This is a genomic window from Psychrobacter sp. ASPA161_6 (genome assembly GCF_051970285.1).
Taxonomy (GTDB): Bacteria; Pseudomonadota; Gammaproteobacteria; order Pseudomonadales; family Moraxellaceae; genus Psychrobacter; species Psychrobacter glaciei.
Map to the genome: position 1 here is coordinate 230,687 of NZ_JBEFNJ010000001.1, position 57,671 is coordinate 288,357.

General features: G+C 43.9%; 55 protein-coding genes and 1 tRNA gene (2 of these 56 running past the window's edge). 33 read left to right on the top strand and 23 right to left on the bottom strand.

Features of this window, described 5'->3' with window-relative positions:
* From ACTQ9T_RS00935 to ACTQ9T_RS00950, 4 genes are all read left to right on the top strand, one after another.
* Window positions 1–1,072, top strand: the 3' portion of a protein-coding gene (locus ACTQ9T_RS00935) for an imelysin family protein (protein ID WP_439293008.1). Its footprint begins 77 nt before the window's first position; the window shows 1,072 of its 1,149 coding nt (coding positions 78–1,149); its start codon lies off the left edge, out of view; the stop codon is at window positions 1,070–1,072.
* A 3-nt stretch (window positions 1,073–1,075) separates the two neighbouring features.
* Window positions 1,076–2,689, top strand: coding sequence for a DUF1513 domain-containing protein (locus tag ACTQ9T_RS00940; RefSeq protein ID WP_440463793.1), 1,614 nt, complete (start codon window positions 1,076–1,078; stop codon window positions 2,687–2,689).
* A 22-nt stretch (window positions 2,690–2,711) separates the two neighbouring features.
* Window positions 2,712–3,374 (top strand): M48 family metallopeptidase, encoded by a 663-nt coding sequence (locus ACTQ9T_RS00945; RefSeq protein WP_440463794.1) that lies wholly within the window; start codon window positions 2,712–2,714, stop codon window positions 3,372–3,374.
* A 141-nt stretch (window positions 3,375–3,515) separates the two neighbouring features.
* Window positions 3,516–4,118: a methyltransferase domain-containing protein gene (locus tag ACTQ9T_RS00950; RefSeq protein ID WP_440463795.1), complete on the top strand. Its 603-nt coding sequence runs from the start codon at window positions 3,516–3,518 to the stop codon at window positions 4,116–4,118.
* On the opposite strand, the gene ACTQ9T_RS00955 is transcribed toward ACTQ9T_RS00950, so the two are convergent.
* Window positions 4,099–4,767, bottom strand: coding sequence for an HD domain-containing protein (locus tag ACTQ9T_RS00955; protein ID WP_440463796.1), 669 nt, complete (start codon window positions 4,765–4,767; stop codon window positions 4,099–4,101). The two genes, ACTQ9T_RS00950 and ACTQ9T_RS00955, sit on opposite strands and share 20 nt — an antisense overlap.
* Window positions 4,768–4,811: 44 nt before the next feature.
* Window positions 4,812–5,720, bottom strand: a complete 909-nt coding sequence (locus ACTQ9T_RS00960; RefSeq protein ID WP_210540453.1) for a hydrogen peroxide-inducible genes activator — start codon at window positions 5,718–5,720, stop codon at window positions 4,812–4,814.
* 277 nt (window positions 5,721–5,997) lie between these two features.
* Here ACTQ9T_RS00960 and ahpC point away from each other — a divergent pair, with 277 nt between their 5' ends.
* Window positions 5,998–6,564 (top strand): alkyl hydroperoxide reductase subunit C, encoded by a 567-nt coding sequence (gene ahpC / locus ACTQ9T_RS00965; protein WP_010201562.1) that lies wholly within the window; start codon window positions 5,998–6,000, stop codon window positions 6,562–6,564.
* Window positions 6,565–6,740: 176 nt separating this feature from the next.
* On the opposite strand, the gene ACTQ9T_RS00970 is transcribed toward ahpC, so the two are convergent.
* Window positions 6,741–6,989: a YdcH family protein gene (locus ACTQ9T_RS00970; protein WP_440463797.1), complete on the bottom strand. Its 249-nt coding sequence runs from the start codon at window positions 6,987–6,989 to the stop codon at window positions 6,741–6,743.
* Between the two features lie 214 nt (window positions 6,990–7,203).
* Window positions 7,204–7,452 carry a YdcH family protein gene (locus ACTQ9T_RS00975; RefSeq protein WP_440463798.1) on the bottom strand — a complete coding sequence of 83 codons (249 nt, stop codon included), beginning with the start codon at window positions 7,450–7,452 and terminating at the stop codon, window positions 7,204–7,206.
* 488 nt (window positions 7,453–7,940) lie between these two features.
* Between ACTQ9T_RS00975 and ahpF the strand changes: the two genes are divergently transcribed.
* Window positions 7,941–9,518 (top strand): alkyl hydroperoxide reductase subunit F, encoded by a 1,578-nt coding sequence (ahpF, locus tag ACTQ9T_RS00980; protein ID WP_440463799.1) that lies wholly within the window; start codon window positions 7,941–7,943, stop codon window positions 9,516–9,518.
* 237 nt (window positions 9,519–9,755) lie between these two features.
* Window positions 9,756–11,204: an alanine/glycine:cation symporter family protein gene (locus tag ACTQ9T_RS00985; protein WP_440463800.1), complete on the top strand. Its 1,449-nt coding sequence runs from the start codon at window positions 9,756–9,758 to the stop codon at window positions 11,202–11,204.
* 74 nt (window positions 11,205–11,278) lie between these two features.
* Here the strand turns inward: ACTQ9T_RS00985 and ACTQ9T_RS00990 are convergent, their stop codons facing one another.
* The 5 genes from ACTQ9T_RS00990 to ACTQ9T_RS01010 all read right to left on the bottom strand — a co-directional run bounded on the left by ACTQ9T_RS00990 (window position 11,279) and on the right by ACTQ9T_RS01010 (window position 15,277).
* The gene (locus ACTQ9T_RS00990; RefSeq protein WP_440463801.1) at window positions 11,279–12,022 is read right to left on the bottom strand and encodes a glutathione S-transferase family protein; all 744 of its coding nucleotides are present in this window, start codon (window positions 12,020–12,022) and stop codon (window positions 11,279–11,281) included.
* Window positions 12,023–12,179: 157 nt separating this feature from the next.
* Window positions 12,180–12,512: a TIGR01244 family sulfur transferase gene (locus tag ACTQ9T_RS00995; RefSeq protein WP_010201553.1), complete on the bottom strand. Its 333-nt coding sequence runs from the start codon at window positions 12,510–12,512 to the stop codon at window positions 12,180–12,182.
* Between the two features lie 119 nt (window positions 12,513–12,631).
* The gene (locus ACTQ9T_RS01000; RefSeq protein ID WP_010201552.1) at window positions 12,632–12,958 is read right to left on the bottom strand and encodes a beta-lactamase hydrolase domain-containing protein; all 327 of its coding nucleotides are present in this window, start codon (window positions 12,956–12,958) and stop codon (window positions 12,632–12,634) included.
* Window positions 12,959–13,172: 214 nt separating this feature from the next.
* The gene (locus tag ACTQ9T_RS01005; protein WP_210540446.1) at window positions 13,173–14,882 is read right to left on the bottom strand and encodes a SulP family inorganic anion transporter; all 1,710 of its coding nucleotides are present in this window, start codon (window positions 14,880–14,882) and stop codon (window positions 13,173–13,175) included.
* A gap of 56 nt (window positions 14,883–14,938) precedes the next feature.
* The gene (locus ACTQ9T_RS01010; protein WP_228293161.1) at window positions 14,939–15,277 is read right to left on the bottom strand and encodes an ArsR/SmtB family transcription factor; all 339 of its coding nucleotides are present in this window, start codon (window positions 15,275–15,277) and stop codon (window positions 14,939–14,941) included.
* Window positions 15,278–15,688: 411 nt separating this feature from the next.
* Here ACTQ9T_RS01010 and ACTQ9T_RS01015 point away from each other — a divergent pair, with 411 nt between their 5' ends.
* The 3 genes from ACTQ9T_RS01015 (at window position 15,689) to trxC (ending at window position 18,048) form a co-directional block, all read left to right on the top strand.
* Entirely contained in the window at window positions 15,689–16,561 is an 873-nt protein-coding gene (locus ACTQ9T_RS01015; protein ID WP_010201548.1) for an MBL fold metallo-hydrolase, read from the top strand.
* Between the two features lie 312 nt (window positions 16,562–16,873).
* Window positions 16,874–17,494 carry a class I SAM-dependent methyltransferase gene (locus tag ACTQ9T_RS01020; RefSeq protein ID WP_440463802.1) on the top strand — a complete coding sequence of 207 codons (621 nt, stop codon included), beginning with the start codon at window positions 16,874–16,876 and terminating at the stop codon, window positions 17,492–17,494.
* A gap of 119 nt (window positions 17,495–17,613) precedes the next feature.
* A complete protein-coding gene (gene trxC / locus ACTQ9T_RS01025) occupies window positions 17,614–18,048 on the top strand; it encodes a thioredoxin TrxC (RefSeq protein WP_010201540.1) in 435 nt (144 codons plus the stop codon).
* 137 nt (window positions 18,049–18,185) lie between these two features.
* On the opposite strand, the gene ACTQ9T_RS01030 is transcribed toward trxC, so the two are convergent.
* From ACTQ9T_RS01030 to ACTQ9T_RS01045, 4 genes are all read right to left on the bottom strand, one after another.
* Window positions 18,186–18,587, bottom strand: a complete 402-nt coding sequence (locus ACTQ9T_RS01030; RefSeq protein ID WP_240215218.1) for a hypothetical protein — start codon at window positions 18,585–18,587, stop codon at window positions 18,186–18,188.
* A gap of 241 nt (window positions 18,588–18,828) precedes the next feature.
* The gene (locus tag ACTQ9T_RS01035) at window positions 18,829–19,188 is read right to left on the bottom strand and encodes a SirB2 family protein (protein ID WP_189585536.1); all 360 of its coding nucleotides are present in this window, start codon (window positions 19,186–19,188) and stop codon (window positions 18,829–18,831) included.
* Window positions 19,189–19,328: 140 nt separating this feature from the next.
* Complete coding sequence (locus ACTQ9T_RS01040) at window positions 19,329–19,655, bottom strand: BolA family protein (protein WP_201592111.1); 327 nt, start codon at window positions 19,653–19,655, stop codon at window positions 19,329–19,331.
* Between the two features lie 272 nt (window positions 19,656–19,927).
* Window positions 19,928–20,740 (bottom strand): M48 family metallopeptidase, encoded by an 813-nt coding sequence (locus ACTQ9T_RS01045; RefSeq protein WP_240215221.1) that lies wholly within the window; start codon window positions 20,738–20,740, stop codon window positions 19,928–19,930.
* 596 nt (window positions 20,741–21,336) lie between these two features.
* Here ACTQ9T_RS01045 and ACTQ9T_RS01050 point away from each other — a divergent pair.
* A tRNA-Gly gene (locus ACTQ9T_RS01050) sits at window positions 21,337–21,411 on the top strand.
* A gap of 708 nt (window positions 21,412–22,119) precedes the next feature.
* Window positions 22,120–22,752 (top strand): nitroreductase family protein, encoded by a 633-nt coding sequence (locus tag ACTQ9T_RS01055; protein WP_440463803.1) that lies wholly within the window; start codon window positions 22,120–22,122, stop codon window positions 22,750–22,752.
* A gap of 244 nt (window positions 22,753–22,996) precedes the next feature.
* On the opposite strand, the gene ACTQ9T_RS01060 is transcribed toward ACTQ9T_RS01055, so the two are convergent.
* The 3 genes from ACTQ9T_RS01060 to nadR all read right to left on the bottom strand — a co-directional run bounded on the left by ACTQ9T_RS01060 (window position 22,997) and on the right by nadR (window position 25,526).
* Complete coding sequence (locus ACTQ9T_RS01060) at window positions 22,997–23,413, bottom strand: Mpo1 family 2-hydroxy fatty acid dioxygenase (protein ID WP_440464439.1); 417 nt, start codon at window positions 23,411–23,413, stop codon at window positions 22,997–22,999.
* A gap of 197 nt (window positions 23,414–23,610) precedes the next feature.
* A complete protein-coding gene (pnuC, locus tag ACTQ9T_RS01065) occupies window positions 23,611–24,348 on the bottom strand; it encodes a nicotinamide riboside transporter PnuC (RefSeq protein WP_201592121.1) in 738 nt (245 codons plus the stop codon).
* Window positions 24,349–24,455: 107 nt separating this feature from the next.
* On the bottom strand, window positions 24,456–25,526 hold the full coding sequence (gene nadR, locus ACTQ9T_RS01070) for a multifunctional transcriptional regulator/nicotinamide-nucleotide adenylyltransferase/ribosylnicotinamide kinase NadR (RefSeq protein WP_440463804.1): 1,071 nt from the start codon (window positions 25,524–25,526) through the stop codon (window positions 24,456–24,458).
* Window positions 25,527–26,034: 508 nt separating this feature from the next.
* On the opposite strand from nadR, the gene ACTQ9T_RS01075 reads away from it, so the two are divergent.
* The 4 genes from ACTQ9T_RS01075 (at window position 26,035) to ACTQ9T_RS01090 (ending at window position 30,334) form a co-directional block, all read left to right on the top strand.
* Entirely contained in the window at window positions 26,035–26,247 is a 213-nt protein-coding gene (locus ACTQ9T_RS01075) for a PspC domain-containing protein (protein WP_010201518.1), read from the top strand.
* A 432-nt stretch (window positions 26,248–26,679) separates the two neighbouring features.
* The gene (gene glyQ / locus ACTQ9T_RS01080; protein WP_440464440.1) at window positions 26,680–27,666 is read left to right on the top strand and encodes a glycine--tRNA ligase subunit alpha; all 987 of its coding nucleotides are present in this window, start codon (window positions 26,680–26,682) and stop codon (window positions 27,664–27,666) included.
* A 9-nt stretch (window positions 27,667–27,675) separates the two neighbouring features.
* Window positions 27,676–29,769 (top strand): glycine--tRNA ligase subunit beta, encoded by a 2,094-nt coding sequence (gene glyS / locus ACTQ9T_RS01085; RefSeq protein ID WP_440463805.1) that lies wholly within the window; start codon window positions 27,676–27,678, stop codon window positions 29,767–29,769.
* Between the two features lie 256 nt (window positions 29,770–30,025).
* Window positions 30,026–30,334 (top strand): hypothetical protein, encoded by a 309-nt coding sequence (locus ACTQ9T_RS01090; RefSeq protein ID WP_440463806.1) that lies wholly within the window; start codon window positions 30,026–30,028, stop codon window positions 30,332–30,334.
* Between the two features lie 86 nt (window positions 30,335–30,420).
* On the opposite strand, the gene ACTQ9T_RS01095 is transcribed toward ACTQ9T_RS01090, so the two are convergent.
* Window positions 30,421–30,897, bottom strand: a complete 477-nt coding sequence (locus ACTQ9T_RS01095; RefSeq protein ID WP_440463807.1) for a cell division protein ZapA — start codon at window positions 30,895–30,897, stop codon at window positions 30,421–30,423.
* Between the two features lie 212 nt (window positions 30,898–31,109).
* Entirely contained in the window at window positions 31,110–31,553 is a 444-nt protein-coding gene (locus ACTQ9T_RS01100) for a hypothetical protein (RefSeq protein ID WP_189585515.1), read from the bottom strand.
* A gap of 207 nt (window positions 31,554–31,760) precedes the next feature.
* On the opposite strand from ACTQ9T_RS01100, the gene ACTQ9T_RS01105 reads away from it, so the two are divergent.
* The 5 genes from ACTQ9T_RS01105 (at window position 31,761) to ACTQ9T_RS01125 (ending at window position 36,979) form a co-directional block, all read left to right on the top strand.
* The gene (locus tag ACTQ9T_RS01105) at window positions 31,761–32,414 is read left to right on the top strand and encodes a UPF0149 family protein (RefSeq protein ID WP_189585512.1); all 654 of its coding nucleotides are present in this window, start codon (window positions 31,761–31,763) and stop codon (window positions 32,412–32,414) included.
* Between the two features lie 33 nt (window positions 32,415–32,447).
* On the top strand, window positions 32,448–33,695 hold the full coding sequence (gene argE / locus ACTQ9T_RS01110) for an acetylornithine deacetylase (RefSeq protein ID WP_440463808.1): 1,248 nt from the start codon (window positions 32,448–32,450) through the stop codon (window positions 33,693–33,695).
* Between the two features lie 143 nt (window positions 33,696–33,838).
* Window positions 33,839–34,573: a LysE family translocator gene (locus ACTQ9T_RS01115; RefSeq protein ID WP_010201504.1), complete on the top strand. Its 735-nt coding sequence runs from the start codon at window positions 33,839–33,841 to the stop codon at window positions 34,571–34,573.
* 791 nt (window positions 34,574–35,364) lie between these two features.
* A complete protein-coding gene (locus ACTQ9T_RS01120) occupies window positions 35,365–36,579 on the top strand; it encodes an RtcB family protein (RefSeq protein ID WP_440463809.1) in 1,215 nt (404 codons plus the stop codon).
* Between the two features lie 163 nt (window positions 36,580–36,742).
* Window positions 36,743–36,979: a hypothetical protein gene (locus ACTQ9T_RS01125; RefSeq protein WP_440463810.1), complete on the top strand. Its 237-nt coding sequence runs from the start codon at window positions 36,743–36,745 to the stop codon at window positions 36,977–36,979.
* Window positions 36,980–37,080: 101 nt separating this feature from the next.
* On the opposite strand, the gene miaB is transcribed toward ACTQ9T_RS01125, so the two are convergent.
* Window positions 37,081–38,574: a tRNA (N6-isopentenyl adenosine(37)-C2)-methylthiotransferase MiaB gene (gene miaB, locus ACTQ9T_RS01130; protein ID WP_240215233.1), complete on the bottom strand. Its 1,494-nt coding sequence runs from the start codon at window positions 38,572–38,574 to the stop codon at window positions 37,081–37,083.
* Window positions 38,575–38,921: 347 nt separating this feature from the next.
* On the opposite strand from miaB, the gene ACTQ9T_RS01135 reads away from it, so the two are divergent.
* The 4 genes from ACTQ9T_RS01135 (at window position 38,922) to ACTQ9T_RS01150 (ending at window position 43,976) form a co-directional block, all read left to right on the top strand.
* The gene (locus ACTQ9T_RS01135; protein ID WP_440463811.1) at window positions 38,922–41,042 is read left to right on the top strand and encodes a transglycosylase SLT domain-containing protein; all 2,121 of its coding nucleotides are present in this window, start codon (window positions 38,922–38,924) and stop codon (window positions 41,040–41,042) included.
* A 360-nt stretch (window positions 41,043–41,402) separates the two neighbouring features.
* Window positions 41,403–42,179: a hypothetical protein gene (locus ACTQ9T_RS01140; RefSeq protein ID WP_227679606.1), complete on the top strand. Its 777-nt coding sequence runs from the start codon at window positions 41,403–41,405 to the stop codon at window positions 42,177–42,179.
* 302 nt (window positions 42,180–42,481) lie between these two features.
* Window positions 42,482–43,471, top strand: a complete 990-nt coding sequence (locus ACTQ9T_RS01145) for a malate dehydrogenase (RefSeq protein WP_189585494.1) — start codon at window positions 42,482–42,484, stop codon at window positions 43,469–43,471.
* A 265-nt stretch (window positions 43,472–43,736) separates the two neighbouring features.
* Window positions 43,737–43,976 (top strand): DUF2789 domain-containing protein, encoded by a 240-nt coding sequence (locus tag ACTQ9T_RS01150; protein WP_210540433.1) that lies wholly within the window; start codon window positions 43,737–43,739, stop codon window positions 43,974–43,976.
* Between the two features lie 152 nt (window positions 43,977–44,128).
* Here ACTQ9T_RS01150 and ribF read toward each other — a convergent pair whose 3' ends face one another.
* Window positions 44,129–45,169, bottom strand: coding sequence for a riboflavin biosynthesis protein RibF (ribF, locus tag ACTQ9T_RS01155; RefSeq protein ID WP_440463812.1), 1,041 nt, complete (start codon window positions 45,167–45,169; stop codon window positions 44,129–44,131).
* A 253-nt stretch (window positions 45,170–45,422) separates the two neighbouring features.
* Here ribF and ACTQ9T_RS01160 point away from each other — a divergent pair, with 253 nt between their 5' ends.
* The gene (locus tag ACTQ9T_RS01160; protein ID WP_440463813.1) at window positions 45,423–46,031 is read left to right on the top strand and encodes an N-acetyltransferase family protein; all 609 of its coding nucleotides are present in this window, start codon (window positions 45,423–45,425) and stop codon (window positions 46,029–46,031) included.
* A gap of 11 nt (window positions 46,032–46,042) precedes the next feature.
* Here the strand turns inward: ACTQ9T_RS01160 and ACTQ9T_RS01165 are convergent, their stop codons facing one another.
* The 3 genes from ACTQ9T_RS01165 to ampD all read right to left on the bottom strand — a co-directional run bounded on the left by ACTQ9T_RS01165 (window position 46,043) and on the right by ampD (window position 49,082).
* The gene (locus ACTQ9T_RS01165) at window positions 46,043–46,663 is read right to left on the bottom strand and encodes a hypothetical protein (RefSeq protein ID WP_440463814.1); all 621 of its coding nucleotides are present in this window, start codon (window positions 46,661–46,663) and stop codon (window positions 46,043–46,045) included.
* A gap of 127 nt (window positions 46,664–46,790) precedes the next feature.
* A complete protein-coding gene (gene murJ, locus ACTQ9T_RS01170; protein WP_194619355.1) occupies window positions 46,791–48,341 on the bottom strand; it encodes a murein biosynthesis integral membrane protein MurJ in 1,551 nt (516 codons plus the stop codon).
* A gap of 150 nt (window positions 48,342–48,491) precedes the next feature.
* Entirely contained in the window at window positions 48,492–49,082 is a 591-nt protein-coding gene (ampD, locus tag ACTQ9T_RS01175) for a 1,6-anhydro-N-acetylmuramyl-L-alanine amidase AmpD (protein WP_440463815.1), read from the bottom strand.
* Between the two features lie 176 nt (window positions 49,083–49,258).
* On the opposite strand from ampD, the gene ACTQ9T_RS01180 reads away from it, so the two are divergent.
* The 7 genes from ACTQ9T_RS01180 to murC all read left to right on the top strand — a co-directional run.
* Window positions 49,259–51,451 carry an Lnb N-terminal periplasmic domain-containing protein gene (locus ACTQ9T_RS01180; RefSeq protein WP_440463816.1) on the top strand — a complete coding sequence of 731 codons (2,193 nt, stop codon included), beginning with the start codon at window positions 49,259–49,261 and terminating at the stop codon, window positions 51,449–51,451.
* A 63-nt stretch (window positions 51,452–51,514) separates the two neighbouring features.
* Complete coding sequence (locus ACTQ9T_RS01185; RefSeq protein WP_440463817.1) at window positions 51,515–52,354, top strand: SDR family oxidoreductase; 840 nt, start codon at window positions 51,515–51,517, stop codon at window positions 52,352–52,354.
* 88 nt (window positions 52,355–52,442) lie between these two features.
* Window positions 52,443–53,447: a hypothetical protein gene (locus ACTQ9T_RS01190; RefSeq protein ID WP_440463818.1), complete on the top strand. Its 1,005-nt coding sequence runs from the start codon at window positions 52,443–52,445 to the stop codon at window positions 53,445–53,447.
* Between the two features lie 61 nt (window positions 53,448–53,508).
* On the top strand, window positions 53,509–54,213 hold the full coding sequence (gene pyrE, locus ACTQ9T_RS01195) for an orotate phosphoribosyltransferase (protein ID WP_440463819.1): 705 nt from the start codon (window positions 53,509–53,511) through the stop codon (window positions 54,211–54,213).
* Window positions 54,214–54,270: 57 nt separating this feature from the next.
* Window positions 54,271–55,242 (top strand): glutathione synthase, encoded by a 972-nt coding sequence (gene gshB / locus ACTQ9T_RS01200; protein WP_440463820.1) that lies wholly within the window; start codon window positions 54,271–54,273, stop codon window positions 55,240–55,242.
* A 280-nt stretch (window positions 55,243–55,522) separates the two neighbouring features.
* A complete protein-coding gene (gene murG, locus ACTQ9T_RS01205) occupies window positions 55,523–56,608 on the top strand; it encodes an undecaprenyldiphospho-muramoylpentapeptide beta-N-acetylglucosaminyltransferase (RefSeq protein WP_440463821.1) in 1,086 nt (361 codons plus the stop codon).
* A 67-nt stretch (window positions 56,609–56,675) separates the two neighbouring features.
* On the top strand, window positions 56,676–57,671 hold the 5' portion of the coding sequence (murC, locus tag ACTQ9T_RS01210; protein ID WP_210540425.1) for a UDP-N-acetylmuramate--L-alanine ligase. The gene runs 441 nt beyond the window's last position; only the first 996 of its 1,437 coding nucleotides appear in the window; it begins with the start codon at window positions 56,676–56,678; the stop codon falls past the right edge of the window.

Sequence of the window (57,671 nt, forward strand, 5' to 3'; positions counted from 1 at the left end):
CGATGAGAATAAAACAGCAGAGGTGGATAGCCAAACCGTCGCGCAAGATGGCGCTGCCTCAAACAGTACGGCCGCCGATAGCGCGAATGACGAACAGATAGTCGCCATAGATATCAGTGCGGAGACCGAAAAAACTTATCTGACGCATGTGGCTAAAGACATTGTCATTCCAGCTTATGCGGATGCGGCGAAGCAAAGTGATTTGTTACATGATTTGGCGCAGAAGCATTGTCAGCAAGCGCCTGTCAGCGGTGATGCTTTGCAAGCATTGCGTGCTCAGTGGTTGGTGCTGGCGCAAGCATGGGCGAGTGCTGAGATGATCAACTTCGGTCCTGCGACTGCTAGTATGAGCAACTTGTACATTAACTATTACCCTGACGAGCGCGGTCTGGTGCACAGTGGTGTTGCAGAGCTAATCGCGGCCAATCCAAAACTAACCCCAGAGCAGCTCGCTAACGAGAGCGCTATTGTGCAAGGCGTACCAGGTCTGGAAGAGGCGCTATTTGCCAATGACAGCTTGAATGCTGCTCAATGTGCTTATGTAGTCAGCGCCAGCGCGGCACTAAGCACGCGATTAAAAGACATCGAAAGTAACTGGCAGCAGAACGCTACGACTTTACTGGCGATTGATAAAACGGCTGATAGCGATCAAGGTTTGAACCAGTGGTTTAACGCTTTATTGTCATTGATTGAGACGATGAAGACCAATGCTATTGATGAACCATTAGGTCTCACAGGCAAAGCCAAGGGTCATCTGCCTGCTGCTACTGCTGGACAAAGCCGCGCTATTATCAATGCTAAGTTGGCTACCTTGAATAAAACGCTGACTGACCCGGTATTGACGGCCATTCTTGGTAGCAATGATGAGAATGCTATTGCGGCCAGTCTATCAAGCGAGCTGGCTGATACCACCACGCTATTGGCGCAGATGCCAGAGGATTTAGCGACTGCCGATAAAGCCAAGCAGCAAGAATTGTTTGATCATTTTACGACCATTACCCGCCTGATGAAGCGCCAATTGATTCCGACCCTTGGTATCCGTGTTGGCTTTAACAGCAATGATGGCGATTAAGTCATGCAAACCTCTGAAGCCCATACCGCTGCGATAGCTAAACGTCATAGCGCGTCATCTAAAGCAGCGCCTAAACAGGCAAACAAGCGCTCAAATCATGAGCAGCTGGTGACGTCGGCTTTGACCACGCTCGGTAGCGTATTGGGAACGGCGGCATTGATTGGTATCCATCATCACTATCGCAAGCAGCATCAGCCTGAAGCAAAGTTGCAAGATTATGTGTCGGGTGTGCGTGCTCAGCTGTATACATTGCGAGAATCGCCCAAGCCACAGCTAATCCGCTGTCGCTACGCCTATCAGCAAGCATCTGCTGCGTGGCAACGGGCTTATCATGATGATATCGATGATAGACAGCATGATAGTAAAAATACCGTCACTGACCTGATGGCAATGCATAGCACCGTTATGCTGGCGCGTCCAGTATGCTGGGTCAGTGGCGTGGCATCCATGCCAAAAACCCTCTCATTGATAAATAAAGATAACAGTCATGATGACAATAATGATGAAACTGGCTTTGGGGTAGTCGGTATCGATGCAGACCGACAAATCGTTTGGCAGACGACCATGCCTGAGCGTGTCCACGATATTGTTGTCCAGCCAATCGCTAATATTCAAAATATTCAAAACAGATTAAATGCTCATAACCGTCAACGTGATGTCGTGGTGTTGGGTCGCCGCCCTAGTGAAAGTTTTTGGGTATTAGACACAGCGACAGGACAGGTAAAGTTTGCTATAAAAGCGGCTACTAATCGCCATTTTTATGGGCATGCTTGCTACAGTTTGGATGGCTCAAAGCTATACGTCACTGAGAATGATACGATAAGCTTGGCGGGTAAAATTGGTATCTACGATGCTCATGATAACTATAATAAAATAACCGAATTTGACTCGCACGGTATTGGGCCACATGAGCTGATTATGCATCCAGATGGCGAGACGCTGGTCATCGCTAATGGCGGTATCAAAACCGAACAAGCCTCTCGTGAAGAGCTGAATCTCGATACCATGCGTCCATCGCTGACTTATCTGAGTCGTCATGACGGGACGCTGCTTGAGCAAATTATCCCTGAACACAATCAGATGAGTGTGCGTCATTTGGCCATACATGACGATGGCACGGTGATGATTGGTATTCAATTTCAGGGTGAGAGACATATCAATGTGCCGTTAGTGCTGACCCATCATCGCGGTGATTCTGACTTTAAATCATTGGTTATGCCCAATAATCACTGGCAATGCTTCCATCAATACATTGCCAGTGTGGCGGTTGATAGTGAGCGCAATTTGTTATGTGTGACCACACCAATTGGTGGCTGTGCAGCGATTTATGATTTAAACACACGCATGCTGATTGATGCTGTGCGTTTGCCGGATTGTGCAGGAGCTTCGCTAGTAGCTGGTCAGGCATCTGGTCAAACTAAAAGTAATCATGGAGCGTCAGGCTTTATCGTCAGCGATGGGCACGGGAAACTAACCAGATTACGTGTCAATACTCTATCAGTAGAAACATCGGGTGTAGCAGAATCAAATTCAAAGCATACTGCCGACATTATGGTGCAGGACAGTCAAATACATAATATGTCTTTTGACAATCATTTGCAGGCAGTCTTAGCATAAGCGGTACAGGGGAGACATCACGATGCCGCAACAGAGTACGTCGCTCTTATTAGATATGGCGAGACAACAGCTGGTACAAGCGGGTATTGTGCTGCACGTGACCAAAAAGCGCGTCAAAAATATCAATTTTCGCCTAAAGCCTTATGCGCTCATGGTCTCTGTACCGATGTCTATCAGCCCCAGCCAAATCGCCCAAGCTGTCGACAAGCGCGTATCATGGGCGCTAGACAACCATCCGCAAGTGTTAGCGCGTTATCATCACAAGCAAACCCCGAAACCCAAAGCGTCAACCTCGGATAGCCCCGTGCTCTTATGGGGCATCGAACAATCATTGAGGTTAAATCACGATGAAAAAATCGCTTATTATCGGCAACAACTTACTGAAGTAAATCCAGCACTATTTGCCAAGTGGCAACCGATAGTCGGTGCTACTGCTAATGACGTGAGGTTGAAGAAGATGCATACGCGCTGGGGCAGTTGTAACACGCGTGCGCGTCGAATTTGGTTATCCGTATATCTTCCTGCTTACCCGATTGAATGCACCGAATACGTCATTGTCCATGAGCTGTGTCATTTGCATCATGCCAATCACAGCAAGGCGTTTTGGCAAACGGTAGCGGCAGCGATGCCGGATTATCAGCAGTGGCACGATATGCTAGCAGGCAAGTCTGGTCAGCTGGATTAAACGCCTCACACAAATGATATAAAGGCATTCGTTAACCCTAACATACCTGCTATGATAAGCGCTCACGTCGCAATACATCTATCATTCAAATAATAGAATGATAGATGTATTGTAGATGCATGGTATATACAGGGATGTCATATGGACAACGTCAATCAAGCTGAATTTTGGCAGCAGCGTTATGAGACTGGTAGCATACAGTGGGATATGGGACAGGTGTCACCACCGCTAAAAGCTTACATCGATCAACTGCCTGCGTCTGCTAAAGATCAGGCTATTCTAGTGCCAGGGGCAGGCAATGCCTATGAGGTTGGCTATCTACACGAGCAGGGTTTTACCAATGTCACGTTGGTTGATTTTGCGCCTGCACCGATTGATGCGTTTGCAGAGCGCTATCCTGACTTCCCAGCGGCGCACCTGATTTGTGCAGATTTTTTTAATTTATCACCTGAGCAATATCAATTTGATTGGGTGCTCGAGCAGACGTTTTTTTGTGCGATAAATCCGTCACGTCGTGATGAGTATGTCGAGCAGATGGCCGCCTTATTGAAGCCGCAAGGCAAACTGGTTGGCCTGCTTTTCAATGTGGATTTTGGCCGTGATGAACCGCCTTTTGGTGGCACAAAAGATGAATATCAGCAGCGTTTTGAGCAGTATTTTGATATAGAGATTATGGAAGCCAGCTATAACTCGCATTCTGCACGTCAAGGCAGTGAGTTATTTATCAAGCTACAAGCGAAGTAAGCTCACGCTTGATATTATCTCGCGCTTGCTCTTCTAATCGTTCAAAGTAATAATCGGTCAGATATAGTCTTGGATGCGCCAACAATCCTTTTAACACCGCTGTTCGTCCGATACAGTAATCGGTAGCTGGCACGTGTGCATACTCTTTACGTACCGTAGATGCATACGGTTCATATTCAGACCATGCAGCACCCAAAACGCTCAAATCCATATCTAACAGATAAGCCGCATCGCTGCACTTATCATCGTCTGCTAATGCATCAAGTTGATGAGTAGCTGTCATCATGATAAGTGCATAGATATGTTGGCATTGTTCCGCGCTCAAATATTTCCATAACGCTTCCACCGCATAGTCTGCACTTTTAAGCTCATTATCTGCCCGTGTTGGCTCGTATATCACATCGTGATAATACAGTGCTAAAGCGATGATATGGGGTTCATAAAGGTTGTGCTTAATTTGTTCAAACTGCGCAAACAACTGCTTAATGTGGTGCAGGGTGTGATAAGCGCGATGGGCTTCGTTATAACGGGTAGCGACAGCTTGCCAAAGCATCTCTACCTCTACTCGATCAATATCATTAGCGATGACAGACAAGTGCATGGCGAAATGCTGACCAAGGTCGGACGTTACGTGCGAAACATCGTTCATATCTATTCTACAACGCCTAGTTCATGATTGTTTTAACGGTCAAATCAGTCCTGATGAGCTGCATCTTCAAAGGCTTGTTTAAACACCTTGCCCAATAGATTTACATCGTCGACACGGGCATAATTCAAACGGGTGACAAAGGCGATGTGGCGATGTGGGCCTTTTTCTGCTAATGGCACCGCGACGGCATTTTGGTTTTGCAGATGCAGTTGATCCAGCGCCATCTCAGGTACTAAGGTCGTACCCATATTAGCGAGTGCCATCTGAATAAGCGTGTTTAAGCTAGCGTCAGAAAAGCTCGATTTCATTTGCGCTCGATCAAAATGACAAACCGATAGCGTCTGATCGGTCAGGCAATGTCCTTCACCCAGCAGCATAAGATTGGCAGTAGCGAGATCCTCAGAATCAATGGTGTCAAGCTTGGCATGGACATCGTCTTTTGGGAATACTGCGAAGAAGTCTTCACTCCAAAATTCAAAACTGTGCAAGCCGTCTACGGCATAGGGTAGCGCAATGATTGCTGTGTCAATATGACCGTAACGCACTTGCTCAAGCAAGCGTTCGGTTTGTTGCTCAACGATGGTCATGCGAAATTCTGGATAATTGGCTCGCAGTGCAGGCAGGACTTTTGGCAGCAAATAAGGAGCAATCGTTGGAATGATACCCACGGTCATCGGGTAGGCAAGCGGCGTTTGATGACTGTGCGCACGGGTGGTCAAGTCGCTCACTTCAGAGAATACACGTTGCGCCCGCGTCAGGATATCTTGCCCAATAGGAGTGATAAGCACTTGTTTGTTATTACGCTCAAAAATCTGTGTGTCTAGTTGCTTTTCTAATTCTGCGATACCTAAGCTCAGGGCAGACTGCGAAATATTACAATCTTCTGCTGCCCGTTTGAAATGGCGGTGTTTAGCGACTGCTAAGGCAAATTCAAGTTGACGTAAGGTAATCATAAGACCTCTTTTTTGGTTGTTTTTCACGCAAATGACGATACTTATGCATCTTGGTCATTATCGAGATTTACCGATAGCACACTGATGACATGAAGTAGATAGAATAGTTTAACAAGTTTAATAAAACAAAACATCACATTAAAAACTTTTAACTGGATTAACCATAGAATTCGCGTATAGTTTGTCAGGTAGCCCAGATAGTTCAAGGCTTAACAGAAACAATCAAATAAATAAGCACCATTAAATTAATCACACTTAATCAAAAAAGGAGCCAATCATGGCGTCTATTATCAATCAAGAAATCCCAGAATTTTCAGCAGATGCATATGTAAACGGTGAGTTCAAAACCATCACTTCAGAAGATGTAAAAGGTAACTGGGCGATTTTCCTATTTTACCCAGCTGATTTTACTTTTGTTTGCCCAACTGAGCTTGAAGACATGGCAAACCATTACGAAGAGCTACAAGGTTTGGGCGTAGAAGTATACTCAGTATCGACTGACACTCATTTCACGCATAAAGCATGGCATGATTCTTCAGACGCAATTGGTAAAGTAAATTATCCAATGATCGGCGATCCTACTGGTAAAATCACTCGTGGTTTTAACGTGATGATCGAAGAAGCAGGTCTAGCTGAGCGCGGTACATTCTTAATCGATCCAGACGGTTTGATTCAGGTTGCTGAGATTCATGCTGGCGGTATTGGCCGTAGCGCAAAAGACATGCTGCGTAAAGTAAAAGCGGCACAATATGTCCGTGAAAACGATGGCGAAGTTTGCCCAGCAGCTTGGGAACAAGGCGGCGATACATTGAAGCCAAGTCTTGACCTAGTCGGTAAAATCTAGGTTAGTAAAACATAAGTAGTTATCCAACTATTTAGCAAGACGTAACGCTGTTTTCATTACTTTCTTAATTTGAACCAGCGCTATAAGTAAAGACCCCATCAGCCTACGTTGATGGGGTCTTTTTGTATCTTAAGCTAAAGGTTTATTAGTTTTATTTATCGGTTATAAATGAACGATTACGCTTGAGATTGTACTTTATTCTTATCTATGGTTTTGTAAATCTCATCTTTGAGCTGTAGCTTGCGCCGCTTCATTTGTTCGATTTCTTCATCGCGGCTGGCGTGTTTGACCACGTCATTCTCAAGCTTATTAATTTGCCTGTCCAGTATAGTATGTTCATCGAAGATACTCGCAAAGTGCGCATCTTTTTGCTTGAGCTCATCGATGATGTCGCTGTGATCTTGCCATTTATCAGTCATGGTCATGTTGTCATCCTTGTTATTTAGCGTGTGCTTAGCATAAGCAGTGACGCGTTGTGGTTAAGACAGATTATGATTGTGAGACTTGTTGATTATAAAATTAAGATTTATAAAACTAAATGTAAGAAATTCTTAGCAGTAATTTTGGGGTGTATCCTCGATTTGAACGAAAGTGCTCAGATAGGATAAAAATGAGGACACGCCCCTAATAAATGAAGTATTAAGCGTGAGATTGCGTTTTGTTTTTATCAATTATCTTATAAATTTCATCTTTAAGGTGTAGTTTTCGACGCTTCATCTGTTCTATTTCATCGTCACAGCTGCTATGTTTTATCAAATCCTTTTCGAGATAATTGATCTTCTCATCCAGCTGAGTATGTTCAGCAAAAACACTCGCAAAATGGCTGTCTTTTTGCTTAAGTTCAGCGATAATTTCTTTGTTATCTAGCCTTGTATCAGTCTTTCTCATCTGGTCATCCTTGTTATGAAGCGCAAGCTAACGATCAGCATCAGCGCATTGTCGTTAAGATTTATGATTGTGAGACTTGATTATTACTCAACCAAACCGCTATTACGCTCAATAGTGATAAGGCTTAATACAAGCAGAAATAGCCTTTGATAAGCACGCATAAAAGCCAATCTTCCGCTAGGAAACAGGAATTATTCCTATTGCTCTTATTCGATTGTAGCGAAAAAATCATCTTGATACTATGATAATAATCCTCTTATAAGTTTAAATTTAATTATAAATACCAATTAATGATTGGTTTTATAAAACATAAGGTTTGGGTTTCTCAGCTTGCTCAAATCTATGGAACCTATGATAATAGGGACATCAAAAGGCACAAGCCTTATCCAAATAACACTTTAAACGATATTACTTACTACAGATTTTCCATCTTTAAACGTGCAACCGCTTAGTTGCCGTTACATATTAAATAATAATGAGGAACAAACATGATAGATCAAAGTTTATTAGATGCCATCAAGAGCTATAGTGAAAACATGACCCGTCCAATTACCTTTGTCTTAGGTAATGGTACGCATGAAAAGCGGGCAGAGTTGATTGACTTTTTGACCAAAATCGCTGGTACGACTGACAAAATCAATTTTGATGCAGAAGCGATTGATGAGAGCTTGCCTAGTGCGATTAGTTTTAAAGTCGTCAGTCATGTTGATGGCGATTTGGCTGATACTGGTATCGTCTTTAGCGGTATCCCTGGTGGTCATGAGTTTACCTCGCTTATCTTGGCAATCTTGCAAGCGGGTGGTCATACGCTAAAACTGGACGAAGGTATTCAAAAGTTAGTCAAACGCTTTAATAAGCCATTACAATTCCAGACCTATGTGTCATTGTCTTGCCACAGCTGCCCAGAAGTGGTACAAGCGTTGAACCAATTTGCCTTATTGAATGACGACATCAGCAATGAGATGATTGATGGTGCATTATTCCAAGAGCAAGTAGAAGCGAATAACATCCAAGGAGTTCCAGCGGTATTTTTAAACGGTAAGCCGTTTGCTAATGGACTAATTGATACGGCTAAGTTGATCGGAAAATTGCAAGAGCAGTTCCCTGACTTGTTGTCAGAAGTGGAAGACGACGCTGAGCAATTAGAACAACAGGATGTCACTATCATTGGTGCTGGTCCTGCTGGGGTCGCTGCTGCCATTTATACCGCGCGTAAAGGTCTAAAAGTGACCATGGTCGCTGATCGGATCGGTGGGCAGGTCAAAGATACGCAAGATATCGAAAACTTGATTTCTGTACCATTGACGACAGGTACACATCTATCAGCAGACTTCGTCAAACATTTAGGCGAATACAACATCACGCTAAAAGAGCACGTCAGCGTTAAAGAAATCGGCGAGACGTCGGAAGAAAACTATAGTATTCATCTAAATACGGGTGAGACTTTTGAGACGCGCAGTATTATCTTAGCGACGGGTGCCCAATGGCGCAAGCTTGGTGTACCAGGTGAAGAAGAGAATATTGGTAAAGGCGTGGCTTTCTGTGCCCACTGTGATGGCCCGTTCTTTAAAGGTAAAGAAATCTCTGTCATCGGTGGCGGTAACTCTGGTGTCGAAGCGGCGTTAGACCTTGCCGGTATTGTGAAGCATGTGACCGTGCTTGAGTTCGCTGATGAGCTAAAAGCGGATCAGGTATTGATCAACAAAGCCAAAGAGAGATCAAACATCGAGTTCATCACTGGGGCGGCGACCAAAGAGATTAAGGCCACTGATGGTAAAGTCAGCTCCATCGTCTTTGAAGATCGCAAAACAGGTGAAACCCATGAGCGTGATTTGTCCGGTGTCTTTGTACAGATTGGCTTAGTACCCAATACTAGCTTTGTCAAAGGCTTCGTGGATTTAAACCGCTTTGGTGAAATTGAGATTGATGAGCGCTGCCGTACGGATCGCAAAGGTATCTTTGCTTGTGGTGACGTCACGACTGTGCCATTTAAGCAGATTAACATCGCGATGGGTGAGGGTAGTAAAGCAGCATTGTCAGCGTTTGAATACTTGGTTATGCAGTAAGTTTGACATTAGTTTGAATTTGAAAAGCCACCTCTTTTGAGGTGGTTTTTTTGTGCTATCGTATAGATACGTCTATATAGAACAAATCCTAATATTTAGAAAATGGTAATTTAAGTAAACCAATAACGCGATTTTTCTCAGAAAATATCAGTATTTACGTTACAAACTCGTGTTGTTGATGCAATAATGAGCTCAATAAAACCTATCATATGATCATGAACTATAAGGAAAATAGGCATGGAATATATTGAAGCTTTTTTTGCTCTAGTCGGGGATCTAACGTGGGGCTGGGCACTTATCCCTATGTTAGTTATTTTTGGTTTATTATTTACCATCGTGGGTAGATTTGCCCAGTTTAGATATTTTAAACGTATGTTCCGTGTATTTAAAACGGATGAGGTAGGAGACGACGGAATTTCTGCCCGTCAGGCGTTGCTCGTTTCTATTGGTGGACGTGTTGGCGGCGGTAACATTGCTGGCGTTGCGGTTGCAATCTCTTTAGGGGGTCCGGGAGCGGTATTCTGGATGTGGGTTGTGGCCTTAATTGGAATGATGACTAGCATTGTTGAGTGTAGCTTAGCCCAGCTTTACAAGCGTAGAGATACTGATGGTAACTTTCGCGGTGGCCCTGCGACCTATATTTTACATGGCTTAGGTAAAGACTATCGCTGGCTCGCCATCATCTATGCGATCTCGCTACTACTGTCTTTTTCTATCGGGTTTGTGGCGTTTCAAGGCAATACGGTGGCAGGATCTGCTCTTGAAAGTTTTGGGATTGACCGCTGGATAACAGGTGTAGTACTGGTGATTGCAGGTGGATTCATTGTCTTTGGCGGTATTCAGCGCATTGCTAAAGTGGCCGACGTTGTCATTCCTGTTATGGCATTAATTTATATCAGTATGGCACTTATTATTATTGCATTTAATTTTACAGAATTGCCTGCATTGATAGTAATGATTGTCAAAAATGCTTTTGGCATTGAATCTGTCGTGGGCGGTGGTATTGGTGTGGCGATTGAGCAAGGCATGAAGCGTGGTTTATTCTCTAATGAAGCAGGTCTGGGTTCTGCACCTAATATCGCTGCCACCGCTTACGCTACTCATCCTGTGAGTCAAGGTATCTCGCAGTCATTATCTGTGTTCATTGATACGTTAGTCGTATGTAGTGCCACAGCATTTATGATTTTACTGAGCGGTGTCTATCAGCCAGGTGCTGAAGTTGATGGTATTGTACTGGCACAGCAAGCGCTAACGACCCAGCTCGGAGATTGGGCGCAGTATATCCTGACCATATCGATATTGTTATTTGCCTTAAGCTCTATCATGTATAACTATTATATGGGTGAAAATGCCATTAACTTTTTGGTCAAAAAGAATATCAAAATGGCGACTCTGATTTTGCGAATTGTTGTGATTGCGGTATTATTCTTGGGCGCAGTGGCCCCTGCAGCAACCGCAGTGTTCTTCTTTGCGGACCCGTTGATGGGCGTGCTAGCGCTAGCAAACTTATTGGCCTTGATAATGTTGTTTCCGCGAGCCAAGCGTCTACTTGACGACTTTGCAAGTCAGTTAAAATCAGGGGTTAAAGAGCCATTATTCGATGCGCAAGAGTATGAAAAGTTAGATCTTGATTTGAGCGCATGGGGTAAAAAAGCGGTAAAAGAAGCGTTAGACCAAAAACAGTAGTACACGTACGCTTTATTTATCATGAAAGAAAAAACCACTTTAACTGAGTTAAAGTGGTTTTTTTATGCAAGATACTATTTATTCGCCAATACGCCAGCTATCGATATTATCTCGCCTGCTTCATCTTCTTCGATGACGCGTGTCTCTTTTAAAGCTGAATCGATCCAAGCTTGTATATGAGGATTGTTTAACATCGTCTCACAGTACTGTTTAGTCGTCGGCTTTAATTCTATGCTGGAGGCATCAGCATAGGTTTGCAAGCGTAGTACTACAGGCGCAAAAAAAGCATCGGCAGCAGTGAATTGACCAAAAAGGTAGCTGTCTTTTGAGCGATTTTTTAAACAATCCGCAAAAATCTCTTCGATACGAGCAATGTCAGTTAAGCAGGCATTGCTTGGTTGTATCTTAGCAGTCGCTCTGATATTCATCGGCATCTCATTACGAATACCCGCTAGACCAGAATGCATCTCAGCGACGATGCTTTGGCAATAGGCGCTATTTATTCTGATGCTAGTAGGGCTTTTAGTCTCAGACTTACTCAGTCCTGTCCAAACATCTACGTTGGTAAAATAATCATTGATATGAATGGCAATCGCCAAGGTATCCCAAACCGTAACCTTGTCATCATTTTCACCATAGACTAAAACGGGCACTTTGCCTGTTGGCGCATGCTCATCGAGAATTGATGTTGCTGAAGGATGAAACAATTCGATAAGCTGCTCATCAAAATCAACATTGAATGCTTTGAGCAACAGCCACGCTCGTAGCGACCAAGATGAGTAGTTTTTATTACCGATGATGAGAAGTGGTTTTTGCATCATAAAGTCCTATTAAATTGTATAAATAAAATTTAATTATGTACCCAATGCTGAAAATTGACCAGTCTATAGTTTAGTAATATTCAAAAAAATGCCCGTCCAAATTTTGGACGGGCGTTTTCGTTTTTTAAACAATTATACGTTTGTTAGATTCGTCTTAGTCGTCTAACAAGTCCATGCGCTTAGCGGCTTCGTAGATACCCGTTGAGCGGTTACCCGTACGGCAAAATATTAACACTGGCTGCTCGGCTTGATTAAAGAAGTCAGCAAACTCCTCAACGTGGTTTTGATTGAGCTCACTACCGGCGAATGAGACTTCTTTATAAGCAAGTCCTGCTTCTTTAGCAGCTGCTTCGATATCAGCGCTGGTAGGTTGTCCAGGCTCTTCGCCATCAGGACGATTGTTGATAATGGTTTTGAAGCCGTTTTCGGCAAGCATAGGGACTTGATCAGGGGTAATTTGTCCCGTAATACTGATTTCGTGGCTCATAAGAGCTCCTTTTATTGTTTATATGAAAGAGTGAGCTGTAAAGTGTAGGAATACAGCATCTAAGCCTAGGCTTATTGCAGTCATTTCTAAAGAGAAGGTGTGTAAGCGTTATTGCCGTTTTATAGCAGCCCTTGCATCAACGCGCTTTGATAAAGGAGTTTGGCGCGAGCACCAGTACCACAAAACATCAATATGGGCTTGGGCATTGAGTGATAAAAGACGGCAAACTGTTCTACGGTCAGCATACTCAGGCGCTCATCATCAAAAGGTAGGTGATGATACGTCAGATTTGCCTGCTTCGTTGCAGTCGCCAAGTCACAGCTATTAGGCTGTGTCTCGATCTCAGCATCTGGACGTATATTGAGTACTGAGCGATAGCCCAGCTCAGCAATCTTGACACATTGGCTTGGGTATATTTGCTTATAAATCGTTAAATCATCGGTCATAAAAAGGGTCATTTACGTTTATTAAAAAATGTTAAAAACACTAAAGCGTCGATTTGACGTCTAAATGTTGTCTTATTTTAGTTCGGCTTGATTTAGCTTGTTTAGATTGAGTGCAGCCATACAACAAGCTAGCATACTATACTCTCTATCATAACGATATTTTGTTGCAGACATCAATAGTGATTGTATGGTTGACGAAAATAGTAGGGCGTATTTATATTTGCTTTAGGTCATTAACGGCATCCATAGTACTGAGGTACACCTGTCCTGATAGCTCAGCAATTAGCGGAGTGTGCTCGATGACATCCATGACTGGGCCTTTAATAAAGCTAAAGTGTAAATGCTTGTTTTGCAGGGCCAGCTCTTGATTTAAGGTGCTGAGCATTTCCTGCGCGGTCAGATCAATATGATTGACCGCGGCCATAATGAGAATCAGCTCATGCGCTTCGGGATATTGTTGTAAGGCATTTAAGATGCGCCGATGTACCGATTCGCTATTACCAAAAAACAGACTCTCATCGATACGTAACATCAATAAATTATGAAAAGTGACGACATCGTGGCGATTGATATTGCGAAAGTGTCCTGTCCCAGCCAATTGTCCGACGATGGCGACGTGTGGTTGGCTCGATTGCCAGATGAGACTGGCAAATGACACCATGAGACCGATGACCAGTCCGGTATTTAGCCCAAATATTAGTACCCCTACAAACGCTGCGATAAAGCTTGCGCCGTCTAAGCGATCCCGTTGCCAAGCGGACTTTAAGGTCGCAATATCGATCAAGCCAATGATGGATGCCATGATGGTTGCGCCAAGCAAGGCGTAAGGCAACGGCGCAAGCGCACTATTAAAGGCGATTAGTGCGGCAATCATCACCAGCACCGTCATCAGGCTGGCGAGTGGAGTTTTGGCACCTGAGTCGACATTGATTGCCGTCCGTGAAAACCCGCCTGCCACGGCAAAGCTCTGAAACAATCCACCAGAAAGATTGGCGAGTCCAAGTCCTGTCAGCTCACGATTGGCATCAAACTTCTCACCGCGCAGTCGCGCATAGGTGCTGGCGACGGAACTGCTGGAGACAAAGATAATAAGTGCCATCAATCCTGCGGTTGGTAACAGTTTGAGCGCTTCTTGGATGTCTGGTATATGGGGCAGTGTAAAACGTGGTAACCCTTGCGGAATATTACCAATAGTCGCCACGCCACGCGCGTCCCAATGCAGTGCCATACTGAGTAAAATGGCAATGCCGAGCAAAATAAGGGGAAACAAGCGTTCTGCCCATTTGGCAGATGAGGATGACAGCCACGTTCGCCACACCCATTTGCTACCGTAGCGATTTGCGACCAAGAGCGCAAAAGCGATCACGCCAATCAACAAGGTCAACGGATGTAGCTGGCGCGCATATAACTGCATGGTCGATAAATAACCGATTAGGCTGCTGCCCGCGATCGGGATATCCGTTAAGTATTTGAGCTGACTGACGAAAATGAGAACCGCCGCACCGCTCACAAATCCTGCCGATACGCCGCGACTGATAAACTGCATGATCCAGCCAAGCTTGAGCCGTCCTGCGATCCAAAGCAGTGACCCCACCATCAGTGCCAATAGACTTGCCATTAGGGCATACTGCTCAGTGCCTTGCTCAGCGTAAGGCAACAAACTACTGGCAGTCATAATAGCGGTGATGGCCACCGGTCCGACCGCTTGTACATTGCTAGAGCCAAGCCAAGCATAGACGATGACAGGCACAATCGCAGCGTACAGACCATAGACGGGCGGCAAGCCTGCAAGTACGGCGTAGCCTAGGCTTTGCGGTATCACCAGTACGCCCACCACCAGCCCAGCGATGACGTCAGTTGGCAAGGCAGCCAGCTGATACTGGCGCAGCCAAGTGGGAATGAGGCGAGCAGCGATAGAGGTCATATCAATACGTCATCACAATAAATAAAGTTAAAAACAGCTAAGAACTCAATAACCAGTTAAGTATCTGTTTTGGCACAAAAGCGTTGATAAAGTAGCTCTAAGACCGCTAAGGCATCGTCGCTGGCGATGCTATAGTAAATTTGCTTACCGTCGCGCCGTGTCGCGACCAGCTCATCCTTGCGCAATATGCCTAACTGCTGCGATAAGCTTGGCTGTCCAACACCGACCAAGCCCTCAAGCTCACCAACGCAATACTCACCTTGAGTCAATTGACAGAGAAGGAGTAAGCGATCAGGATGCGAGAGTGACTTTAGTAATTGGCTGGCTTGTAGCGATGCTTGTTGCATCTGTTTGGCCAGATCTAGCGGTACAGAGTCTGCGTTATTGACTGACATAGGGTCGGCCTTACTGTCAGTAGAGGTAGCCAATGCTGAGGTAGAAGTTGTCAGAGTGAGCTCCTTATATAAAACCAGGATAAAGGTCGCGTGGTTTTTATAAAAGTGATGAGTGATTACCGTTAATTATCAATGATATCGCAGCTTACATCAAGTTATATTTATTTACATTATATAATTTGATAAATTGTATGGTGATTGCTATATTGGTATTAACGTTAAGAAAGCATGTTAAAAAGGCATGCTAAAAATTTGACCGCTGATGTTGTCGGCGGCGTTGATATTAACTGCAATAATTTATAAACATTCAATATGCATTGTTTTTTGAATTAAATATTGTATATGACGATCCATTATACTTAAAGAATGGTTCGAAGGTTAAAACAATCCTATAAAAGCAAAGAGGCAGCTATGCAAGTTCATTCTTTTTTAGATAGCGATACAGAAACTTATACTCACGTTATCGCTGATACCGAACAGAAACTGTGCGCCATTGTCGATCCCGTACTGAACTTTGATGCCAAGTCAGGCAGAACGAGTACCAGTAGTGTGGATGAAGTGATTGAGTTCGTACGTGAGCAGGGCTGGGCGCTTAAATATATTATCGAGACGCATGCGCATGCAGACCATCTATCTGCTGCTATTCACGTAAAAGAAAGTCTTGGTGGACAATTAGTAATTGGTCAGCATATTACCGAAGTACAAAAAATCTTTAAGCAAATCTTTAACTTTGACACCAGTTTTCGTACCGATGCCAGTCAGTTTGATATTTTGACCGACGAGGGTGAAACACTAGCGCTTGGCGGTATCACCATTACAGCCATGTATGTGCCAGGCCATACACGTGCTGATATGGCTTATCTGGCGACTGACGATGAAAAGACAGTGGTATTCGTTGGAGATACCTTGTTCGCGCCTGATGTCGGTACAGCACGCTGCGACTTCCCCGGCGGCGATGCCAAAACGCTCTATCAGTCTATTCAAAAGCTGTTGGCGCTTCCTGAAGATACAGTCATGTATCTGTGCCATGATTATCCAGGTGAAGGCCGTAAGCACTGTCCAACAGCGACTGTTGCTGCACAAAAACTAGAAAACATCCATGTCAAAGACAGTATAAATGAAGCCGAGTTTGTGCAGATGCGTGAGCGCCGCGATGCGACTTTGGGTATGCCACGCCTTATCATTCCTGCCGTACAGATTAATATTGATGCAGGACATTTCCCAGAGCCAGAAGACAATGGTACGCGTTATTTGAAAGTGCCGATCAATGTCCTTGGTGAATAAACTATAGTGAGTGAGAAGTAATATTGATACACCACTCACTGCTGATATCGATTTTTCTTGCTTGCTGTGCCTGCGCAGATAGAGGCTACAAAAAATTGATATCAGCAATACCGTCGCGTTTTTAGAATATTTTGACTATAAAATATTTTGACTATAAATAGTGCAATAAGTGATAACTGCCATCTTATGCCTCACTACGCAAGTATTGTATGATTGATATCTATCAGAATGCTACTCTGTAGATTATCTGCTGTACAGAAGCTTGGTATGAATATCCACAAGCGCTAAATATGGCAATGACTGGAGAGAATAATGAACCCTTATGAGCGCTATGTGTTGCCCAAGCTGATAGATGTTGCTTGTAGTACAGGTAACGTGATGAAAGCACGTTCTAAAATTGTTCCTCAGGCGTTAGGCGAGGTATTAGAAATTGGGATTGGCAGTGGTCTTAATTTGCAATTTTATGATGCCAAAAAGGTTTCTTCTGTTATTGGTATCGACCCAGCGGCTCAAATGCAGACATTAGCATGCAAGCGCGCCGCTGACATTAGTATTCCAGTTGAAGTGATAGCCGTTGATGTCCAAAGCATTCATGCGGATACGGATCAATTTGATACGATTGTGATGACCTTTACCCTATGTAGTATTGATGATCCAATAGCCGCACTTCGAGAAATGGCGCGCGTGTTAAAACCTAGCGGTCGCTTGTTGTTTTGTGAGCACGGCTTAGCGCCAGATTTTTCTGTTGAGCGATGGCAGCATCGACTGACGCCTTTTTGGAAACCGATGGCCGGTGGTTGTCATTTAGATCGTGACATTCCAGTACTGATTAGAGCGGGTGGTTTTGTCATTGACGAGCTGAGCGAAGAATACTTTCCCGGCCCAAGACCGATGAGCTATGTATATAGTGGCGTGGCACAGCAAGTGGCGTAGAGAATCAATATAATTGACTATGCTAAAATTGCTCGTAAAACCAATTCAAATAGCTTTTAGTTAAAAATACCAAAGTCGAATTTTCGAGACCATAAAATAATTAGAATAGGAATCATATGATGAGTGAGCAAAGTTTTCATCTGGTCTGCCCACATTGCCAAGCAACCAACCGTGTACCTGCTGCACGGCTAAGCGCTGCACCGAAATGTGGTAAATGTAGTCAGCCATTATTGACAGCAAGTCCGTGTGAGCTGAACGCGCAAACAGCCAATAAAGTCATCCAAAAAAACGAGGTGCTGACCATCGTTGATTTTTGGGCAAGCTGGTGTCAGCCTTGTATTATGATGGCACCAGAGTTCAAAGTCGCTGCTGGTCAGTTGCCGCAAGTGGTCTTTGCCAAAGTGCAAACGGATAAATATGAGCAGGCGGCCGCTCCCTATAATATTCGCAGTTTACCAACGATGGTGGCCTTCAAAAACGGCAAAGAGGTCGCGCGTCAGTCAGGTGCGCTGCCTAGCAATCAAATCGTCCAATGGGTGCAAAGCTTACGCTGATCGTCGCTGATGGCTCAATTGATTATGTTTGTTAGGTGGGATAAAAGTCGTTAAAAAAGCCAATATGCTTATCGCGTATTGGCTTTTTCATTGTGTGGTGGCGCTATCTTAATCATTTAGACAGCTTTTGCTTAATGTTACTCACCATAAATCTTAACACCATTGGCAAAGCTACAACGTTGAATACGCGCCGATTGGACAATCGCATCACGCTCGCCATAAAGCCGTGATAACTTGGCATCGCGGGCTTTGGTATTGTTACTTTTGCCAACACCAAAGCTGATATTCGGTGAGATGCCCCAGCGGCCTGCAGAAACCCCAACACCCACACCCGAAGCGGACAAGGTTGATTGCTCATTACGAGTGGCCTCAACATAGCGATTGACACGGACGTACTCTTGGCTCAGTGCTTGGCAGTCATAGCTCTGATAAGTGCTTGGCGGCACATATTGCGGCGTGATATTACCAGTAGAAGCGCAGCCTGAGAGACCCAACATGCCGGCTGATGCCAATAGTGTCGCTATAGTAAAAGTTTTCATAATGGCTCCATAGGGCTAAGTAAGGGTATGTGGCGTCGTCGCGATTTTAAGTAAAATCATCGTGATTGCTTTGCTTATAGTCATCTGCTTGCAAACCTCTATTCTTAATAACGAGCATGCAAGGCATTGTATTTATTTAAGATAGCAAAAATACTGGAATTAAGATATTAAAAATACACGCCCTAGTAGCCATTCATTCCGCAATCGGTCTATCTAAGCTCAGTCAGACATAGAGTGGCGATTAAAACAAATTATCAGGTTTGCTAAAGGCCAGTAACACAATACCAATATAAGCCACGGCAGCGATAAGAATGCCAGTTTTGGTTTGACCAGGTGTCGCGTGAGTTTGAAAGGCTTTTATACTGGCACTAATAGCCGCCACGAGTAAGATTATTTTGGCGAATACCCATTGTACAGGCGCATTGGCATTCATCAGTTGCATCAGCATTATAGCCCCTGAGAGGATGAGCAGCGCATAGAGGACATGGGTGGCTATTTTGATCATGCGCGGCGCCCGTATATTGGCGCTTAATGCGAGATAGCTTTGGTATAAAAATAGCACAATCACCAATACTGCCATGAGCATATGTAAATGTTTCATTGGATGTCATTTCCTTTAACGGCGCAATTTGTAAGTCTGTAAAAAATCACGTGATGTACGGTTTTTAAATGGCTACCACACCGTGAGCAAAGTATTTTTATGATTGTCATTTAACTAAAACTTCGTTAGCTAAAGTACATCTAAGCTTTATTTTGTCCGGCACATAACGGGCTATCAGGGCTTTGACCTTGCCATTCAATTGGCGTAAAAGCATGAATTGCTAAGGCATGTACCTGACCACCCTGAGAGGTCAATAAAGCATTAACCAAGCCATATACCAGCTGATGACGCGCTACTAAGCGCTTGCCTTCAAAAGCGTCACTCACGATAGTCAGTTTAAAGTGGCTTTCTTTACCATCGAAGTAACCAGAATGATTCATCGATTCATTAATCAATTCGATATGTTGTGGTTGTAATACCTGTAGCTCATGTTGGAGCGCATCAGCAGTGGGTGAGTGGGTACTCATAAGAATCCTTTGTTTTGTGGTGCTTAGCAAACTTTGAAGCAATATTTGAGACCGTGTGGTGGCCATTATAACAGACGCTGACAACTGTACAGAAAGCTATTGGATAGACCATAGCACATGCGACAGTTTTAAGATAATACAGCCAGCTTCTGCGCCAAAAACACAAAAAAGCAGAGCGCAACCCATGGGCTATACTCTGCTTTTGGTAAGCTATCAACCTCTATGTAAGACATTGATAGCTGACAGCCGGTAACTACTAGCCAAAATAGCTATTAGCGACGTGATTTTTGATACAGCGGCATCACTTTAGGCATCAATGCTTGCAATTGGCTAATGCGATTGCTACTGGTTGGGTGAGTACTTAAGAATTGTGGTGGCTCACCTTGGCTGGCGCGCTGCATTTTTTGCCATAAGCTGATCGCCGCTTGAGGATTGTAGCCTGCGCGTGCCATTAGCTCGAGACCGATTTGGTCGGCTTCAGCTTCTTGGGTGCGACTGTGTGGACGACTCAAACCTAAGTCCCCAGCAACGTTCGCTAGATCAGCCTGACCTTGTGATAGACCAAAGATACTTGCTGCAACACCGATACCGGTCTGAGTGGCATACTCGCGTGAGAGACGCTCACGTGAGTGCTCACGCAGGGCATGAGAGATCTCGTGACCCATAATCGCGGCAATCTCATCATCTGTGAGGTTTAAGCGATCAATAATGCCCGAGTAAAACATAATTTTGCCGCCTGGCATAACAAAGGCGTTCAGCTCATTGGATCTAATGGTATGTACTTCCCATTTCCAATTAGCTGCATCAGGGCGATATACGCCTACTTGACCGATGAGGCGGTTAGAGATATTTTTTAAACGATTGAGCTGAGCTTTATTAGTGTCGAGCACACCGCGTTTGCTTGCTTCTTGCAAGTTTTTATTATAGCTTTGCGCTGATAGCTGCTGTACTTGCTCGCTAGAAACCAAGAGTAGCTGTTGACGATCGACGCCGACCGCGCCACTGTTGGTGGTGCTGGTGCAGCCAGTTAAAGTAAGTGCCGATAATGACGCGGCCATCACGGTGGTGGTAAAAAATTTTCTCATGATAAACATCCTCGCTGTAAATGATAAAAAGTAAAGTTAAACAAAGTTAGTAATAGCGGAGTAGGCCGGTAACAGCAGAGCGGATAGAAGGGCAGTTTATTATTGAAGTTTTGCTGCCGTCTACCAATCTACTTAATCACTAAAATTTTACCTGAATGGTAACAAGCCATAAGTATAATAATGTTAACAGCCTAAAACCAAGGCAGAAAAAGTAACAATACAGCGTATGATTGTAAGTGGAATCAATATTAACGAGAATAGCGTAACTTTTATTCCTCTATCGTCATAAAGCAGTACGACGTTGCACTACTAATAATGGTTAGTTAATAGGCATATTCAGAATTGATGAAAGAGTCAGGAATAATAGAAGAGATTTTCCTATTACTTTATAAAATAGTTTTAAACGCTGCAATGACTGTATTGATTGCAATATCAATCATTTATGATAAATATGCTCTCGAATAAAAATTAAAAGTGGCAATGCTGGTGAAAAATATGAAAAAACCTGTTGACACACGCAGGATATTTGCTAGAATAGCCAGCCTATCGAGACGTAGTAGTTAACAAGTTGTTAGCGATATTGCGAATTGATTTAAGCGGGAATAGCTCAGTGGTAGAGCATAACCTTGCCAAGGTTGGGGTCGAGAGTTCGAATCTCTTTTCCCGCTCCAAATATGGCTCGTTTAGAGCACTAAAGCCTCACTTCATTGTGGGGCTTTTTTTATGGGTGAAATTTGAGAGTGCTGTCATTGAGTACACCAAACCATGAGCATACCAAACCATCTTAAAAATAAGAGGTTGGGCAATCCATCACCGACTGGAAAGACGGTCGTAAGCGTTTTGGTGAGGTTGATTCTAAACTAAAATGCTTATTTGCCCGAGTTACCCGAGAACTGTCGAACAGCTTTAAAAATTTTATTATGTAATAAAACTTTCATAATGTATTTAATTATTAAGTTGTTATTACAAAAATAAGTGTGAGTTTAGCCCATTTTTTCTTATAATAAATCACATTGAAAAATTAAAATTTTTGAAGAGATTGATGAGCCATGTTTATTGAACCTCTATGCTCATCATATTAGGGTCTGTTGAACATTCAAATGTGGAACTGGCAGTGGCTACTTTTTAGACAATACGCAGTGAAATTTTTGATGCCTAGTCATTCTAGGTTAGACAATTTCGCCATGTATTGGCAAAAAATAGCCCTGCCCTGAAAGGCTAATACTAAAATCACCCCAAACGTTGTTGTAAACCTAGCTAAGGTCTCGACATTATCGTCGGTTTACGCCTAGTTTGGGAAGATTTTAGCGATCAGCAGTCCTAATATTTGAATGTTCAACAGACCCTAAACACATACTAATAATTTGGAGCACTATTTTATGTCAAATACGCCTATGTCGAATACGTCAGATCTACAAGCATTGCAGCAATTGGCTGAAAAACGTCGTTCTATTTATGCATTGAATGATCAGTTACCAGTTGCAAAAGAAGAGGTGGTTAAATTGGTTGAGCATGCTATTTTGCATACGCCATCATCATTTAACTCACAATCGACGCGCATCGTCGTGTTGTTTGGTGACGATCATCAAAAGCTTTGGGATATGACCGAAGAAGCATTACGTGGTATCGTTGGTGACGAAGAGAAGTTTACGCCAACCAAGCAAAAAATCGACGGCTTTAAGGCAGGCGCAGGTACGATTCTATTCTTTGAAGATCAAAAAGTAGTGAGAGCCTTACAAGAAGGAGCGCCATTATATGCCGACAAATTCCCTGTTTGGGCCGAGCACACCAGTGCTATGCATCAGTATGTAATCTGGACAGGGCTTGCTAGCATTAATATCGGTGCTAACTTACAGCATTACAATCCAGTGATTGACCATAAAGTTGCAAGCACTTGGAGTATTGATGCTGATTGGGATTTGACTGCACAAATGGTATTCGGTGGCATCGAGCAGCCAGCAGGTGATAAAGAATTCATGCCTGTTGAAGAGCGCATGAAAGTATTTGGCTAAACCATTGCGTTTATCTATTATAGTCAGAGCACTTTTAAACCGCTACGGTGTTACCCATCCTAGATGTACTCAGTGTACTATCTGCGGTCGGTCGCCTTGTAGCGATTCTAAAATTCCTTGACTATATTTAGCGAGATAAACATAAAAAGCGCTGTCCAGCAATGTTGTTGGACGGCGCTTTTTTATTTCAAAGTATAAGTCAGTTGTTGTATAAATAATTGAATGCGCTAAATGATGACACGCCCTAGTTACGTCGCATAAGACTGTTGGCGACCCAAGCTGGACCAATTAATAAAAACTGTAAGTCTTTAAGAAATGACGGTTTTTTGCCTTCGACTTTATGACCAATAAACTGGGCAATCCAAGCAACCACAAAGACAGCTGCCCAAACCTTGAAACTTAAAGGTAATAAGGTCATCACTGATAGACAAATGAGAATAAAAATCCCCATTGCCAAAAATAATGGCGTTGAGAGTTTCATATAGAATAAGAGTACTAAGGCACTAAGTACCAAAGTAAACCAGACCGACAGTGACATACCCATTCCTAATAGACTAACAAAAATAGTGGGGACACACAGCCAATGGATTTTTTTGTTGATTAGGTTTTGATGACTGACCGAATACTCACTGAGCCATTGCTCAAGAGTACGCTTAGACATCTTTTGTTGACGATTGCGAGACACACTAACCTCCGTGTTAGTAAATGAATGACTGGTAGTAGCTCAATGCGTGAGTCTACTGACGACTACCAGTTGTAGCACTAATTTGTGCAATCTACCATATTATCTGGTAAACCGCACAGTCAAAATCGATTATACCAGCGATGCCAAATAGGTTCATTTTGAGCCAATATGTTTTATGCGGACAGTTGCTCGCTGCGGTACCATTCATATAGGCCAACGAAAGAATTTACTTGGTAAACCATGGTCTGAATAGCAAAAATATAATTGCCCGACATGAGATTTACGATCAGCCAGACAAAGTTGACGATAATCCATAACCACCAGCTAAAAGAATAACGCAGAATCATCGCGGCTTGCGCAGTAATAGACAATACAAAAGCAATAACGTTAATCCAAAAGAAGGAAATGAAACCTAAAAATAGACTGCTATCGTCTTCTACGACTGCGTAGCCGTAGTTGGCCAATAAGTCGTTGACGGTGGGGAAGAGTACCAAGCCGATAACAATAAATACGGCGGTAATTAACCAAACTGCCTTGCTAGCAGACTTCGGGATCATATCGCCATCAGGGTCAGTGTGCTTTGACCAATAAAAAATACCGTAGACATGGGTAAAAAAGTTAAATAACGGTGCCAGCATCAAGCCGACTGCGCCGGAAGTGGCTTGTACTACGACTTCGCCAGCGGTAGCGCCCATCCCAAAGCCATTGCCCATGACGTTTTTTCGGAATGACAGCGACACCACGCATATCAGACCGATAAATGAGACTGCCAAATAAAACCAATCAAGCGTGGTGTGGTCTGTGGTGAGCCAAAAACCTGCTGATAACGCAATAACGCCACAAATGAACCAGGTTATGATCCATTGCAGCGCCCATTTTCCAGTAATATTGTCTAATAGCTGAATGCGCATAACTGTTTTTTCCTAAAATGAATATGGCTATCAAGAAATTGCTGATAAAAGACACTGACAGCCGCAATATTATTATAAATTCATGAATTTTGGGTATGTTTTTTATTCTAAGAGTTTTTACCATAAACATACTGATCGATAAACAGTAACGCTTGCTGGTAGCGTGCATCGTAATCAGGCTGATCAACCATGTGCGGCTTAATATCATGACGGGCAAAAATGTCGACGAGGCGCTGCTCAAAGCGTCCACGCGCCTCAGGCGTACCTAATGAGCGCATACCGTCATCCACCCACGGCGTATTATTGTCCAGCATAATCGTATGGTCTACGCGAAACTCATTAATACAAGCAGCGACGAAAGGATGCGTGCGACCCTCATATTCTTCACAGAACGCTTGAGTGGTCACAAAGTCAGTATCAATAATAGTGACAGGCGCAGTCGCTCTAGCTGCTGCTTCTCGTATCGCCTGAGCATGATGGAGCGCAATGGGTGCATAATCACTGTATTGTAGCCCGATCTCGCTCCCGCCCAAATCCGTACCGACATACAGTCGTCCCATCTCCAATGCAAAGCTAGCGCCATAGTAGTTGGCAAGCTTGTGCACCAGTGTCGTCTTGCCTGAGCTTTCACCACCAACGATGGCAACGGTCTTGGTATAGTCCCCACGTGCTTGTGGATGCAGCGCTGACCAGTGCGCTACGGGATCACGGGCGATGGCATAAGAATCAAACTCAGGCTGTAGCGGGGTAGTGACGACTGGTATCGATAACTGCTCATAAACATCACTCTGAGCCAATGGATGGTTTTCTGCGACAAATAATACTGCCTCTGCGGGCAAGTTGAGCACTTCTGTCAAACGTTGTAATTTGGCATTACTGGAGGAAATATCGATTGTCACATCAACGAAGCCATCATGTAGAGGCAGCTCAATCTCATGAGTGGTATGAATACGAACAAAAGGCAAGTCTGCACAAGCCATCTGCAACCAACGCGCTTTGTCTTGTAAGGTGATACTAAAATCGGCATGCGGTGATGGGTGTGCCATTATGACGATATGCAAGGTCTTTGCTTGTCCTGCCGCTGCCAATATGCTGCGCATCTGCCCCAAATGGAGCGGTTCAAAATGCCCAATCATTAAACCCGTCTCGTACATAGCTATCCTTATCTGTATCCGCATTATGTTGAACCGACTATATAAAGGTTTGTCCAGACTTACAGGTAGGTTATTGTAAACAGCCGTTTTATGCTCAGAAAAATACCGTAAATCTATCAAATTTACTCTGTATAACTTAATATTTTCCTCCGCTTTTATGGGCATGTTAACCATTTTTCATAATTTATTGGAATATCAAAAGGTTAGAGTCACTGTAGTAAAGCCGTAAGGTTATAGAAATAAACTGCGCTCTGAAACATTTTGAAATATCTATTTAAAATCAGGGGTTTACGAGGTCTTATGACAGGTTAGGGCAAGTTTAGGTAGCATAAACTCACAAAGTACGTCTACATACTCAACAGATTAACTTCTAAACATTGCTATAATTATTCATAAGTTGAGAACGCTAAGCATTTTTAAGAATAAGTATTTTTAACGGTAAATATTTTTAGTAGTAAGTGTTCTTAATAGTAAGTGTTTATATAAAATCAAAAGTAAGCAAAAGAAAAACTATATTAAAGAGGTATTTGATTTGGCTAAATTAGCAAAATTACATCGCTCACAGAATAATCGCATGATAGCAGGTGTGATGGGCGGCATCGCAGAGTATGTCGGCTGGTCACCTACTTGGGTAAGAGTGTTATTTGTAATTATTTCATCATTAAGTGCAGCAGTACCAGGCATCTTAATCTATATCATTTTATGGATAATTATGCCCAAAGCAACAAATGAATCGTATCAGTAAACCAGTTCTAAGATCTAAAGCTATACTTTGAAAGTGAAAGTTTAACTAAAAAATAAAAAGCCTGATCAATCAGGATACCAAAGACATACTTTTCCTCCTGCCCAAATGTTCACGCATTTGGGTATTTTTTTGTCATTTATGCTTTCCTTTATGCTTTCGTCAATGAAGCTTTTACTGCTCAATGAGCAAACACGCATCATTTTTAGGGTGTCTCTTTGATTGCTTGATAAATTTAGTTGATGTAAATATGGATAAAATAGTCATTTTTTAGTAAGGTGAGCAGACAAATAGAGTCGTTGCCGAGTAGGCTGTACGAGTGCTATCAACGTTTTGTTCAACAGACCCTAATACTAATTCCACAGTGGCTTTATTATGATGCCCCAAACTATGACAACTCAAACTATGACAACTGAAGCGAAAAACTCTCAACCGATGACTTTTCAGGATTTAATCCTAACCTTGCAGAACTATTGGGCTGACAAGGGCTGTGTGATATTGCAGCCTTATGATATGGAAGTTGGCGCAGGTACTTTTCATACGGCGACATTTTTGCGTTCGTTAGGTCCTGAGCGCTGGAATGCCGCTTATGTGCAGCCGTCACGTCGTCCTACTGATGGACGCTATGGCGATAACCCAAACCGCTTGCAGCATTATTATCAATTTCAAGTAGTATTAAAGCCGAATCCACCTAATATCCAAGAGCTATATTTAGACTCGCTAAGAGCCATCGGAATTGATCCGTTGGTGCATGATGTGCGTTTCGTCGAAGACAACTGGGAGTCACCAACGCTAGGTGCGTGGGGACTTGGTTGGGAGATTTGGCTAAACGGTATGGAAGTGACCCAGTTTACTTACTTCCAGCAAGTGGGCGGTCTCGAATGCTTCCCAGTCACTGGCGAGATCACTTACGGTCTTGAGCGCTTGGCGATGTATGTACAAGGCGTCGATAGCGTTTATGATTTGGTCTGGGCAGATGGTGAGTTTGGTCGTGTCACTTATGGCGATGTCTTTCATCAAAATGAAGTTGAGCAGTCTACCTATAACTTTGAGCACGCCGATGTGCCGATGATGGGTCAGATGTTTGATTTTTATGAGCAGCAAGCGGATAAGCTAGTTGCCGAGGGTTTACCACTACCAGCCTATGAGATGGTGTTAAAAGCCTCACATGCCTTCAACTTACTTGATGCTCGCGGTGCTATTTCAGTGACTGAGCGTCAGCGTTTTATCCTACGTGTGCGTACGCTTGCTCGTAAGGTTGCTATTGGTTATGTTGAAGCACGTGCCAAGTTAGGCTTTCCATTAGCAGACGAGGCGCATCGTCAGGCAGCGCTCGATAAGTATTTGCCAAAAGAAGAAGCCGTTGAAAATACAGATGACAACCAAACTGCTAATAACAACCAAACTACTAATAATAAATAGGAGCATCCCATGAGTACTATTCTATTTGAACTGGGGTGTGAAGAACTACCTCCAAAAAGCCTAAAGCCACTACGTGACGCGCTACAAGCAAGTGTCACTGAACAATTGACTGAAGCAGGTATCAGCTTCGATAGTATCAAAGCCTTTGCTGCGCCGCGCCGTTTGGCGCTTCAAATTCAGGGCATTGGCGATAAGCAGCCAGATCGCAGCGAGCAAAAGCGAGGTCCAGCGATTAAAGCGGCCTTTGATGCTGATGGTAATCCAACGCGTGCGGCAATGGGCTTTGCCAAAGGCTTGGGTATTGAGGCCAGTGAGCTGATAACGATTAACACTGATAAAGGTGATTATATCGGTTATGAGCAAACCATTCAGGGTCAAGCAACGACTGAATTGCTGCCCGCTATTTTTCAAACCGCACTTGATAACTTACCGATTGCTAAACGTATGCGTTCAGGTGCGAGCCGTAATGAGTTCGTGCGTCCCGTACAGTGGGCAGTCTTGATGCAAGATGATGCTGTCATTGATGCCACTATCCAAGGTCATCAGACAGGAACACAAACCCGTGGTCATCGCTTCCACAGCCCTGACTACCATAACATTGGTCATGCCAATGACTATGAAGAATTACTAGGTGGTTTAAAAGTAGTTGCTGATTTTGATAAGCGTCAAATGCTGATTAAGAATCAAGTCAAGGCGTTGGCAGATGAAGTTAACTCTGATGCCATTGTGCCGCAGGCACTGTTAGATGAAGTGACGGCACTGGTTGATTTCCCCATTGCGCTACGAGCAAGCTTTGAGGCGCGATTCTTACAAGTGCCACAAGAAGCGCTTATTTCTACTATGCAAGCCGATCAAAAGTATTTTTGCCTGACAGATAAAACTGGCAAATTGCAGCCTTACTTTATCTTTATTACCAATATTGAGTCCAAAGATCCGAACCAAATCATTGAAGGTAATGAGAAAGTTGTGCGTCCACGTTTGGCTGATGCAGAGTTTTTCTTCTTACAAGACCAAAAGCAGCCATTATTTGCACTAACAGAAAGCCTAAAAACTCGCGTCTTCCAAGACAAGCTGGGTACGATTTGGGAGAAGTCTGAGCGTATAGCCAAGCTTGCTGCATTTATCGCTGCCTTGATGCAACAGCAAGGTCAGCAGATTAGTATCGATGAAACGGTACGTGCTGGTATTTTGTCTAAAGCGGATTTGGCAAGCTCATTGGTCGGTGAGTATCCTGAATTACAAGGTATCGCTGGTACTTACTATGCGCGCCTAAACAATGAGCCTGAAGCGGTAGCAGCCAGTTTAGAGGAGCAATATCTTCCGAAATTCAGTGGTGACGTATTACCACAGACGCCAATAGGCATTTGCTTAGCATTAGCGGATCGTTTAGATACGCTCGTCGGTATTTTTGCGATTGACCAAGCGCCGACTGGTTCAAAAGATCCGTTTAGCTTACGTCGCTCAGCGATTGGGATTCTGCGTATTTTGATTGAGAAGCAGCTACCGATTAACTTGGTAGCGCTGGTTGAGCAAGCCATCAAAGGCTATAGCACGAGCGATGGTAGCAAGATTGCCAAAATGGGTGATACATTTACCCAAGTAATGGCATTCTTAAACTCGCGCTATCGTGCGATGTATACAGAGCAGGGTGTTAGCGTCGATACGATTCAGGCAGTGCAAGCGATTAACCCGCATATGCCGCTTGATTTTGACCAGCGTATTCGTGCCGTACAAGCATTTAGCGAATTGTCACAAGCTTCAATGTTGGCTGATTCAAACAAACGTGTCGCCAATATTTTAGCCAAATCAGAGGTAAGCGTCGCTGATAATGTTGATGAAGCGTTATTATCTGAACCTGCTGAGCAAAGTCTATATGCGAGTGTGCAGCAAGCACAAACAGCGGTGCAACCATTGCTTGAGCAGGCTGACTATACGCAAGTATTGCAAACGCTAGCCAGTTTAGACGAGCCGTTGACGCAATTCTTTGACAATGTCATGGTCAACAGTGAAGATACTGCGCTAAAGAACAATCGCTTAGCGTTGCTTAAGCAAGTACGAGCTTTATTCTTAACCGTGGCGGATATCAGCGAGTTGCAGCTGTAATTCTGCTAAACCCTGATTGTTGGTTTCGATGCAAAAAAACTGGCTTAACGTGGCCAGTTTTTTTGTTCTAGCACTGCAATCAGTGAGTACGATTATCTAGTGAGCAATTCAGTGAAATCAATAATTGAACGGTAAAGGCATTGTATTGTCACTATTATTGACGGTAAAATTTATACTATTAGGGCGTGTTGAATAATCATTAGCTGAGCCATCTTAATCATTTCTCACGTTTACCCCTCATTCAAGGAGCAATGCTGTGTTCGCTGCTATTATGATGATAATTATTATCTGGATTGTGATGTGGGGCTTTTACAAGTTTATGTACCCGCGCGCACCCAGAAGCATGATGCCAAAAGATGGCGATGTGACTACACCGCGTCACTGCAATTTCTGTGGTAACAGTTTAGCTGAATACCGCGGTGTTCTAGAGACCAAGCCGAGCTTGGTGGCAAGTAGCGATGGCAATACTGAAGCTGATATTAAAGGCAGTCAGGAGTTATTCTTTTGCAACTATGAGCATCAAGCGGATTTTCATGCTGGAAGAACTTATAATCCTAATGCATAAGTAAGTAATTCGGCTGTAGATTAGACATAAAAAAGCGCTTGGCTCACCAGAGCTAAGCGCTTATTGCTTAGTAGCGTACTACTGGCTTATAAGATAGAGTGTGCATCCTTCATGATTTTATTGAGTAATGCTTCGGATTGCTTATCTCCTTGAATACGATCTTCATCACTTCTTTGATGCGCATGAATTTTCTCGTATAAATTCAGACAACACAGTACCAGTAAGCTCTCTTGGCTCAGGCTCGGCGCGTCGCGTTTTAGGTCGAGCGCATAGTTATTGATATAAGAGACGGCTGAATGTAGTTCTTCTTGCTCGTGTACTGGGCAATAGATGGGATAGGTGACCCCAGCAATTGCAATATCTACTTTTTTAATCTGCGGCTCAGGAGTGCTATTCGTTTTAGGTGCAGGTTTAGCAGCGACGCTCTGTGAAGCCGAATTATTTGGGGCTGAAGCATTTGGCACGGCTTTTTGGGATTTAAGGCCGTTGATTGGCCGTTGGTTGTTTTGTGATTGATTGTTTGGCGCTTGCTTATCTAAAGGGATAGTCTGGTCATCAGTCATGATAAATCCTACAATATATGTCATTAAAGTGAGTGATATAAGAGCTTACACGTGTGAGTCTGTTGGCTTAATCAATGCTGTATTTTTAATAATTAAGGTGCTTGATAATAAAGATACTTGATAATAAAAGTACATTGGTAAACGTGGCTTTTATCGATAAAAATGCTATTTGAAGACAGTGATATTCGTCAATTATGTCCTCGTGCCGCTATTTATGAACCTTCTGCTTGGTCGATACGGGTTAAGCGTTTTAACACCACTTGCGTACGCTCAGCGGCCAGTTGATTCTTCTTTTGTAAGTCATTATTTTGCTGTTTGATATCGCTATACTGCTGCTTTAATTCATTATTATGCTGTAGCAGCTCGCTATTTTCTTGTTGTAATTGGCTGATTTGCTTTTGCAATTTATCTTGCTCTTCACCGATCATATGGTGGGCTTCTGCCAGATTTTGATAGCGGTTATCGAGGTCGTTCAGCTTCTTTTTGGCGCCATCGCGCTCTGTATAACTGCTATCGAGCTTGGCCTGAAGTGTGGTAAGTTCTTTTGGATCGGTAGCGGGGTGTTTTTTGAGGCTGCTAAGTTCAGCACTGACAAGCTGATACTGTTTTTTGATGTCGAGTATCATTTTTTCTAATATTCTAAGTTGATCATACATAGTCAGTTTTTATCCTTAACAAGTAAGCGTGAATGAATTTTGTTCTCTGCGTTTAATAATGCCATAGGTGACCGCATAATATCTATATCAACAAAGTAATTGTATGCCGCTTTGTTTCATAACTTCTATTAGCCGCCGCCTCGTTAATGATATCGCGCGGCGTCTGTTTCTATTTAGTACTACTAATCAATCACTAGGACATCTATTATGAATGATAATATCTCTGGCTGGAATACATGGCTGACTGCATTTGATGATTGGACTGACGTGTCTATCAGTGAGGTACACGGCTTGATGACAGGGCTGATGACCGCCTGCGATGCACCTGATGAAAAGGTATGGGCGAAGGTGTTTGAAGAGCTGAGCTTCGCCGCTTTACCAGAGCCTGCATTGACTTTGTTGACAGAAGAAGCTGAAGATATAGTGTTCCAGCTCAAAGACAAAGACGATGCCTACTCTTATACGCCATTAGTCCCAGATGATGAACATGATTTATACGAGCGCGTGATGGCACTGAAACAGTGGGCAAATGGCTTTATGACGGGTTTTGGCATTACTGATTGCCGTCTGAGTAGCGAAGAAAACGAGATGCTATCGGATTTGGCTAAAATCGGTGGGATTCGATTAGAAGACGATGAAGACTTTGAAGGTGGTGAAGAGTCTTACCTGCATGTTTATGAATTTGCGCGTATGGTACCAGTGAGCTTTGCCACTCGCCAACGTAAGCCTGTCAAAGATATCGCCTTGATTTCTGGACTTGCCATTGATGCCAAAACCACCAAAGAGTTGCAAGCTGAAGGTAAGGTATCAAAACCAATGCCGCCAGTTGTTGATATTATGAACCAACACAATCCCTCATAATACGAGTATCACGTATCATAATAAGGATGTTTTATGACTATACAGAATAGTAACGATGATGCCAGTCAAATATTGGCTGATGCTCATTATCCCACCCAAAGTATCGATTGGCTAACGCGCTTAATTGGCTTTGATACGGTCAGTCGTCATTCTAATTTGGCTTTGATTGAAGACGTAAAAGCTTACTGCGAGCAATTGGGTTTGAGCGTCGATTTGACCTTTAATGAAGCCAAAAATAAGGCCAATTTATTCGTCACTGTGCCAGCAGGGGCAAATGCTGACGACGTCAATCATGGTCTCGTGCTATCTGGTCATACCGATGTGGTGCCAGTCGACGGTCAAGACTGGACGTCTGAGCCTTTCACAGCAACCATTCGTGGTGACAAGCTGTATGGTCGCGGCGCTTGTGATATGAAAGGCTTTATCGCTTGTGCGCTGACGATGTTGCCACAAGCGGTAAAACTATCTAATGCAGGCCAGCTGCGTCGCCCATTGCATTTGGCATTATCATTCGATGAAGAGATTGGCTGTCTAGGCGCGCCACTGATATTGGCAGATTTAAAGGCGCGCGGTATAACCCCTGATTATTGTATCGTCGGTGAGCCAACTAATATGGCTATGGTGGTGGCACATAAAGGTATTGCGGTTTATCGTTGCCGTGTGCATGGTAAGTCAGCGCATTCTTCATTGATTGCACAAGGGGTCAATGCCATTAGCTATGCCAGCCGATTGGTGGGCTATGTCGATACGCTTGCCGAAGAGCTAAGTACTCGTAACGGTGCTCTTGAAGATGGGGACGAGATATTCACTGTGCCTTATTCAACGTTGTCAGTAGGTACCATCCATGGTGGTACGGCCACCAATATCGTGCCCAATCTGTGCGAGTTTACCTTTGATTATCGTAATCTGCCGCATATGACGCAAGACGATGTACTGGAACCTATTCAAGCCAAGATTGCGGAATTAAATGCGCAAATGCAAGCCCGCGCGCCAGAGACTGGCATTGAGCTGATGCAAGAAGAAAGCGTGCCGGCAATGACTGATAATGATAGTGCTGAACTACAATCATTGATCGCTGCATTGACAGGGGATGATGAGCGTCATAAAGTGGCTTACGCGACTGAAGGCGGTCAATTTACCAATGCAGGTATTCCAACAATCATCTGTGGACCTGGTAGTATTGAACAAGCTCATAAGGCGGATGAATACGTTGAACTTAACGAAATTGTACGTTGTGATGGGTTTTTGCAGAAGCTGTTAACTAGTTGTGCGGTCAATTAATAGATTGAGAAGCAAGTGATTGTTTTTTCATCTAACTTTTTATCTAAGTTGGCATAAAACACACCGTCTATATGGCGGTGTTTATTTTTTGCCTCTTTTTCATGTTTCAAGTTTATTTCAAATAAAAGAGTAGGGGTTGGTTGATGTCTTGGCACCTGTTTGCGGTATTTTTTGCGAGTACGTTTTTTATCTCAGCGACCCCAGGTCCCAATATGCTGCTAGCATTCCAGTATGGTATGAACTACGGTGTGAAGCGCACATTGTGGACGCTGGCAGGTTTAAGCCTTGGATTGTTTGTGCTACTGCTTTCGACATTGCTTGGCCTCGATGTGATCAGTCGCCAGTCACCTTGGTTGCTGACGATCATCAAAGCCGTTGGCGCGGCATACTTGATTTATCTGGGTATTAGCTCATGGCGTGATGCTGGCAATGGCAGCTTGATGAGTGATGCTCGTGAAATGAGCGAAGAAGTCGCGGCTGACTATCCTTCTTCTGATAGTGAAGATACAGTTGGTACACCGCAGCCGCGCTCACTCTCCAGTGCTGCTGCTAAAGCTGCCCCAAGTAATATGACTTTGTTTCGTACTGGCGTTTGGGTATCGTTGTCCAATCCAAAAGCCATTTTGTTCTTTGCTGCCTTTTTTCCTAAATTCATCAATTTCAGCGCGCCATTATGGCCACAATATATCTTACTGACCATAGGCTTGTTTTTGAGTGAGACAATTTGGCAGATCATTTATACATTGGGTGGTAAAAAGCTCGCAAGCTGGCTCGATGTGGGTGATCGCTTGGCTTGGCTAAATCGTGGTTGTGGAGTGATCTTTATCATCATTGCTGCTGCTTTATTGGCTGAAGTTATAAATAGTTTTATGGTTTAAAATTTCTTAAGTTTTACATTTAAAGTAATGATTTTAAAATAACAGCTTTAATTAAACATAGTATTTTGTATTTAATTAAAATTAATTATTGACTTTATTTTTTAAATTGTTATTATTATCACATTGATTTATCAGCTTCTAGGTAAGCGTTAAGTCATTCCAATAAATCTGCTACTATTGTCTACAGTAGTTAGCCACAACCTATGGAGGAATCATCGTGTCCTATTTAACTACCAAGACGTTTTTAAAGACTGAATTTGTAAACTACATGACAGCAATGACAACTTCGAAAAGGTTTGGCTGAATCTATATACAAGCTATTGAATGATATCCTATTGAATAATATCAACGCATAGCCTTCTGTATCTACTTATGCTATCCCTCTTCTAAGTCTACTGTGTCAAAATCGCTCTGCGATTGTGCTAAGCCATATTGCGCTTGCTGTTATCTGTTTACCTAACATTTTTCTTCACCGTCATTGCCAATAGAGTGCTTCATGCTATTATTTAGCTGATGCTTTTCTATGCGTACAGCATTTACGCAATGGGCAGCGGTTTTGAACCATGTAACCTTTCTTTAAAACGTCTATAATAAATTAACCATGAATTTTTATTGATTTTTTAATTAATAAAAAGACGGTACTTTATTGCCTAAATTTTATATATTGTTAAAAATCTACTTATTAAACGTTATGTTTAATTGAGACAGGTAAGTAATATCTAAAAATAATGATAGTAAAAATAAAAATATTTTGCATGGTTGTTAAAAAAATAAAATGGAAATAACAAGTAATGAGCATTAAATTAATATTAAACGAAAATCGTAAGCACGGCGTACCTGTCAAGATTTACACCTCAGATGTTGAGCAAGGTGCGATGCAGCAACTACGCAATTTAGCTCAGCTAGAGTTTGTACACTCGCATATTGCAGTGATGCCTGACGTGCATGTTGGCAAAGGTGCAACAGTCGGCAGTGTGATTCCGACCAAGTCCGCCATCATTCCTGCCGCAGTCGGTGTCGATATTGGCTGCGGTATGAACGCGGTGCGTTTGTCCCTGACGGCGAGTGATCTGCCTGATAGCTTGAGGTCATTGCGGTCGATCGTTGAACAGCAAGTGCCTGTTGGCTTCAACATGCACAAGCAAATCCAAGCCAAGAACTCAACGCTTGACCCACTAGGCAAACGCCTAAAACCGATTACTGATAAGCATCCAGGTTTACTTAAAATGCTCAAAGGTTTTGAGCGTACTTGGGCGAAGCAGTTGGGAACACTTGGTGGTGGCAATCATTTCATTGAGCTGTGCTTGGATGAGAACAATGATGTCTGGGTCATGCTGCATTCTGGCAGCCGCGGCATTGGTAACTGTATCGGCCAGTACTTTATTAATCTTGCCAAAAAAGAACGTCAATCGCGCTTCGGTCATGTGCCAGATCGTGATTTGTCTTACTTTGCAGAAGGATCTGATAGCTTTGCTGATTATGTTGAAGCAGTAGGCTGGGCACAGGACTACGCGCTTGAGAACCGCCGTGAGATGATGCGTCTCGTCATTAAGTCATTGCAGTCGCCACAAGCGGGGTTGCCACGATTTCAGCTGACCAAAGAAGCCATCAATTGTCATCATAACTATGTCAATGAAGAGGTGCATTTCGGTGAGCAAGTCTATGTGACGCGTAAAGGTGCTATCAGTGCTTATGCAGGTGAGCTCGGCATTATCCCAGGCTCTATGGGCGCAAAATCCTTTATCGTACGTGGTCTGGGCGAAGCTGAATCGTTTTGCTCATGTTCACATGGGGCAGGGCGACAGATGAGTCGAGGCAAAGCCATACGAGCGTTCACCATTGATGAGTTAAAAGCGCAAACGGATGGCGTTGAGTGTCGCAAAGACAAAGGCGTCATCGATGAGATACCCGGCGCTTATAAAGACATCGATGAAGTGATGGCCAATCAAACAGATTTAGTCGAAGTTGTGCATACGCTGAAGCAAGTCATGTGCATTAAAGGCTAACAAGTAAAACCATAGCGAGTCACGACGGTGTCAATCGAGCTTAATGTACTAAGTGTACTATTTGCGCTCGATTTCCTAATCGTGGTCTCACTATGCTATCACTCGCTATGCTATCACTCGAATATATAAAACAGATTTAGATAGATTAAAATATAGGTAAAATATGAGCTTAGAAGAAACTTTAAAAAAGGCCAAACAAATTGAACGGCAGCTAGAACAGCAAGCTGTGACAGGTGTGCAACACTCGCTAGGCACTGTCAAACCGCGTAATTATTTGGCACTGGATCCACTATTAAGAAAAGGTGGTATTCACGAAAAAGAAGATATCGATATTGTCCGAAAAAAACGCCGCCGCGAAACCAAGCAGCAGTTACGGAAGACAGATTGGCTATCAGAATAATGATGGTTAGTATTCACGCACAAAAAAGCCGTTCGCTATTATAGTGAACGGCTTTTTTATTCTTACTCAAATTTATAACTTAACCATTGTTGCCTTAACCGCTATGCCAATACTTCGATTAGCTCACCTTTGACCATGTGCGGGCTGACGAAATCAGTAATACGTACGCTCACAAGTTTACCCAACATCTCATCCATTGTATCAACGTCATATGGGAACATAACCGTACGAGTATTATCCGCTGTACCGATTAAGCAGTCGGGATGACGGTTGGCAACTTGTTCAACCAAGACGCGAGTCGTAGTGCCAACCATTTCATGAGTTTTAGCCAGCGTCGAATCAATGATGACTTTTTGGAATTCTGCCAAACGCTCTTTTTTAGTTTTGAAACTCACATCATCTGGCAACTCTGCCGCTGGCGTGCCTGGACGCTTCGAATAGATAAAGCTGTAAGAGTGATCGAAGTTCAATTCTTTTGCTAGATTCAAAGTATCTTGGAAATCTTGATCCGTCTCACCAGGGAAGCCAATAATAAAGTCACTCGATAAGTGAATATCAGGACGAATGGCTTTAAGCTTATTAATCTGATTGATATAAACGTCAATCGTGTGATTGCGTTTCATCGCTGCCAAGATAGCGTTTGAACCGCTCTGAACCGGTAGATGTAAGTGCGATACCAGCTCTGGCAATTGTGCGTAAGCGTCAATGATGTCATCGGTGAACTCAAGCGGATGGCTGGTCGTATAACGAATACGCTCAACACCATCGACATGCGAGACATAATGTAACAGCTCAGCGAAACGGCAAATGCTGCCATCGTCTTTTTCACCGCGATAGCCGTTGACGTTTTGACCGAGCAGGTTGATTTCACGCACCCCTTGTTCGGCAAGGCTATCAATCTCAGCCAATACGTCATCGAGTGGGCGCGATAACTCTTCACCGCGGGTATAAGGTACGACGCAAAATGAGCAATACTTTGAGCAACCTTCCATAATAGAGACAAAGGCTTTAAAGCCTTCTACTCTTGGCTCAGGCAAAAAATCAAACTTTTCGATGCTAGGAAAGGACACATCAATCGTACCAATACGGTTTTTAGGCGCGATATCACGCTGCTCGTTTGACTGATCATACAGCTCTGGCAAGCGATGCAAGGTTTGTGGGCCGAATACCATATCGACGTAAGGCGCACGTTTTTGAATGTTATCGCCTTCTTGCGAAGCCACACAACCACCGACACCAATGACGAGGTCAGGGCGTTTTTCTTTTAGTTTGCGCCAGCGACCCAATTCTGAAAACACTTTTTCTTGTGCTTTTTCGCGGATAGAGCAAGTGTTCATTAGTAGTACATCGGCCTCATCGATGTCATGAGTCACTTCCATGCCATGAGAATCGCCTAGCACGTCTAGCATTTTGCCAGAGTCATAGACATTCATCTGACAGCCTTGGGTGGTGACAAAGACCTTTTTGGTCACTGCTTTTTCGACGGGTGCTTGGGCTGAACTTGCTTCTTTGAGTGCAGTGACAGCAGGCGCAGTAGCAGTTGTCTCAGCAACAGCAGCGTCATTGATGCGGGGATTAAATACAGTAACACTCATAAGGATAAGTCCATGATTGACTAAAAATATAGCAGGGTAGCCGATTAACAGGTGGCATATTTTATCACAACCCTCTGCCAATGTGAAAAATTAGCACAGGCTATTGGTCATCAATATGATAAACAATTCATAGCAGTATCAATTATTTACTAGAATTAGCAGTGCTTTTGACAAAAACTGCGACTAGACATCATTTCTATGTTACACCGTACTGTCCTATTTATTAACAAAAGGTAAAGGAGATAGTTGAAAGTACAATGAATATAGTATGATGAGTGCTATAACCTTGGCGATACTTAGCGAATCGCTATTCACTTATTTGTAGAGATATCATAAAGAGAGTCAGTATGACAAAGTTGCGTGTTGCTCATAGCATCAAGGATGAAAAGTCTACCAGTAAAAAGCACGCGTCCAAGCGGCTCACAGCCGGTACGCTACGGATGAGCGCGTTGAGTGTAGCGACAGCAGTGAGTGCGCTAGGCATATCGCAAGTCGCTTGTGCAGAGCTGACATGGGGTGATAACGACAGCTATCAGCCAGAAAGTAATTATCAACAAGACAGCAGTGTTGACTCATTTACAGCCGCTGCTATCGCAGCAGATCGCGGTGATGTCAGTGCGCTTTATAATTACGAACAAATGATGAGCGGCGGTTTGTTTGCGATGTATCCCACTTATTGGCGGATGAATCTAGACCTTAACTCACAAAGTTCAGCGGCTGTAGCGCAGTTTGTACGTCAGTATCCTGATACTGTCATGGCTGAGAAGTTGGTTGCGGATTTTGCTGAGACCAAAGCGGGGTCAAACGACTATGCCTCAGTCAGACAAGTGGCGAACTTGATTACCAATGCCGATGCCAGCGAGCGCTGTGCCGTTGCGCTTGGGTTCAATAATGGCGGTGATACCATGCGCGCCATGGCCGCCAAGTCTGATGTGTGGCTGACCACCCAAAAACAGCCTGCCTTGTGTGATCAGCTAGCGATGGAGATGAATAATAACGCGCTGATTAGTAATCAAGATCGCGCTGCTCGTCTGAAACGTATGCTTCGTAAAGGCAAAACTGGCGATATTATGGCGTTGTCATCACGCTTAGGCACGCCCATTGCTTATTCTGCTTTGAGTGAGATTCAGCTAAATCCTTCATCATTCTTTACCAGTTTTGGTCGTGAGCCTGCCAGTCAGACCAATCAGTATCTCTATCTGTATGCGATAGGCCGTATTGCTGACAAGTCTTATCGTGAGGCAGCATTGCAGTTAGATTTTGATATCAAACAAGACAATCAGCGCTCAGTCAAACTATTGAACGATGAGACCCGTCGCTATGCTTATCGTACCATTGGGGTACAGCGTATGAATCATAATACTGACGATGGTTTTAACGCTGAAGCAGTTGATTGGTTCCGCAACAGTTTAGATGACGATTTTAACTTCGAAGAAGCTGAAGACTATGCCATGGCAGCGATTCGCTTTGGTCGTTGGGACGATGTGGTCGAAGCCATCTCAAAAATGGATGGTGAAACTCAAAAAGGCAATCAGTGGCAGTATTGGCTGGCTCGCGCTTATGAGCAATCAGGCAATAGCAGTAAGAGTAATACCGCTAAGAAAATGTATCAAAACCTAGCAAAAAGCAATGATTACTATGGTCTGATGGCAAAAGACAGAATCGGTCAGCGTTTTGACGCCAGTCGCTTAGGCGGTAGCAACTTACCCAATGTTAGCACTGCCGATCGTGCCCGCGTCATGCAAGATGGCAACTTTGCTCGTGCCTTTGCTTTATATAACGCTGATGCCAGCCGCGCTTATGCCAACCGTGAGTGGAACTGGGCAGTCAAGCAAGCACGTGACAATCGTGATGACAATCTAATCATCGCCGCTGCTAGCTTGGCACATGACATGGGCTGGCTTGATCGGGCGATTTATGCCGTTGACAATACGGACAGAGTCGACAGCTTGGCATTATCGCATCCGATGCCGCACCAAGATGCCGTCGTTCGCTACAGTCAATCTGCTGGCATTGATCCGGCATGGGCTTATGGCATCATGCGTCAAGAGAGTCGATTTGTAGCCTCAGCACGCTCAGGTGTTGGTGCTAGTGGGTTGATGCAAGTCATGCCTGATACAGCAAAATATATCGCCCGTAATTTAGGTGAGACTTATAGTGCTAGCCGTGCCAATAGTGGTGATACCAATATCCGTTATGGTACTTGGTATATGGGAGATATTTTGGGCAAACTAAATTATCAGCCAGTATTGGCAACGGCGGGCTATAATGCTGGCCCTAATAATGCCAAGCGCTGGCAGCCGGTCTATGGTTCGTTAGCCGCTGATCAATACGTGGAGTCAATCGCTTTTCCTGAAACGCGCAATTACGTGAAACACGTAATGGAGAACGCTACGATTTATAGTAGCTTATTGGGTCGTAGTCAGCCGATTAGTCAACGTATGGGTACGGTGCCAGCTGCATTTTAGGTTATTCATTTAGTAAAAAAGAAACCATTGACGATAGACTGTTAATGGTTTTTTTTATATCTATTTTTCGGCATTCATTTTTATTTGAATCAATGGGTTATTATTCTGCTATATAGAGGTTTGTATTCTCTCTGATTTCTGTCTTGTTTTTAATACTTAAGCGATGTTTACGTTTCTGCTATAGATTAAAAAACGCATTTTGCTACCATTGCTTTAATTGTTGTCTGTATTTTTTTTGGTTTATTTTAAGCTTGGTTCAATGAATATTTATACTTTGAGCACCTTTATTTAAGCTTGCCCACTCTTTTATCGTTGCTAGATACCTAACTACTTATGATCAAAAAATATTTCAATTTGCCTATGTTATTGCAAGCCAATCGTCAGCTGTCGAATCAGACGCGGGTGGACACTCTATCGGAACCAGTCACGATAAAGTTATCTACGAAGCTAAATGACAGTGCGATACGTAAAAAGGATGCGATAGGCAAAGAATATAAGGATAAAGGGTATACGGTGATGGGCGGGGTCGCCTTGCTATTGTTACAAAGTGTGATGATCATACCAGCGCAAGCGGCCAATGCCGTCAAGAGTGGTCAACGTGTGTTAATGATTGAGATGACGCCTGCATTATGTAGCTTGCAACCAACACGAGTACGTATGCGTCAATGTCTAGAAGGGTATTCATTAACGGTATCAGGTTTAGACATGGGCTATGGCGAGCGCTGTGGGCGCGGTGTCGAGCCGCGCCTGACCCCATTACAACTAAAAGTTGTCAACCGCATCATGCCAGACACGACAGTGCGTAGCCAAGTATGGCAACATTATGGTGCTTGTAGCCCATTGAGTGCCAGTAGTTATTTTCGCCAAATAACCAACTATGCTGGCGCCCTAAAATTGCCCAACGAGCTCAATACTGGCAACAGTTATACCGTCTCAAAATCACGCTTTATTGGACAAATGACTCGCCTTAATAGTGGCATGCCTGCTTCTAGCATTGATTTAATTTGCCAAGCGGGCAGTCGACGCCAAACGATATTAACTGATGTCCACGTTTGCTACGAAGGCAGTGAATTTGGTAGCTGTAGTGAAGTGGTAGATAATTGCGGCAAAAAGTTTATTATCTCAGGCGGTAAGTAACGTTCTTTTTGGCGAACGATGGATGAATACTGCTCATTTATAAATATCATCCTGATTAAGTTACTTCTACTAAAGCTATTTTTTTATCATTTCCTCTTCATTCTCCATCCTTTATCTATAAAGGCTTGACCGATACCAATATCCTCTCGTATAAAATGTAACAATATAGTGATGGATAGCGTTCGCGCTTTCTCTAGACGGTTAACGGGGGGAAGTGCTACACTATCTCTCGGTTTAAGACTGCTAGTGTTCAGTGAGCAAGTCGATATCTATAATGATAATCATCAATTAGGGAGTATTCAATGTCAATGAAACAGCCTTTACGTGTTGCCGTTACTGGCGCCGCTGGTAACATCAGCTATGCGATGCTATTCCGTATTGCATCTGGTGAGATGCTAGGTAAAGATCAGCCAGTTATTTTGCAGTTGCTTGAAATCACTCCAGCACTTGACGCCCTGAAGGGTGTGGTTATGGAACTAGAAGACTGTGCATTCCCATTATTAGCCGGTATCGTTCAAACTGATGATGCAAACGTTGCATTCAAAGATATCGACTATGCTTTGCTCGTTGGCGCTCGTCCGCGTGGTCCAGGTATGGAACGTAAAGATTTGCTAGAAGCCAACGCTGCGATTTTCTCAGCCCAAGGCAAAGCATTGAATGACGTAGCAAGCCGTGACGTTAAAGTATTGGTTGTGGGTAACCCTGCCAACACTAACGCACTTATCGCTCAGCGTAATGCACCAGATCTTGACCCACGTAACTTTACAGCGATGACTCGTTTGGATCACAACCGTGCCATGGCGCAGTTGGCTGGTAAAACTGACAGCACTGTCAATGACGTGAAAAAAATGATCATCTGGGGTAACCATTCATCAACTCAGTATCCAGATCTAACGGCTTGTACTGTTAATGGTAAGCCAGCACTAGATCTAGTTGATCGTACTTGGTACGAAGGCACTTATATCCCAGAAGTACAACAACGTGGTGCAGCGATTATTAAAGCTCGCGGTGCATCATCTGCTGCTTCTGCTGCCAATGCCGCTATCGCACACATGCGTACGTGGGCACTAGGTACAGATGAAAACGATTGGGTATCTATGGGCGTTTACTCAAACGGCGAGTATGGTATTGCCGAAGGCTTAATCTACTCGTTCCCATGCACGTGCACTAACGGCGACTGGTCTATCGTAGACGGCGTTGATGTGTCATCTGATTTCTCAAAAGAGAAAATGGCAGCGACTGAGCAAGAGCTTAGCGAAGAGCGTGATGCAGTAGCTCATTTACTACCATAATCAAATAGCTTGCTAAAACTTTAGTGCTACTTGCAATCATGTTATTTATAAAAAGCCTTCTTGTTTGAAGGCTTTTTTACGTTTAAATATCTGTTATTTTTAATCGCTCTTATCAATTGTATTAATGTTTGAGGCTCAACTATTAATACAATTGATAACGTTAGATAAACGTTGGTTAACAGTTATTAAAATAAAGCTTGCTACAATAAAGTGGTTAGCCTAAATAATAAATAAAACTAAAATTGCACCATATAAGGAGAAAAGTATGTTGGGTGAACCTGAATATAATATGAATGAGTTATTTGCTCAATTGGGACTTGATAGCTCAGATGAAGCGATTGATGACTTTGTTGAAAAACACCAATTGGCAAAAGAAGAAAAGCTAGTAGAGGCAAAAGTTTGGACAGACAATCAACGTGCTTTTCTACAAGAAGAATGGGAAAAAGATGCGGAGTGGGTAGAAGTCATCGATGATTTAAACGTGCGTATGCATCCAGACGCGTAAAAAATAACTTAAAAGATAGATTAATCTAAAAGACAAACAAGAAGTATAGAAAAGCAAAAACCCACGACATTGTATTTAGAATGTCGTGGGTTTTTGCTTTTCTATATCTTGAATGCAATGTGTATGATCTGAGTTCGAGACTTTCCTAAATTCTAGTTAGGCTGCTCTGCTCGCCATTCAAGCAACGCTTTTACATCATTGTGAATACCGACTTTTAGCGCCTCTAAGCCATCATAATGTCGTTCACCATGCAAATAATGTAAAAAACGAACCTGTAAATTTAGTCCATATAAATCAGCCTGCAATTCTGGGAAATGTACTTCTAAACGCCAGTCACTGCCTTTATCAACAGAGGGTCTAATACCAATACTGGCTGTGCCAAACAAGCTGTGTGGACGCAAACCTGTTACGCCTAATTTTTTGTTAATCGCTTGCGTGGTCAAACCATTGGCGATGACTTTGCCATGGTCATCTAAACTCACCACATCGACGGCAAAGATACCGTGCAAAGCAGGTTTTAAGCGCTGTAAATCGATATTAGCTGTAGGGAAGTCCATGGTGCGGCCTATCTGATCGCCACCAACGACCACGCCTGTAATTGCGTAATCACGACCAAGCAGCGTGTTAGCGGCGTCAATATCACCAGCCAATAACAAGTCACGAACGCGAGTGGAGCTAATACGGGAAGCTTTACCACTGTCATCTATAACGGTATGCAGATTGGTCACATCCAAGCCATAATCCCGCAAAAACTGACTGTCGCCAGTACGGTCATGACCAAAGCGAAAGTCGTCACCCAGTACCAATGCTTTTACGTTCAAACGCTTAGCCAATATATCTGCAAATGCCTGTGCTGATAGCGAACGAAAATCAGTATCGAAGCTCGCTACAATCAAAGTCTCGACCCCATGCTCTGCTAGCAGCGCTTGCTTTTCGGCTAGATTGGTCAGGCGCGCAGGCGCAGTAGTGGGGGCAAAAAATTCACGAGGCTGTGGCTCAAATATCATGACGGCAGAGCCAAGATTTTGCGCTTGGGCAATCTCACGAACTTGAGCCAGCATAGCTTGATGACCCAGATGTACGCCATCAAAATTGCCGATAGTCAGCGCACAAGGTGCTAGATTTATCGGATTCGTATGTGCAGACAAAGCGCTCGGCGACGCAATCAGTTGCTCAAGAAAATAGGTGTTCATAAGTTTTCAGCTATGATAAGACCAGATAAAAAACGAAAAAACACACCTATACTAACAATCGATGTGTCTAAAAGCAGCCATTATAAAGTAAAATAGCCCCACTAACATCCTATAGTCGACGCATAGTGAAAGTATCAGTCACTCAGCGTGGTCATTCTTTATGAATTATTTGTACTTGCTTGTGTTATCAGTATGACTATTACCCACTATTATCGATGATACCGATAATAATGCTAAAAATTATGGAGATCTTATGTCTGATGTTGCCTTGAACGCTATACCAACTGATTTATCGACACATCAGCTCGCTGATCAGTTTATTGTGCAGCGTGCGAGTAAAGAAGATTTAGCAGAAGTCTTAGCCATTTATAATCAAAGCATACCTGCTAAACAAGCAACAGCTAACCTTGCATTGGTAACCGTAGATGAGCGAGCTGCTTGGTTTGATGAGCATCTAAGCAGTCCAACAAGACCCATATATGTGGTCAAAACATTGCGAGGAGGGGATGATGCAGAGCAAGCGCAGTCGCCGATAGTTGCATGGGGCAGCTATAGTGATTTGTATGCGCGGACAGCCTATCATATTAGTACTGAGATCAGTGTCTATCTAAATCAAGATTATCAGGGTCAAGGCCTAGGTAGCTTGTTGACACGCTGGATGTTGACGCAAGCGCCAAGCTTGGGCATTCGAAACATTATCGCGCTTGTCTTTGCTCACAATCAGCCAAGTTTAGGACTTTTCCGTAAACTTGGCTTTGCGCAGTGGGGCTACATGCCAGAAGTTTGCGATATGGAAGGGTTTATCGCTGATGTCGTAATGCTTGGTAAAGCAGTGACATCGGATGACGATTCAGATAAGTAAGCTAAAATAGCTTAACCCAAGATCTTCCATTGACCTTCTATCTTCTGTAGCTGATAGGTCAATGGCGCAGGTTCGCTCTGTCCTTTGAGCATCAATTCACCAGTAATAGTGGCACGAGTCTTGTCATCATTATACTTGGTATCAGTGATAGTAACGCCATCGACAGTCTGCTGAAAAGCGGATTGTGTTTTGGCAAGTTCTTTTTCAAAATTCGCCATATCTACTTGATAGTATCCAGCCGCTTCTTTTACATCGCCATAATATAAGCTATTTAGCGCCTGTTTGACGGTGTCTTCTGGCGTACCAGCTTCAGTCGGATTGGTCACTAAGCTTTTTTGTTTGGATGAAGCAGTGATTGGGTTGATGTTATCACTATCAATGGTTGTCTCATCTTTAGCGCTATCCGTTATTTGCTCGCTTGCTACTGTGTTATTTGCATCAACGTCTGCCGTTTGATTGGCTGCATCGATTTCAGGGTTTTCAGCTACGGTAGCTGTATCGCTCGCTGTGTTTGCGCTATCGGCTTCTACATTATCGTTGTTGCTACACCCGCTGATTAGCAGTCCGGTGCTCAATACACCAACGGTTAATAGCATTGGTAAGCGTCGTAACGTTGAGTATTCGACTGTCATAGTAAACCTCAAATTTCATTTATTTATCAATAATCGATTATGACAACTATCAGCGGCATTCACTGTCAATTCTCATATTAAGCTTGTTTTGGTTTAGTAAGTCATTTATTCAGCGTTCACAAATAAATTAGCCATGCTTTAGCTGACGCGGACGGAAGCCTGTTGCTAATAACACCACCCCATAAACTAGGGCACCAACCGCACACATAATGAGCAGAGCCGCGATACGTCGCCATTGAGCCTCATCGGCTGGGAAGTAAGGTAACATGATATAAAGGACACCAATCATAGAAGCGGTAGAGATTGCAAACTGAGTAAACAGCTTTTTCCAGTGGCTGCCAAAACGGAAAATATCGCGCTTATGTAAGAAATAATATAATAAGCCCGCGTTTACGAAGGCTGCACCTGTGGTCGCAAGGGCAAGACCACCATGCAGAGGTATCTCTAAAAAGTAAAATATCCCGATAAATATCACACTAAAAACCATATTGGCAAAGACGGACACGATACCGATTTTTACTGGTGTTCTAGTGTCTTGACGGGCAAAAAACGCTGGCGCAAAGATTTTAATGAGCATAAAGCCTAAAATACCACCTGCCATACTGCGTAACGCCAGCGAACTCATTTGCGCATCACGCAAAGTAAATTCACCGCGTAAAAACAGCGCTTGCATCAGCACATCAGCCAGTATAAATAAGGCTGCTGATGCGGGCACACCCACCAATATGATTAAACGTGCTGCCCAATCAATGGTCTTTTTAAAGCTAACATCGTCTTTTTTGGCTTCGCTTTTCGATAAACTGGGCAAAATGACCGTACCAATCGCTACGCCAATCAGTCCTAACGGCAGCTCACTCATACGTTCTGCCGCATAAAGCCAAGACACCGAACCACCAATCATTAACGAGGCAAAAATGGTATTGAGGAGCAGATTGATCTGAGTGACAGAGACACCAAAGATAGCAGGCAGCATAAGTTTTAAGATGCGTTTAACGCCTTCGTGCTGAAAGTCAATCTTGGGCGCGACCAGTAGCTTTTGTTGCCAAAGCTGCGGCAGCTGTATTAGGAACTGTAGCAAACCAGCGATTGCGACGGCATAACCGAGTGCCATAATCGGTGTATCGAACATAGGGGCAAAAATTAATGCGCCGCCAATCATACATAAATTTAACAGTACGGGTGCAAAAGCTGGCGCAGCAAAACGCCCGTAGCTTTGCAAAATACCGCTAGCAAAAGCAGTCATAGAAATAAATAATAAATAGGGAAAGGTAAGGCGCAGTAGCTCAGCGGTGATGGCAAATTTACCAGGCTGGTCAGCAAATCCGGGAGCAAATAACGTCACTACCCATGGTGCCATCAAAATGACGACCACAGTGAGCATCGATAGAATCAACAACAGGGCGCCTGAGGTACGACTGACTAATATCTGTACCTGTTGTAAGCTGTATTTTTCTTTATATTCCGACAGTACTGGCACGAAAGCTTGGCTAAAAGCGCCTTCGGCAAACAGACGGCGCAAAAAGTTAGGTATCTTAAAAGCGACCAAAAAGGCATCCATCAGACCACCTGCGCCAAACACCCCTAATAATACGACATCGCGTACCAGACCTAAGATACGGGACAGCATGGTCATGCTGCTGACGACCATGGTTGAGCGAAATAACCGACTTTTTGCCATGAGAACCTATTTTGCTAATTTGTTTAATGAAGGTTGTTTACTGATGATTATTTGCTGAGTTGCTGTTATCAAAAAACTGACGGATTATAGCACTTTCATAATCGAGATAAATGGATTGGATGTGGAATTGCTTCATGGTCTTTATATAAGTTAGCCCTTAAGGTTTTTCCCTACCAGTTCACGCAACTTTGGCCAGTCAAAATAATCGCCAGGATCTGTCTTTCGACCCGGTGCGATATCGCTATGACCAGTTAAGTGTCGGCGAGTTTTTGGGTAGGCGTCATATAGCGCAGCGATAACGGCTGCAAGTGTGTCATATTGCACCGAGGTAAAGGACACAAAATCTGACCCTTCCAGCTCGATGCCAATGCTATAATCATTACATTCAGGACGACCAAGGTAGCTGGATCTGCCTGCATGCCACGCGCGCTCGGCAAAGTTTACAAACTGTGTGATAGCACCATCACGTTCTATAAATAAATGTGCTGAGACTTCTGCGCCCTGAATGGTTTGAAAATAAGGATGCGCATCCCAGTCCAATTGATTGGTAAATAATGCTTTTACATAATGAACGCCATCACTGCCGCAGACGCCAAACTCATTCGGTGGTAGGCTAATATTGTGAATGACAATGGTGTCAATAGTCAGGTTGTCGGGTCGTTTATTATAGTTCGGCGACATAAGCCAAGTGGCTGAGGATAAGCGCCCATCCTTTATAGTTATTGGCGGTGTCGTGGACATAGTGCTCTCTTTTTATAATTTGTTAATAAGTGCGTAGCAAATACTTGTGATTACCGATTTTTTATTAATTAATAGCAAGACTCTCTAAAAAATAGCCAATCACAACCTTCTTTTGACGATTCGATAGACCCAGTAACGCGATGAGCGTATGGCTTCTACAGTGCGAGATATTACTCATGTCTATATATTCAAACCTTGTGGTGCATTGCAACTTGTTGGCGACAGACTGTACGCCAACAAAGATGAGCAGGCGCGCGCGTTTACCATTAACGATTGCAGGTCTGTTACTGACGGTACAAGCGCAGGCATTTTTGCCAACGCCAGCAGAGCTTGTGACCACAGGTGAGCTAGCGTTAGATAACAAAGCTGATGCTGGGCTAAATAATAACATCAAGCCAAATAGCATCTCAAATAAAGATGGCACTGATCATTCGCGCACTAAGAATACTATTGGTAGTGTCGATAATAACGTTAGTCATATTGTCGCTAGCAACACCAACACCAACGCAGAACAGCTGCTAGCATCATGGCGCGAGCAAGCAAAAACAGAAAACCTAGCCCAGCATACGACATGGCGACGTTTATTGTACTTCTTTGATGATCAAAAGAATCTAATTGGTAAGAAAAAAGACACAAGTCTCGTTGATGATGCTAGCTTCTTTTTAAGTGAAAAAGGTGCGCAAGACTCAGGCGCAGAGCTTGATGCATTGTTGGTCGCTCTTGCTGAAGAATTAGTACCGACTCATAATACGGTTGTCAAAAACAATACCGCTAATAACTCGGTGCTCTGCCGTTTTCCAGCGCGCGTACAATGGCTGACTGATACGCTAAATATTGATAAGACAAGCTGGCAAGCTGAGTGTCCAGAGCTGGATGAGTGGATGCAAAAGCTGGCACCTGAGCAGCTGTCTATTATGTTTGCCGAAGAGTATTTGGACAATCCCATATCAGCCTTTGCCCATACCTTGTTGCGTATTGACTCAAAGGCCAGTGTGGCTGATCCCAGTCAGATTCATCATGCCTACGCGCTGAATTATACGGTCGATGGTGATCCAAACGATAGTTTTCCAGTTTATGCCATCAAATCCATGACAGGTCTCTATGATAACGCCATTGAAATCGATCCTTACCCAGAAAAACTGGCGAAATACTTGCAAGACGATGAGCGCGATGCGTGGACGTATCAGTTGAACTTGACCCCAAACGAGGTGCAACAAATCATGTTGCATGTTTGGGAAACCAAAGGGTTAGAACTACCGTATTACTTCACCACCGATAACTGCGCCTCTGAGGTTTTACGCCTCATCGATGTCGTGCGTCCACAGCAGCATTTATTAAGCCGATTGCCTTATGCCGTCGTACCCTCTGACGTCATTCAGCTGCTTAATGAAGAAGACTTACTGGCAAACCCTCGTTATACGCCAGCTGACAATACCGTACGTCAAGCCGCGCTCAACCAAGCCAAGGCCGCCGCTAAGCTGGGTTATCAGCCATTGACTAAAGAAGCTGCTCAAGAGATTAAATCCGCAGAGCGCAATCCAGAATCCAGTATGTCAGCAGATGGTCAAACCATACTAGATCTACCTATCGTCGCTGCCAACAATAATCCAATAGACAGACATCCATTGCAAATGGCGCAGATTGGTGTCGGACAGCGTGGTGACAATAACTATATCGATGTGGGTGTGCGTGCAGGCTTCCATGACACTCTTGATCGGGCTGCTGGTTTTTCACAGTTTTTTAATTTAGAAGGGCTGGCAGCGACGCTACGCCTTTATGACAAAGATGCTAACAATAGCAGCCACAAACAGCCGGATAGTGTGGTCTTGCAGAATTTTACACTGCTGCGCGGACGCTCATTTAACCCAGTAAATAGCGCTCAGCAAGGCAAAACTTGGGGCGTCAGTGTCGAGGCGACCCGAGTAAACGATGGCTCACAGCAAGATGGCACGGATCATTTGGTTGGGAGCGTGGGTTATGAGACTGGCTGGTCGTGGGCATTTGGTACACCAAGTGCTGGTACTGGCGAGATGCCGCCGCAGTTATGTTACACCTTGCTATCAGGCACGGGACAAGCAGGGCGCGGTATCAACAAAGGCTTTCGCGTAGGTGCAGGTGTGAATGCTGGTTGCCGTTATCAAATTAACAATCAGTTACGTGCGCAGGCTGAATTGCAATTGCCATATTGGTATCATGGCAGCAGCGATGAGTCTAATGCTCGCGGTCATTACTGGCAGCCGGTCTCAACGTTGGGTCTGCAATACGATATCGATAAAAAACAAGCATTACGTATCAATGCCAACTACGAGTGGCAAGATCGCATCGATGCCAATGACGATGTACAACTGTCGTATAGACGTTATTTTTAGCACTTATTATTATTAAAATGTATAAGCAGTCATTAGAAATGGCGTTCGAATAAAGGATAAATGATGAGTACGCAAAATTTACTGATTATCGGACAAGGTGATATCGGTTTGCCGGTCACCAACAAGCTTGCGCAAGATGGCTTTAACGTTACTGGGCTAGCACGCAATGAACGCGAGCACTATCATCTGGATAGTGAGGCAACGTTTATGCAAGCCGATGCGTTGACATTGACCGCTGAGCAGCTGCAAGACTTTACACATATGGCGATTATCGTCACGCCGGATGACTATTCAACCAGCGGCTATCACGAGAGTTACTTAGCGATTAATCAGCATTTGGCGACGCTTGCTCCAAAGTTAACCAACCTTGAACGTATTGTCTTTATTTCCTCAACAGGTGTTTATGGGCAAGATAACGGCGAATGGATCGATGAAAATACCGCGCCTGTCAGTCCTGAGCGCGAAGCATCAACAGTTATATTGCAAGCAGAACAAGTCTTGCAGCAAGGCTTTGGTGATAAAGCCATTATCATTCGTCCGAGCGGTATTTATGGTCGCGCGCGTCTCATGCGCCTGCGCAAAGCCAAAGAGAAACAAAAAGAGCCAGTAGCCGCACAGCACTGGAGTAATCGTATTATGGATCGTGATTTGGTCAATATTATCACCAACGTCCTGACCAGTACTGCGCCAAAATCACTCTATATCGCCACTGACTATGCGCCCGTCACTACTTATGAGCTAGGCGTTTGGTTAAGCGAGCAAATAGGTGAGACGCCGCCTGCTATTGATCATTCAAAAACAGCAGTTACGGGGAAGCGTTTGCATAGCAACATTCCGTTAGCTTGGCTGGATTATCCTGACTGGCAAGCAGGTTACCGTGACATTTTGAACCATCAAGAGTAAGCCCTTAAGAGCCAGCCCTTAAGAGTAAGACAATTGCCTGATTTAGGCATTCTTATTCGTTTTATATTTTATAAACTATGGAGATTTCATGACCCAGCCTTCTACTTCTGATGACCGTTTGTCTCATGCTAATCTGGCAGCAGAAGGCGGTAAGCTGGCAGAAAACCATGTGCAAAAAAAGGCTGAGCAATCGTCTATGCTAGCTGATTCACAGCAGCCTGCAATCGTTCACCCCAACTTTGATCCCAGACAATCTCCCCTTGACCCTGCACGGCCTTTAACTGATATCCCAGAGCCTGCTAGGCGCTTAAATGGTCAATTAAAACGGCTTTACGGTAACTCTGCGCGGTTCTATCAGCCCAATGAAGACCGCTTTTCGAAATGGGCACTGATTGCTTCAGAAGCGCTGGCTGAGCATTTGTCATTACTCAATGCTGCCAAGCTTATCGAGTTGCCTGATAACTTTTATGAAAATCATAGCGAGCAGCCATTGTTATCAGCATTATCCGATATGACTATGTTAGATATGTCAGATATCCAAAAGGCCATTCGTGCTTATCCAAAACTGCACCGCTTTGGGTTTAGGCCTGCTGATCGCTCTGAAATGATTGAGTCAGATAATAAACGCCACGACGCTTCAGCATCGCTACGAGCATTGACCAAGCGTTATAATCCTGATGAGCTACTCAATAGTCTGTATGCCGATGATTGGCAAGTGGTTTTGCAGCCGCAGCAGTTTGAGACAGGAGAGGGCAGTTTAGCGACAGATATCATGGCCTGTAGTGCTGCTGTCCACGCTCTAAAACAGTGTAGTACGCGCAAAAGTATCAATCATAGCTATAGCGCAGCAGAAATATGTCAGCATGTGCGTAGCTATTTGCTCAGTCAGATTGTTTGTGAGCCCTCGCAGCGGCACGCGTATCGTCAAATTCGGATGTTTTCTGGTCACATTATTGTTGCCGCTTATCATTTGGGCTGGGAGATACAAGTACGGAACGATGGCCAAAGCTATTTTAATGTCTCATCACGTAGTGGCTTACTGACTCGCTATGCCAATATGCAGGATTATGAGATCAATGGTTGGTCAAGCTGATCAATAATGCGTACAATAATGCCAGTTTTTCGCCCCTCTTTTTGCTGATAGGAATGTCATAATGTCTCACGTAGCACGCTCTCAAGACCTCACGTTTTCATCTCATCAATTTATTCAACTGGCTTTAGACAACCAAGTGCTTAAGTTCGGTGAGTTTGTACTCAAGTCTGGTCGCATTAGTCCGTATTTTTTTAATGCTGGCTTGCTAGCGACGGGGGAGATGTTGTCGTTACTAGCGCGCGGTTATGCCGATGCCTTGGCTGAACAAATAACTGCTAGCAATAACGGTACAGATGAGCAAGAGCTGGTTATTTTTGGCGCGGCTTATAAAGGTATTCCTTTTGTGGCTGCAACCGCGCAAGCCTTATGGCACCATCATGGTATCAATGCCAAGTGGGGTTATAACCGTAAAGAAGCCAAAACTCACGGTGAAGGTGGTAATTTGGTCGGTGCTGATGTCAGTGGCAAAGCAGTTTGGGTACTTGACGATGTCATTACGGCTGGCACAGCGATGCGCGAAGTGGTCGATATTTTAGAGCAAGCAGGTGCCAGTGTGGCAGGTATTATCGTGGCCCTTGATCGTAAAGAAAAAGGCTTGGCTGAGCATTCTGCTATCCAAGAGCTTGCTGCAACGCTAGAAGTGCCAGTGCGCGCACTGGTCGATATTGATGACTTAATCAGCTATTTGTCAGACGGCGAGAGCCAGTACAAAGATGCGACCCAGCTAGCCAAAATGCAACATTACCGCGCGCAGTACGGCGTATAGTTGGGCACTGAAGTTTGAATCTGTTTTAATAATAATATAACGTAAGTGAGCCTTATCATGAGCCAAGAAAATCAAAAAAAATCTTTAAAAATACTCGTCATCATGGATCCTATCGAACGGGTTAATTATAAAAAAGACACCAGCTTGGCGATGATGTGGGCAGCGCAAGATCGCGGGCATCAGCTTGGCTACTGTCAGATTCATGACTTATGGTTGGATCGTGGTCAGTTGATGGTTGACACTCAGCCGCTCACGGTAAAGCGTGATCCAGCAGATTTTTATACGTTGGGTGATAAAAGCACAGGTCCAGTTAGTGGCTATGACGTGATTTTGATGCGTAAAGACCCACCGTTTGATATGCGCTTTATTTATGCGACTTATATGCTCGATCACGCCAAAGCTGCAGGCGTGCTCGTGGTCAATGATCCACAAGCCATCCGTGATTGTAATGAAAAACTGTTTGCCACTTGGTTTAGCGATTATATGAGCCCAACGATTGTGACCAGCAAACAGGCGCACATCCGCAAGTTCATTGCTGAGCAGCAAGACGTTATTGTCAAACCACTAGACGGCATGGGTGGAACTGGTATCTTCCGTTTGACCGCAGATAGTCCCAATATTGGTGTAACGTTAGAGGTGTTGACTGAACTTGAGACACTGCCAATCATGGCACAGCGTTACTTGCCAGAGATTAAGGAAGGCGATAAGCGTGTATTAATCGTCGATGGCGTCGTGATAGATTATAGTTTGGCCCGTATTCCAAGCAAAGGTGAGACCCGTGGTAATCTCGCAGCTGGCGGTAGCGGCGTGGCCATGCCATTGACTGATATTGAACGCCAAGTAGCAGAAGTTGTGGCACCAATCGTCAAAGAAAAAGGCCTAATGTTCGTTGGTTTGGACTTAATCGGTGGGCGTATCACTGAAATTAATGTGACTAGTCCCACCTGTGTACGTGAGATTGATGATCAATGCGGTACAGATATCGCGACCGACTTTATCATGGCGATTGAGAATAAATTTACTGCATAGTTTTAGCTATGTTAAGGAATACTTTGACTACGTAAAACCCATATTTTAAGGTATTGTTAGTCATTGATTTTTCTTACCGTTTATTAGCATTACACGACGCCAAGCTGTGATCGATCATGGCTTGGATTTTTGTTATTTTTGCTGCATAAAGTGCTGTATATAAGAGGATGATTTCCTCTATACTATGCGGGCTTTGGCTAGGTCATTATTTTTTCATAATTGTCACCGCAGCAGAGAGATAAACCCTTCATATAAATAAAGTAAAGATAGGCAGGCGTTCATGAAAACACCGCATATATTGATGATGGCAGCTGGTACTGGCGGGCACGTTTTTCCAGCGCTTGCCCTTAGTGATGAGCTGACCCAGCGCGGTGCGGTCATTCATTGGTTAGGAACGCCAAACGGTATGGAAAATGGTTTGGTCAAACCGACTGGCTATACTTTTCATGCCATTAATATGCAAGGGCTGCGTGGTAAAGGCGTTGGTCGACTATTAAAGCTACCAATGACTCTGCTGTCAGCGACCATGGCTGCCGTAAAAGTGATTCGTAGTAATCAGATTGATGTAGTTGTTGGGTTCGGTGGTTATGTGACTGCACCTGGCGGTATCGCTGCACGTCTAACCAATACGCCACTGATTGTTCATGAGCAAAATGCCATCGCTGGCATGAGCAATCGCTATCTGTCTAAGCTTTCGACCAAGACGTTACAAGCGTTTGAGGATACCTTTGCTAATAGTGCACAGAATGCCAAGCTTGAGACAGTGGGCAATCCCGTGCGTAATGCCATTACTGGTGTCGCAGAGCCAACGGTACGCTATGATGTGAATGATCGCTCACCGCTTAAATTGTTGGTAGTAGGCGGATCACTTGGCGCTCAAGCCTTAAATGACACCGTGCCAAAAGCGCTTGCATTGCTAAACGAGCCTTTTGAAGTGCGTCACCAATGCGGGCGTAACAATGAGGCCGCCACGCAAGCAGCTTACGATAGCGAAGACTTAAGCAGGCATCAGTTTACGGTACAGCCTTTTATCGATGATATGGCAGCGGCTTATAATTGGGCTGATATGATTGTTTGCCGTGCAGGTGCATTGACCGTTACCGAAATCCAAAACGTTGGAATTGCTGCTATTTTTGTGCCGTTACCGCATGCCGTTGATGATCACCAAACGGCTAATGCTCGCACGCTAACCTCACATGATGCGGCAGTCTTGTTACCGCAGTCGGAGTTGACAGCCAAGCGTTTGAGTGATGAGCTTGCTGTACTTAATCGAGAAAAGTGCTTAACGATGGCAAAAAAAGGTCATGCTCTTGCCAATCGTAGTGCGAGTAAGCAAGTTGCCGATATTATTTGGCAAGCGTTGTAGCCTGTAACTCATACCCATTATTTTTAATTTACCAAATTTTATTGACCTTTAATAAAGAGAGATCCTTATGTCTACCTCTGCGAAAGCCTTACCTAAGCGTTTGATTGAAATACCAGAGATGCGCCGTATTCAGCATTTGCATTTTGTTGGTATTGGCGGTTCAGGTATGTGCGGTATCGCAGAAGTAATGAACAATCAAGGTTATCAAGTCAGTGGTTCTGACATCGCAGAAAGCTTGGTGACGAAGCGCCTACAGCAGATTGGCATCGACATATCGATCGGTCATGACTCCAAAAACATCGCCAATGCGGATGTTATTGTCGTCTCGTCAGCGATTGATCGCAGCAACCCTGAAGTAAAAGCAGCATTAGAAGCGCGTCTGCCTGTGGTACGCCGTGCCGATATGTTGGGTGAGTTGATGCGCTATCGTCATGGTATTGCGGTTGCTGGCGCGCATGGCAAAACCACCACGACCAGTTTGCTCACCACGATGATGGCAGAAGGCCAGCTCGATCCTACCTACGTAATTGGTGGCAAGCTGAACGCCTCTGGCAAAAATGCCGCACTTGGTAGTAGCCGTTTCTTGGTGGCAGAAGCTGATGAGTCTGATGCATCATTCTTGTCATTGCATCCGATGGCCGCGATTGTGACCAACATCGACCAAGACCATATGGAAACCTACGAAAACAGCTTTGATAAATTAAAAGCGGCTTATATTCAGTTTTTGCAAAACATGCCGTTTTATGGCTTGGCAGTGGTGTGCGGTGATGATCCAGAATTGTATGCAATGATTGATGATATCGGTCGCCCAGTTTTGACCTTTGGGCTTGAACCTTTTAACGACGTACAAGGCGTTGACTTGGTGACGGAAGGCACTAAAACGCACTTCACAGTATTGCGCCGTGACCGTGAGCCTTTGCGCTTGACGCTTAATATTCCTGGTACGCATAACGTCTACAATGCACTTGCCGCTATCACCATGGCGACCGATGAAGGTGTCGATGATGAAGCGATCAAACGCGCTTTGCAGAAGTTTGAAGGCGTTGGTCGTCGATTTGAGCAG

Coding starts and splice junctions, on each gene's coding strand:
- ACTQ9T_RS00940 (WP_440463793.1), top strand. CDS start 1,076: ATGCAAACCTCTGAAGCCCATACCGCTGCGATAGCTAAACGTCATAGC.
- ACTQ9T_RS00945 (WP_440463794.1), top strand. CDS start 2,712: ATGCCGCAACAGAGTACGTCGCTCTTATTAGATATGGCGAGACAACAG.
- ACTQ9T_RS00950 (WP_440463795.1), top strand. CDS start 3,516: ATGGACAACGTCAATCAAGCTGAATTTTGGCAGCAGCGTTATGAGACT.
- ACTQ9T_RS00955 (WP_440463796.1), bottom strand. CDS start 4,767: ATGAACGATGTTTCGCACGTAACGTCCGACCTTGGTCAGCATTTCGCC.
- ACTQ9T_RS00960 (WP_210540453.1), bottom strand. CDS start 5,720: ATGATTACCTTACGTCAACTTGAATTTGCCTTAGCAGTCGCTAAACAC.
- ahpC (WP_010201562.1), top strand. CDS start 5,998: ATGGCGTCTATTATCAATCAAGAAATCCCAGAATTTTCAGCAGATGCA.
- ACTQ9T_RS00970 (WP_440463797.1), bottom strand. CDS start 6,989: ATGACCATGACTGATAAATGGCAAGATCACAGCGACATCATCGATGAG.
- ACTQ9T_RS00975 (WP_440463798.1), bottom strand. CDS start 7,452: ATGAGAAAGACTGATACAAGGCTAGATAACAAAGAAATTATCGCTGAA.
- ahpF (WP_440463799.1), top strand. CDS start 7,941: ATGATAGATCAAAGTTTATTAGATGCCATCAAGAGCTATAGTGAAAAC.
- ACTQ9T_RS00985 (WP_440463800.1), top strand. CDS start 9,756: ATGGAATATATTGAAGCTTTTTTTGCTCTAGTCGGGGATCTAACGTGG.
- ACTQ9T_RS00990 (WP_440463801.1), bottom strand. CDS start 12,022: ATGCAAAAACCACTTCTCATCATCGGTAATAAAAACTACTCATCTTGG.
- ACTQ9T_RS00995 (WP_010201553.1), bottom strand. CDS start 12,512: ATGAGCCACGAAATCAGTATTACGGGACAAATTACCCCTGATCAAGTC.
- ACTQ9T_RS01000 (WP_010201552.1), bottom strand. CDS start 12,958: ATGACCGATGATTTAACGATTTATAAGCAAATATACCCAAGCCAATGT.
- ACTQ9T_RS01005 (WP_210540446.1), bottom strand. CDS start 14,882: ATGACCTCTATCGCTGCTCGCCTCATTCCCACTTGGCTGCGCCAGTAT.
- ACTQ9T_RS01010 (WP_228293161.1), bottom strand. CDS start 15,277: ATGTCAGTCAATAACGCAGACTCTGTACCGCTAGATCTGGCCAAACAG.
- ACTQ9T_RS01015 (WP_010201548.1), top strand. CDS start 15,689: ATGCAAGTTCATTCTTTTTTAGATAGCGATACAGAAACTTATACTCAC.
- ACTQ9T_RS01020 (WP_440463802.1), top strand. CDS start 16,874: ATGAACCCTTATGAGCGCTATGTGTTGCCCAAGCTGATAGATGTTGCT.
- trxC (WP_010201540.1), top strand. CDS start 17,614: ATGAGTGAGCAAAGTTTTCATCTGGTCTGCCCACATTGCCAAGCAACC.
- ACTQ9T_RS01030 (WP_240215218.1), bottom strand. CDS start 18,587: ATGAAAACTTTTACTATAGCGACACTATTGGCATCAGCCGGCATGTTG.
- ACTQ9T_RS01035 (WP_189585536.1), bottom strand. CDS start 19,188: ATGAAACATTTACATATGCTCATGGCAGTATTGGTGATTGTGCTATTT.
- ACTQ9T_RS01040 (WP_201592111.1), bottom strand. CDS start 19,655: ATGAGTACCCACTCACCCACTGCTGATGCGCTCCAACATGAGCTACAG.
- ACTQ9T_RS01045 (WP_240215221.1), bottom strand. CDS start 20,740: ATGAGAAAATTTTTTACCACCACCGTGATGGCCGCGTCATTATCGGCA.
- ACTQ9T_RS01055 (WP_440463803.1), top strand. CDS start 22,120: ATGTCAAATACGCCTATGTCGAATACGTCAGATCTACAAGCATTGCAG.
- ACTQ9T_RS01060 (WP_440464439.1), bottom strand. CDS start 23,413: ATGTCTAAGCGTACTCTTGAGCAATGGCTCAGTGAGTATTCGGTCAGT.
- pnuC (WP_201592121.1), bottom strand. CDS start 24,348: ATGCGCATTCAGCTATTAGACAATATTACTGGAAAATGGGCGCTGCAA.
- nadR (WP_440463804.1), bottom strand. CDS start 25,526: ATGCGGATACAGATAAGGATAGCTATGTACGAGACGGGTTTAATGATT.
- glyQ (WP_440464440.1), top strand. CDS start 26,680: ATGACTTTTCAGGATTTAATCCTAACCTTGCAGAACTATTGGGCTGAC.
- glyS (WP_440463805.1), top strand. CDS start 27,676: ATGAGTACTATTCTATTTGAACTGGGGTGTGAAGAACTACCTCCAAAA.
- ACTQ9T_RS01095 (WP_440463807.1), bottom strand. CDS start 30,897: ATGACTGATGACCAGACTATCCCTTTAGATAAGCAAGCGCCAAACAAT.
- ACTQ9T_RS01100 (WP_189585515.1), bottom strand. CDS start 31,553: ATGTATGATCAACTTAGAATATTAGAAAAAATGATACTCGACATCAAA.
- ACTQ9T_RS01105 (WP_189585512.1), top strand. CDS start 31,761: ATGAATGATAATATCTCTGGCTGGAATACATGGCTGACTGCATTTGAT.
- argE (WP_440463808.1), top strand. CDS start 32,448: ATGACTATACAGAATAGTAACGATGATGCCAGTCAAATATTGGCTGAT.
- ACTQ9T_RS01115 (WP_010201504.1), top strand. CDS start 33,839: ATGTCTTGGCACCTGTTTGCGGTATTTTTTGCGAGTACGTTTTTTATC.
- ACTQ9T_RS01120 (WP_440463809.1), top strand. CDS start 35,365: ATGAGCATTAAATTAATATTAAACGAAAATCGTAAGCACGGCGTACCT.
- ACTQ9T_RS01125 (WP_440463810.1), top strand. CDS start 36,743: ATGAGCTTAGAAGAAACTTTAAAAAAGGCCAAACAAATTGAACGGCAG.
- miaB (WP_240215233.1), bottom strand. CDS start 38,574: ATGAGTGTTACTGTATTTAATCCCCGCATCAATGACGCTGCTGTTGCT.
- ACTQ9T_RS01135 (WP_440463811.1), top strand. CDS start 38,922: ATGACAAAGTTGCGTGTTGCTCATAGCATCAAGGATGAAAAGTCTACC.
- ACTQ9T_RS01140 (WP_227679606.1), top strand. CDS start 41,403: ATGTTATTGCAAGCCAATCGTCAGCTGTCGAATCAGACGCGGGTGGAC.
- ACTQ9T_RS01145 (WP_189585494.1), top strand. CDS start 42,482: ATGTCAATGAAACAGCCTTTACGTGTTGCCGTTACTGGCGCCGCTGGT.
- ACTQ9T_RS01150 (WP_210540433.1), top strand. CDS start 43,737: ATGTTGGGTGAACCTGAATATAATATGAATGAGTTATTTGCTCAATTG.
- ribF (WP_440463812.1), bottom strand. CDS start 45,169: ATGAACACCTATTTTCTTGAGCAACTGATTGCGTCGCCGAGCGCTTTG.
- ACTQ9T_RS01160 (WP_440463813.1), top strand. CDS start 45,423: ATGTCTGATGTTGCCTTGAACGCTATACCAACTGATTTATCGACACAT.
- ACTQ9T_RS01165 (WP_440463814.1), bottom strand. CDS start 46,663: ATGACAGTCGAATACTCAACGTTACGACGCTTACCAATGCTATTAACC.
- murJ (WP_194619355.1), bottom strand. CDS start 48,341: ATGGCAAAAAGTCGGTTATTTCGCTCAACCATGGTCGTCAGCAGCATG.
- ampD (WP_440463815.1), bottom strand. CDS start 49,082: ATGTCCACGACACCGCCAATAACTATAAAGGATGGGCGCTTATCCTCA.
- ACTQ9T_RS01180 (WP_440463816.1), top strand. CDS start 49,259: ATGTCTATATATTCAAACCTTGTGGTGCATTGCAACTTGTTGGCGACA.
- ACTQ9T_RS01185 (WP_440463817.1), top strand. CDS start 51,515: ATGAGTACGCAAAATTTACTGATTATCGGACAAGGTGATATCGGTTTG.
- ACTQ9T_RS01190 (WP_440463818.1), top strand. CDS start 52,443: ATGACCCAGCCTTCTACTTCTGATGACCGTTTGTCTCATGCTAATCTG.
- pyrE (WP_440463819.1), top strand. CDS start 53,509: ATGTCTCACGTAGCACGCTCTCAAGACCTCACGTTTTCATCTCATCAA.
- gshB (WP_440463820.1), top strand. CDS start 54,271: ATGAGCCAAGAAAATCAAAAAAAATCTTTAAAAATACTCGTCATCATG.
- murG (WP_440463821.1), top strand. CDS start 55,523: ATGAAAACACCGCATATATTGATGATGGCAGCTGGTACTGGCGGGCAC.